The 57671-nt window shown below is 48.8% G+C and carries 44 protein-coding genes (1 of these 44 running past the window's edge); 2 read left to right on the top strand and 42 right to left on the bottom strand.

The window, feature by feature from the left end:
* The 7 genes from D6024_RS22355 to D6024_RS22315 form a co-directional block, all read right to left on the bottom strand.
* Positions 1 to 272 carry the beginning of an FG-GAP-like repeat-containing protein gene (locus tag D6024_RS22355; protein ID WP_162944944.1) on the bottom strand. Its footprint begins 2242 nt before the window's first position, so the window shows 272 of its 2514 coding nt (coding positions 1–272); it begins with the start codon at positions 270 to 272; its stop codon lies beyond the left edge, outside the window.
* Positions 273 to 1288: 1016 nt separating this feature from the next.
* Positions 1289 to 1384, bottom strand: a complete 96-nt coding sequence (locus D6024_RS27645) for a hypothetical protein (RefSeq protein WP_394338474.1) — start codon at positions 1382 to 1384, stop codon at positions 1289 to 1291.
* A 663-nt stretch (positions 1385 to 2047) separates the two neighbouring features.
* Complete coding sequence (locus tag D6024_RS22335; protein WP_240410124.1) at positions 2048 to 4246, bottom strand: multicopper oxidase family protein; 2199 nt, start codon at positions 4244 to 4246, stop codon at positions 2048 to 2050.
* Between the two features lie 48 nt (positions 4247 to 4294).
* Positions 4295 to 4792: a DUF3347 domain-containing protein gene (locus D6024_RS22330; RefSeq protein ID WP_121357045.1), complete on the bottom strand. Its 498-nt coding sequence runs from the start codon at positions 4790 to 4792 to the stop codon at positions 4295 to 4297.
* A 150-nt stretch (positions 4793 to 4942) separates the two neighbouring features.
* The gene (locus D6024_RS22325; RefSeq protein WP_121357044.1) at positions 4943 to 5155 is read right to left on the bottom strand and encodes a heavy-metal-associated domain-containing protein; all 213 of its coding nucleotides are present in this window, start codon (positions 5153 to 5155) and stop codon (positions 4943 to 4945) included.
* Between the two features lie 180 nt (positions 5156 to 5335).
* Positions 5336 to 7591: a heavy metal translocating P-type ATPase gene (locus D6024_RS22320; RefSeq protein ID WP_121357043.1), complete on the bottom strand. Its 2256-nt coding sequence runs from the start codon at positions 7589 to 7591 to the stop codon at positions 5336 to 5338.
* Between the two features lie 171 nt (positions 7592 to 7762).
* Positions 7763 to 8320 (bottom strand): helix-turn-helix domain-containing protein, encoded by a 558-nt coding sequence (locus tag D6024_RS22315; protein WP_317125284.1) that lies wholly within the window; start codon positions 8318 to 8320, stop codon positions 7763 to 7765.
* Positions 8321 to 9638: 1318 nt separating this feature from the next.
* Between D6024_RS22315 and D6024_RS22305 the strand changes: the two genes are divergently transcribed.
* Positions 9639 to 10403 carry a class I SAM-dependent methyltransferase gene (locus D6024_RS22305; RefSeq protein ID WP_121357040.1) on the top strand — a complete coding sequence of 255 codons (765 nt, stop codon included), beginning with the start codon at positions 9639 to 9641 and terminating at the stop codon, positions 10401 to 10403.
* Between the two features lie 833 nt (positions 10404 to 11236).
* Positions 11237 to 11494 carry a hypothetical protein gene (locus D6024_RS27350; RefSeq protein WP_240410123.1) on the top strand — a complete coding sequence of 86 codons (258 nt, stop codon included), beginning with the start codon at positions 11237 to 11239 and terminating at the stop codon, positions 11492 to 11494.
* A 172-nt stretch (positions 11495 to 11666) separates the two neighbouring features.
* Here the strand turns inward: D6024_RS27350 and D6024_RS22295 are convergent, their stop codons facing one another.
* From D6024_RS22295 to D6024_RS22125, 35 genes are all read right to left on the bottom strand, one after another.
* Positions 11667 to 12473 (bottom strand): glycosyltransferase family 2 protein, encoded by an 807-nt coding sequence (locus tag D6024_RS22295; RefSeq protein ID WP_121357039.1) that lies wholly within the window; start codon positions 12471 to 12473, stop codon positions 11667 to 11669.
* A gap of 312 nt (positions 12474 to 12785) precedes the next feature.
* Entirely contained in the window at positions 12786 to 13349 is a 564-nt protein-coding gene (locus D6024_RS22290) for a WcaF family extracellular polysaccharide biosynthesis acetyltransferase (protein WP_121357038.1), read from the bottom strand.
* 40 nt (positions 13350 to 13389) lie between these two features.
* Positions 13390 to 13998 (bottom strand): exosortase/archaeosortase family protein, encoded by a 609-nt coding sequence (locus D6024_RS22285; RefSeq protein WP_121357037.1) that lies wholly within the window; start codon positions 13996 to 13998, stop codon positions 13390 to 13392.
* On the bottom strand, positions 13995 to 15140 hold the full coding sequence (locus tag D6024_RS22280) for a glycosyltransferase (protein WP_121357036.1): 1146 nt from the start codon (positions 15138 to 15140) through the stop codon (positions 13995 to 13997). Before D6024_RS22280 ends, D6024_RS22285 begins: the two co-directional genes overlap by 4 nt.
* Positions 15137 to 16234 (bottom strand): hypothetical protein, encoded by a 1098-nt coding sequence (locus D6024_RS22275; RefSeq protein ID WP_162944943.1) that lies wholly within the window; start codon positions 16232 to 16234, stop codon positions 15137 to 15139. Before D6024_RS22275 ends, D6024_RS22280 begins: the two co-directional genes overlap by 4 nt.
* 298 nt (positions 16235 to 16532) lie before the next feature.
* A complete protein-coding gene (locus D6024_RS22270) occupies positions 16533 to 17750 on the bottom strand; it encodes a glycosyltransferase family 4 protein (RefSeq protein ID WP_240410122.1) in 1218 nt (405 codons plus the stop codon).
* 5 nt (positions 17751 to 17755) lie between these two features.
* The gene (locus D6024_RS22265; protein WP_121357033.1) at positions 17756 to 18568 is read right to left on the bottom strand and encodes a hypothetical protein; all 813 of its coding nucleotides are present in this window, start codon (positions 18566 to 18568) and stop codon (positions 17756 to 17758) included.
* A gap of 59 nt (positions 18569 to 18627) precedes the next feature.
* Positions 18628 to 19521: an alpha-1,2-fucosyltransferase gene (locus D6024_RS22260; protein ID WP_121357032.1), complete on the bottom strand. Its 894-nt coding sequence runs from the start codon at positions 19519 to 19521 to the stop codon at positions 18628 to 18630.
* A gap of 104 nt (positions 19522 to 19625) precedes the next feature.
* Positions 19626 to 20774, bottom strand: coding sequence for a glycosyltransferase family 4 protein (locus D6024_RS22255; RefSeq protein ID WP_162944942.1), 1149 nt, complete (start codon positions 20772 to 20774; stop codon positions 19626 to 19628).
* 118 nt (positions 20775 to 20892) lie between these two features.
* Positions 20893 to 21651: an FkbM family methyltransferase gene (locus D6024_RS22250; protein WP_121357030.1), complete on the bottom strand. Its 759-nt coding sequence runs from the start codon at positions 21649 to 21651 to the stop codon at positions 20893 to 20895.
* Positions 21648 to 22571, bottom strand: coding sequence for a hypothetical protein (locus tag D6024_RS22245; protein WP_162944941.1), 924 nt, complete (start codon positions 22569 to 22571; stop codon positions 21648 to 21650). The genes D6024_RS22250 and D6024_RS22245 overlap by 4 nt, the downstream gene beginning before the upstream one ends.
* An 89-nt stretch (positions 22572 to 22660) precedes the next feature.
* Positions 22661 to 23914 carry a glycosyltransferase family protein gene (locus tag D6024_RS22240; protein WP_121357028.1) on the bottom strand — a complete coding sequence of 418 codons (1254 nt, stop codon included), beginning with the start codon at positions 23912 to 23914 and terminating at the stop codon, positions 22661 to 22663.
* The gene (locus D6024_RS22235; RefSeq protein WP_121357027.1) at positions 23915 to 24742 is read right to left on the bottom strand and encodes a glycosyltransferase family 25 protein; all 828 of its coding nucleotides are present in this window, start codon (positions 24740 to 24742) and stop codon (positions 23915 to 23917) included.
* Positions 24726 to 25880 (bottom strand): glycosyltransferase, encoded by a 1155-nt coding sequence (locus D6024_RS22230; RefSeq protein WP_205573349.1) that lies wholly within the window; start codon positions 25878 to 25880, stop codon positions 24726 to 24728. The genes D6024_RS22235 and D6024_RS22230 overlap by 17 nt, the downstream gene beginning before the upstream one ends.
* Positions 25881 to 25883: 3 nt before the next feature.
* Positions 25884 to 26864, bottom strand: a complete 981-nt coding sequence (locus tag D6024_RS22225; protein ID WP_121357026.1) for a glycosyltransferase family 2 protein — start codon at positions 26862 to 26864, stop codon at positions 25884 to 25886.
* Positions 26865 to 26887: 23 nt separating this feature from the next.
* Positions 26888 to 27814 (bottom strand): glycosyltransferase family 2 protein, encoded by a 927-nt coding sequence (locus tag D6024_RS22220; RefSeq protein ID WP_121357025.1) that lies wholly within the window; start codon positions 27812 to 27814, stop codon positions 26888 to 26890.
* A complete protein-coding gene (locus D6024_RS22215) occupies positions 27814 to 28734 on the bottom strand; it encodes a glycosyltransferase family 2 protein (protein ID WP_162944940.1) in 921 nt (306 codons plus the stop codon). The genes D6024_RS22220 and D6024_RS22215 overlap by 1 nt, the downstream gene beginning before the upstream one ends.
* A 196-nt stretch (positions 28735 to 28930) precedes the next feature.
* Positions 28931 to 29878, bottom strand: coding sequence for a glycosyltransferase family 2 protein (locus tag D6024_RS22210; RefSeq protein ID WP_240410127.1), 948 nt, complete (start codon positions 29876 to 29878; stop codon positions 28931 to 28933).
* 75 nt (positions 29879 to 29953) lie between these two features.
* On the bottom strand, positions 29954 to 30964 hold the full coding sequence (locus D6024_RS22205) for a glycosyltransferase family 2 protein (RefSeq protein ID WP_121357022.1): 1011 nt from the start codon (positions 30962 to 30964) through the stop codon (positions 29954 to 29956).
* 149 nt (positions 30965 to 31113) lie between these two features.
* Positions 31114 to 32256: an acyltransferase family protein gene (locus D6024_RS22200; RefSeq protein ID WP_121357021.1), complete on the bottom strand. Its 1143-nt coding sequence runs from the start codon at positions 32254 to 32256 to the stop codon at positions 31114 to 31116.
* 65 nt (positions 32257 to 32321) lie between these two features.
* Positions 32322 to 33581 (bottom strand): glycosyltransferase family 4 protein, encoded by a 1260-nt coding sequence (locus tag D6024_RS22195; RefSeq protein ID WP_121357020.1) that lies wholly within the window; start codon positions 33579 to 33581, stop codon positions 32322 to 32324.
* 58 nt (positions 33582 to 33639) lie between these two features.
* Positions 33640 to 34578: a glycosyltransferase family 2 protein gene (locus D6024_RS22190; protein WP_121357019.1), complete on the bottom strand. Its 939-nt coding sequence runs from the start codon at positions 34576 to 34578 to the stop codon at positions 33640 to 33642.
* 5 nt (positions 34579 to 34583) lie between these two features.
* Complete coding sequence (locus D6024_RS22185) at positions 34584 to 35729, bottom strand: glycosyltransferase WbsX family protein (protein ID WP_121357018.1); 1146 nt, start codon at positions 35727 to 35729, stop codon at positions 34584 to 34586.
* A gap of 61 nt (positions 35730 to 35790) precedes the next feature.
* Positions 35791 to 36702, bottom strand: a complete 912-nt coding sequence (locus D6024_RS22180) for a glycosyltransferase family 2 protein (RefSeq protein WP_121357017.1) — start codon at positions 36700 to 36702, stop codon at positions 35791 to 35793.
* 54 nt (positions 36703 to 36756) lie between these two features.
* Positions 36757 to 37593, bottom strand: a complete 837-nt coding sequence (locus D6024_RS22175; RefSeq protein WP_121357016.1) for a class I SAM-dependent methyltransferase — start codon at positions 37591 to 37593, stop codon at positions 36757 to 36759.
* Between the two features lie 50 nt (positions 37594 to 37643).
* Complete coding sequence (locus D6024_RS22170; RefSeq protein WP_162944939.1) at positions 37644 to 38297, bottom strand: CmcI family methyltransferase; 654 nt, start codon at positions 38295 to 38297, stop codon at positions 37644 to 37646.
* A gap of 15 nt (positions 38298 to 38312) precedes the next feature.
* Positions 38313 to 39623 (bottom strand): ABC transporter ATP-binding protein, encoded by a 1311-nt coding sequence (locus D6024_RS22165; RefSeq protein WP_121357014.1) that lies wholly within the window; start codon positions 39621 to 39623, stop codon positions 38313 to 38315.
* Between the two features lie 66 nt (positions 39624 to 39689).
* The gene (locus tag D6024_RS22160; protein WP_240410121.1) at positions 39690 to 40586 is read right to left on the bottom strand and encodes an ABC transporter permease; all 897 of its coding nucleotides are present in this window, start codon (positions 40584 to 40586) and stop codon (positions 39690 to 39692) included.
* Positions 40587 to 40611: 25 nt separating this feature from the next.
* Complete coding sequence (locus D6024_RS22155) at positions 40612 to 41790, bottom strand: glycosyltransferase family 4 protein (RefSeq protein WP_121357012.1); 1179 nt, start codon at positions 41788 to 41790, stop codon at positions 40612 to 40614.
* Positions 41759 to 43579, bottom strand: coding sequence for an asparagine synthase (glutamine-hydrolyzing) (gene asnB, locus D6024_RS22150; RefSeq protein ID WP_121357011.1), 1821 nt, complete (start codon positions 43577 to 43579; stop codon positions 41759 to 41761). Before asnB ends, D6024_RS22155 begins: the two co-directional genes overlap by 32 nt.
* Positions 43580 to 43675: 96 nt before the next feature.
* Entirely contained in the window at positions 43676 to 44062 is a 387-nt protein-coding gene (locus D6024_RS22145) for a GxxExxY protein (protein WP_121357010.1), read from the bottom strand.
* A 243-nt stretch (positions 44063 to 44305) separates the two neighbouring features.
* Positions 44306 to 44806, bottom strand: coding sequence for a UpxY family transcription antiterminator (locus D6024_RS22140; protein WP_121357009.1), 501 nt, complete (start codon positions 44804 to 44806; stop codon positions 44306 to 44308).
* Positions 44807 to 45386: 580 nt separating this feature from the next.
* Positions 45387 to 47843, bottom strand: a complete 2457-nt coding sequence (locus D6024_RS22135; RefSeq protein ID WP_121357008.1) for a GumC family protein — start codon at positions 47841 to 47843, stop codon at positions 45387 to 45389.
* Positions 47844 to 47850: 7 nt separating this feature from the next.
* Positions 47851 to 48633, bottom strand: coding sequence for a polysaccharide biosynthesis/export family protein (locus D6024_RS22130; RefSeq protein WP_162944938.1), 783 nt, complete (start codon positions 48631 to 48633; stop codon positions 47851 to 47853).
* A gap of 568 nt (positions 48634 to 49201) precedes the next feature.
* The gene (locus tag D6024_RS22125; RefSeq protein ID WP_205573348.1) at positions 49202 to 57550 is read right to left on the bottom strand and encodes an Ig-like domain-containing protein; all 8349 of its coding nucleotides are present in this window, start codon (positions 57548 to 57550) and stop codon (positions 49202 to 49204) included.
* Positions 57551 to 57671 lie beyond the last annotated feature (121 nt).

Genomic DNA, 57671 nt, shown 5'->3' with positions numbered 1-57671 from the left:
GGCTCATATGTTGCTCCTGAAGGAACCGTCACTGTAAGCGTTGACGATGTCGCCGAAAGTACAGTTGCCCTTGCGGTGCCAAAGTAAACCGCGTTGCCGTTTGGATTTGCATTAAATCCGGCACCTGCGATCACCACCAGGGTTCCAATTGGTCCACTGCCAGGCGAAATTGATGTTATGACCGGCGCTTGTGCATGTGAAGTGCTGGTTGCGACAAATGAGAATAGTGCCAGCGAAGCGGCAAAAAGAAAAAAGTTGCGGAAGGTTTTCACGACAAGTATGTATTTAAAGGTGATGAGAATCGTTTTGGCAGACGTGCCCAATGTTTTTTTTATGACCGGGCAAATAAGGCAATTGCCAGTGAAGTAATGGATTGTTGTTTGTTGTTGAAAGAAGGCGTGCAACTAAAAGACACATCCTACGGGCTACAGGAGATCAGGCTACAGGTTTTGTCTGCAGAGAATCCTGGCATCGATCCGAGGTAGAAACTTTTTGTTTCAGCAGGCATGGTCGTTACAATTTAAAGGGGTTAGGGTTAAGTTTTGGTTTCGAGAACGGCAAAAAGGAAATTGATAGGAAGGATATGTAATGCTCCTTAAAACTATTCTTAAATTCGAAATCTTCCAAAAATTCGTGTCACCAAAATTTTGCACGCCCATAGAAATCGGCTGCTCTTTTTGTGCTTGATTGCTTTTACAAAGGAATTCGGATTCAAAATCAGAGCCGGCAAACTTTCGGGTAGCAATGATCGTTTCTATCCAGAGCTTGCGCCTATCCTTCAAACCAACTTCACCGTGCTTATTTCGTTTTCTTTTCACCTTCTATCCGTAACTGATGCTACTTCACCCTATAGTGGGGAGATCGGTTTGGAAAGGCTTACGAATCTACACAGCGATTGACTTCTTGGCGGCTTTGGTACAACCTTTCAATTCCAGTTGCGCTCCGGGGTGGACGTTTAGCGAAGGAAGAGGATGGCCATTTACCATTCGTGAAAGAACCTCGTGTACAGGTTACCGTGGCAGTCGTTTGTCGTTAATGGAATCGTCTTTCTTTATCCCCAGATTCTCGCCGCAAATCCAGTGCACAAGGTCACCTGCAAAAATCCGGAAAGACGGTAACCGGCTTTTAAAAGCTACCACCCTACACCCTATTGATGCGATGCTGTTTCCGCCCAATCCGCGGCCTGTGGCAGGCCGCAAAAAAGCCTGTCCGGCGGACTGGCGCACAGACAGGCTTTTGAAAAAACAGGCAGGAAACGAGGGTCCTCTGCGTAAAGGAATGCCTTCCGTCAGTTCACTATCACTGTTTTAATGGCTGTTGGCAGCCAGACCTGCATGGCGCCAGCGCCCCGGTTGTTCCAGGAATAGTAGGGAATGGCCGCCATTTTTTTTGACCCTGTTTAAATGGTTTTTCCATCGGCACCTACCTGTGCAACGTTGGCGTCGAAGGTGATCGTGTTGACACCTCTCAATAAGGCCGGTTGAAAACTGGTTGCATAGGCCTTTTTTTTCCGGCACCACAAAATTCCAGGCATTGTCGCCGTTGTCTTTTCCTTCCACGCAATATACCAACGGGCCATATTGCAGGGCAACGCGACCAATGTTTTGCTTGACTCCGGCCGGCTCACTACCTGGCGCACTTCCATGGGAAATTCAATGCTGATCACATCCCCTTTTTTCCAGGTCTGGTCTATTACGGCGCAGCCGCCTTTTACGGAATAGGCAATAGTCTACTCGTTGACGGCGATCGCCGGATTCAGTTCCTTACCATCGGAATAGCGGTATATGTTTCCCGGCACCGGCTGGTTCAGCCAGCCTGGAATGCACATCTGCATGGCAATAACCGAAGGGCATCTTCAGCGCCCATGCCTGTATCCTGCAGCAGTGCCGCCTCGCCGACCCGTTTCGAAGAAGTGGTTGATCGTTCGGGCAGCGATTGCAAAACATTCACGCTTTGTTGCCGTACGGTTTCCAGCAAGTTGTCGAATTGGAACCTGTCTTTTTTCAGATGCCCGTTCATGGCTTGTTCCCTGGTTCCTCGAAGGAAGCTAGTATGTCAACTTCAACCCGCCGCCCCAGCCCATATCGCTGTCGTAGTGCGTGGAAAGCGAAATGTATTTTGTCAGGATGTAGTGAAAGCCGGTGGAATATTCCCTGTCTGAATTCACCATGAAATTAAACCGCAGGCGCCTGGTCAGGGCCATGTCTTCGCGGCCGAGTTGCAGGCGCAGTTTACCATCGGTGTCAACCCGTGCATCCGCCTTTACCAGCATCGGTAGCAGGTATTGCACGCCAAAACAGATCACACCTCGTTCGTCTTTTGTATTTGTTTGGCCGAATATGTTTTTCTCTACTTCACCTTTCTCACCCGGCGCATGCTTGCGGTACCGCCAGTCGAAACCAACGTAAGGCATAAGCCATTGGTTGCGGCCAAGGTAGCGACCGATGTGGGTTTCGCTTTCATAACCATTTTGTTTGTTCATGCCCAGTCGCCACTCTGTTTGAATCGACCACCTTGTATTGGCAAGCCGCACCTCGCCATCGCTGCCGTTGCTTTCGAGACCGATTTCCGCATAGGGATACAAGCGGCGGTCGTCGTGGTACACTTTACGCAGGTCCTGTTTGTAAGCCGATTGCGTGGTTTGTTCACCGGTTGGCACATAGCTGAAAATACGGCACATCCCGGCCATCATGTGGTAGAGGATATGGCAATGAAAATACCAGTCGCCGTAGCTTTCGGAGGCATGGAACTCGATGGTGTCGGTTTCCATTGGCATCACATCCAGCACCGTTTTCCAGGGAGCGTTTTCACCCTGTCCGTTCAGCACCCGGAAGAAGTGCCCGTGCAGGTGCATGGGATGGCGCATCATGGAATTGTTGTTAATGATGATGCGGAAGTTTTCGCCTTTTTTGATCAGGATCTTATCGGTTTCGGAAACGGTTTTGTTGTTGATGGTCCACACGTAGCGGTTCATGTTGCCGGTGAGTTCAAAGCGCATCACCCGCAGCGGTCCTTCGGGCAGCGTGGTTTTTCCCGGCGCTTTGAGCATGGCATAATTCAGGGTCGTAAGACTTTGGTTGCTGTCGACAATCTCGGGATACATTACCGTGTTCATGTCCATTTGCTGGAGGCTCATGTTCATGCCCATGTCGTTCATGGTACCGTTCATGTTCATCATGTCGTTCATCATCTTCATGCCTTCAAAATATTTGAGCCTGGGCAGGGGTTGCAGGTGATGTTTTTCGCCTTCACCCATCCACAGCGACGTGCTTTTCGTACGGTCTTCGGAGGTTGCCATAAATTCATAACGGCCCTCACTGGGAAGCGTTAGTTCCAGGTCATAGGTTTCGGAAACGCCTACGATCAGGCGGTCTACTTCCACGGGTTCCACGTCCTTTCCATCCGTGGCTATCACCGTAATTTTTCCACCGGCAAAGCGCAGCCAGAAATAGGTGGACGAACTCCCGTTGATCACCCGCAGCCGCACCTTTTCTCCCCTTTTCACCTGTGGCACCTGTTCTTGTGCCTTGCCGTTGATGGTAAAGAGGTCGTAATACACATCGCTGACGTCCATGGCCAGCATGCGCTTCCACTCGTTGCCCAGTTTTGTTTTCAGCTTTCCTTCTTTGATGGCCTGCCAGTAATCCTGCGTTGCGCCTTTTTTGATGGCGTACCAGTCAGTGGCGTTGTGCAGCGAACGCTCCACCTGTTCGGGTTTCTCGTTGGTCCAGTCGCTTAGCAGCACGGTGAATTCTTTTTCCCTGGCGGCTTCTTTTTTATGAATGATCAACGCCCCGTACATGCCGGATTGCTCCTGCAGCATCGAATGCGAGTGATACCAGTAGGTGCCGTTTTGCACAACCGGGAAACGGTACACAAAGGTACTGTGCGCCTGGATGGCCATGGTTGTCAGATAGGGAACACCATCCTGCTCGTTTGGCAAGATGAGGCCATGCCAGTGGATGGAGGTTTCCATGTGCATGCGATTGTGCACATGAATTTCGGCGGTATCACCTTCGGTAAAGTCCAACTGCGGCGCAGGAATGGAGCCATTGATGGCTACAGCCTGCGCTTTTTTGCCGGTGTAGTTCACCGTGGTATCGGTCACGTACAAATGGTAAATCACCCTGCCTCCCACCTGTGTGCGGAAGGGCTCCCGCACAGCCGGACCGTTCATCGTCATTTGGTGCTGTGCCTTTCCCACCATGCTTCCGGTGAGCAGCAGCAAAAAGAAGATCTTTCTCATCGGTTTGTTTTGTTTACTTATTCGTTTTTAAGCAAAGCGTTGGTTCCTCTATTTGATCGTATCCGTTACCTGCCCGCAACTCAGCATGGTGCTGCCGTAGTAAGGATTTTTAATCACCTTTTCATTGGAAAGCCAGGACGCTTTTTTCATGGGGCAATAGGCCACGTAAACCGGGGCTGCCGGTTTTGTTGCCTTGCTCAGGGCGATCATGTTGTCGGAAAAGGATTGAAAGGTGGTACGCTGCCTGGCCAGGTCTTTGGTGCCCGCAAGGGCACCGGCATCAGCCAGGAGTTTTGCCTGGACAGCGTTGTAGGCTTTTTGCTCAGTTGCCGTGAGGCTTTTTTGATCGAGAACTTTTGCGGCGGAAACAAAATCAGCAGCAGCCTTGCCGGCGCCAGCCGCATCACCGGCAACCAGTGCATTCTTCACTGCAAAATACTTTGTCAGCAGGGAAGACAGTGCACCATCTTGTGCCTGGCTGAAGCCAAAGAAAGGAGCCAATATGAAAACTGCGATGAGTGAAAGCAGGATGTTCTTCTTTTTCATGTTCTACGTTTTTGTTCAACAAAACTACCCTGCTGCAAAGCGGCTGTTGTTATACTATTACGTGCCAGCGTTATAAGATTTTAATGGCGACGATGAAGCAGAAATGGAAAACAAAACCCATAAAAAAAGGCAACTTTCGTTGCCTTTGCTCTACCCGATCTTTTCCGCCTTGTAGCCGGCGTCCTGCACGGCCCTGACCACTTCTTCTTCCGGCACATCCTGCCTGTTAATCGCCAAAACTTTATCCGGATTTTGCACATCGACGTTCCAGGAATTTTCACCCACTGTTTTGTTCAAAAACGGCGTCACCGTTGCGATGCAACCGCTGCACTTAATGTTTGTTTTAAATTTCATTGCTTCCATCTTTGTTTGATTTTTTTATTGCTGTCCCTCAGCACTGAAATGCCATCTGCACCAACAGAACACAAAGCTCGCACGGCACCGCCGCTGCATTGTTATAGGATTCTGGGTTTGATGTATAGAATTTTCGAAAAACAAAAGCCCGGCACAATTGCCGGGCCTCGTATAACCAAACGCCAGGTTTTATAAAAGACGTGTGAATTTCAGCCGAAGACTGTTGCTGACAACACTGACTGAACTCAGGGCCATGGCCGCACCGGCAATCATCGGGTCGAGCAGGAAACCGTTGAAGGGGTACAACACACCGGCTGCCACCGGAATACCAATGACGTTGTAAATAAAAGCCCAGAACAGGTTCTGGCGAATGGCCTGCACCGTTCTGCGGGACAGCTTCAGGGCCTTGGGAATCGTGTTGAGATCGGAAGTGATCAGGGTCATTTTGGCCACGTCGATGGCGATGTCGCTTCCACGTCCCATCGCGATGCTGACATCGGCCTGGGCCAGCGCATGGCTGTCGTTGATGCCGTCGCCCACCATGGCCACGATTTTCCCGTTTGCCTGCAGTTCTTTCACAAAGGCAGCTTTACCGGCCGGCAACACGCCGGCTTTGTAGTGTTGCAATCCCACTTCCCTGGCAATGGCCGCAGCGGTTTGCCGGTTGTCGCCGGTAAGCATATACACGTCGATGCCTTGCTGCTGCAAATTTTGGATCGCCTGTTTGGAGGTGGCTTTGATCATGTCGGCTATGGCAATGATGGCCACCACCTTGTCGTCTTCCGCAAACGCAACGACCGTTTTCGCCTGCTGCTGCAAATCCTCCATGTTCGCCGCCTGTAAAGGGTTTACCCGGATCCCTTTTTCCGTTAACAAAGCCGTACTGCCAACCAGGTATTGCTTTCCCTTGTAAACGGCCGCGATGCCCTTGCCGGTGACAGTTTCGACTTTTTCGATGACGGCCGGTGCAACACCCTGTGCCTTCAGGTGCGCAACAACGGCTTCTGCCAGGGGATGCTCCGATTGCTGCTCGATACCCAGCAGGACAGCCTTCAGTGCTGCTACCGCAACGCCATCAGCAAAGACAAGATCACTGACGATTGGCTTTCCTTCCGTGATGGTACCGGTTTTATCGAGGATGACGGCATTGACCCTGTGCGCCAGTTCCAGGCTTTCGGCGTCTTTGATCAGGATGTTGTTTTCGGCGCCCTTGCCCACACCGACCATGATCGCCGTTGGCGTGGCAAGACCCAGGGCACAGGGACAGGCAATCACCAGTACGGTGACGGCCGTTAACAAGGCATGGGTAAAGGCATTGTCGGCACCGGAAAGCATCCACACGATAAACGTGAGAATGGAAATGCCAATCACCACCGGCACGAAGATGCCGGCAATTTTATCAACCAGCTTTTGCACCGGCGCCTTGCTTCCCTGCGCTTCCTGTACCAGCCTGATGATCTGCGAAAGCAGGGTTTCGGCACCCACTTTTTCTGCACGGAACTGGAAGCTTCCTTTCTGGTTGATGGTTCCGGCAAACACTTTGTTGCCGCTCGTTTTTTCCACCGGGACCGGCTCGCCGCTGATCATGCTTTCATCCACAAAAGAAGCGCCGCTGATGAGGGCACCGTCGACGGGAATTTTTTCCCCGGGTTTTACCAGCAAGGTATCGCCTGTTTTGACGGCTGCTATCGGTATTTCCCCCTGGTGCCCGCCCGGGTACACCAGGGTCACGGTTTTCGGTTGAAGGCCCATCAGTTTTTTAATGGCAGAAGAGGTGTTTGATTTTGCTTTTTCTTCCAGCAATTTGCCCAGCGAGATAAAGGCAATTACCACGGCCGCAGCTTCAAAATAGACATGGGCGTGCAGGCCACGCTGGTGCCAGAAACCCGGGAAAAACGTGTTGAACACACTGAACAGGTAGGCAATGCCGGTGCTGAGCGCTACGAGTGTATCCATGTTGGCCTTGCGGTGGCGGGCCTGGTTCCAGGCATTGATAAAATAACTGCGGCCAAAATAAAAGACAACGGGAGTAGCCAGCGCCATCATGCTGTAATTGGCAGCGGGCCAGTTCATGAAGAACATGCCGATGATGACAATGGGTAAGGAAAGAATACCCGACCAGGTAGTTCGTTGTTTGACCGCCCGATAGTGTTGCTGCTGAGCCGCTTCTTTGATCCCTGTTGCATTTTCTTTTTCGATCACCAGGTCGTAGCCGATGGAACGGATTGTTTGCTGCAGCGTTTCAGGCGTGGCAAGCGCCGGGTTGTATTCCACCCAGGCATCCTGGTTGGCAAAGTTGACACCAGCATCCTTCACGCCTTCTGTTGATTTCAGCATCGATTCGACGCTAACGGCGCAGGCGGCACAGGTCATTTCCAGAACGGGAAAGGTTTCCCTGACCATCTTCGAGCCTGTCTTTTTTTCAGCTATGCTTGTTGCGGACATACGTCTTTTGTTTCTGCAAAACTCCGGCAACACAGAAAGGCGATTGTTACACCCTACCGAGCAGGATGTATATAATTTTTAGCCTGGAATAATGAGGCAATTGTGGATGGAGAAAAGAAAAAGCAGTTGTCACCAAAGCAAAAAAATATAGGCTGAGACAGGTGTTTGCTTTTACACTTTATCGAGCGGCTTACGCCTGTTTTCCTTCAGTTGCCGGAACTGTGAGGGTGTGAGGCCGGTGATTTTTTTGAATTGCTGCGACAGGTGCTGCACGCTGCTATAGCCCATTTCAAAGGCAATCCCGCTGAGGCTTTCCTCGTCGTACATCAGTAATTCCTTTACCCGTTCGATGCGTTGCAGGATGGCGTAGCGTTCAATGGTCACGCCTTCCACCGAGGAGAAAAGCGTGGTGAGGTAGTGGTAATCCAGTTGCAGTTTGTCTTCCAGGATGGCAGAGAGCTTGAGGTTCATTTCTTCCTGATCGCGGTGGACCAGGGAAACAATCACATTCTTGATGCGTTCGACAATCCTGGCTTTTTTATCATCCAGCAACTCGAACCCGGTTGCCCCGAGGTTTGCACGCAGGCTCTCCACCTGTTGCAGCGTGGGCTCGCTGCGCAATTCCACCTGGCCAAGCTGCACATTTTTGTAATCCAGGTTGAGTGCATCGAGTTGCTGGCGCACCACCATGATACACCGGTCGCAAACCATATTTTTAATGTGCAGCATCACGGGGCAAAACTAGGCAATTGGCGGGATCGATTAAAAAAGGCAATCACAGGAATGTTTCAACGTGAATCCATTTGTCGTTGGACTGAATGGTTGAACTGCCCCTGCGGCTACTCAGGAGAGGGACATTGATTGGGAGGCTGATTTGTTTTGACCATAGCTCTGTGATTGAAGCCATCCCCGGGTTGTTTTTGGGCCAGGCATTCTCTCCTTGCATTCCTCCCCGAGGTGTGGTCGATTCGTTTGAACCCACCCCTGAGTCGCTTTCATTCTGTCATTCATCCGTTGCTCCCCTCCGGGGAGGGGATGGTCGTTTTCGAGCAGGGAGGAGATGGTCATTGACTGTACCGGAAGGATCATCTTTTAGCGATCCATGTGACGGCCGCTTCAGTTTTGTTCCCGGGGTCTCGCCGCAGACGCCAGGCCAACGTCACAAGTGAAGACCCCGAGTGGACGGCGATGGACAATCAGCAATTGGCAATCAGCAATCAGCAAAGGCCAATCGGGAATACCGCTGATGAATTGGCGGGAGTTGCCAGGTGAAGGCGATGTACGAAATCGCCGGACGGAGGTTCCAGGCAGGAGCAGCTTTTTCCTTGCCCCGTTACCGGAAACCGGGAAGGTGTTATCCAGATTCTGTGGAAAAAGATCATCCTGTGTAAGCCCCAGCTATTGCCTTCTTTGCCCTGCGTGCTTATATTTGTTTCTCCTTCCTTTGAAATCCCCGCTATCTTTTGAGAAAACAACGCTAAACTTACTTAGACCGAAACTCAACGTATGCGAACAGACCGTTACAATTCAAAGGATTACTCAGCGACTAAGTTTGTGATCACCCTGGTGTTGATCGCGGTGTTTTTGTGCCTGAAATTTATGGGCTACCTGCAGTTCCTGTAAGGCTAAAGAATTCCAAGGACCGGTGCAGCAAGCAAGCCTTAAAACCACTACCAGGTAAAACCGTTTTCCCATACCTTCTACAGGGTCGAATTATCGTTCTGTCAATTGCCCTTTTTTCCTATTCTTCTGGAACAGAAACCCTCTCCTGACCAGGCCTGAAACCGTTTCACCCGCGGTAACCTGTGTGCCGGCGCCTCCGGCGGCGGCTTCTTCGTTCCCAGTCAAAGGGCTAAAATTCAACTACCTGGGCTTGCCACAGGCAGCCTAAACGTACTGAAAATCCCGTGGTCTCGCCGCAAAGGTTTGACTAAGCCTTTCTGCAAAGACCCGGAATGGACGACTAATTTATTCTTTGTAAATAAATATGAAAACCTCTGCTTTTATGTTTGATTGTGGTGATTATATTTATTGAAATTTTTCCTGAATGCTTAAGAGAATTAAGCCGTATGTACCAAAAAAACTGAGGTCTTTCGGTAAAAAAGCCCTTCAAAGCAAACTGGCCATTTCTCTATTTAAGAATGCAAACAGTGAGAACCTGAGAACCCTTGCTGTCCTGTACGGAACGGACAAATGGGGTGTTCATTGGTACATGGAACATTATGAAACTCACTTCAGACCGTTTAGAAACAAAAGGATCAAACTTTTAGAAATCGGGGTCGGCGGCTATGATAATCCAGAAAATGGTGGGCATTCACTCCGTGTATGGAAACAATATTTTCGCTCAGCTCAAATATTCAGCTTTGACATACATGACAAGTCACGACTGCAGGAGGACCGAATCAGGATATTTCAGGGCAGTCAGGTTGATTCCAACTTTTTACAATCGCTCTTGATAGAAACCGGCGAACTGGATATTATCATTGACGACGGGAGCCATATAGTCAATCACATCATCGAGACGTTCAAACTACTTTTTCCACACTTGAAGAACGGGGGCTTGTACGTCATCGAGGATCTGCATACATCTTACCATGATGAATTTGGGGGAGACAGAAAAGATTTAGACAATCCAAAAACATCAATGAACTTTTTAAAAAGCTTGACCGATTGTCTTAACTACCAAGAGTATTTAGGCGTAGGAGAAGAACCTTCTTACTTTGACAAACATATTTCATCTATCCACTTTTATCACAACCTTGTGTTCATTTATAAAGGGTTGAACGATGAAATGCCGTCCAACAGGCATTAGATGCATTTAAAATTATAATAACTCTTAATATTAAGAAAGAATTGCTACTATATGCAAGACGGAGTAATCCTTATTTATCAGCCAAGTTCTCTGAGCGAAATTCAGTTCCCATGCTTGCGCCAAATTTCAAATTGGCCTATTAGCTTACAACTTTAGGTAAGTCATTGATCCATTGCTCCCCTCCAGGGAGGGGATCGCCGTTTGGTCAATGGGCAATGGACAAAAAACAATAGGCAAAAAGCAATTGGCAAAGGGTATGGAATGGGTGGTGGGTGCGGGATATTTGCGGCGATCAACGGGTTTTGCCGGCGGGAAAAAGAAACGGCCCGCCGGGCTCAGCGGAGCCGTGGGCCGCTTTACCTGTTACGGCGTGCTTGAGAAAACATAATCGACCTGCAGCCGGCCTTTGCTGCGTTTACAGCTCCGGGTGCGGATACGCGTTGTCTATTCTGTTTACACGGTTGAACCTTTGCGGCTCCAGTTGGCGGGACGCCAACTGGGGTGCGGAACCGTAACTGATTTGGGCGCGGGTATAAACCAACACAATCCTCAATGGCTGTACAAGTTTTGCAAGGAATAATTTATCAGCTTTAATGAATAGTTTATCCTGCAATGGGCAATTGGCTATTGGAAAACGGGAAAGGGTGTAGCAGAGCTGCGCTGAAATTTTTAAATTTGTGCTTAAACCACTCCCATGAGCGAAAGAGCAGTTCACCACGGACGAAACATCGAGGGCCTCCGCGAAATCCAAGGCATCAAACAAGAGGCGCTGGCTTTGAAGTAGGCGAAGACTGGAACCAAAAAAGGTCTCGCTGCTGGAAAGCAAAGAAGTGGTGGATGAACAACTGCTCGATGACGTGGCAAAGGCCCTGAAAGTGACGCTGGAAGCCATCAAGAACTTTAATGATGAATCTGTGATCAATTATGTGCAAAATAATTATGACCATGCAATTGGCGTCAATTATAACTTCAATCCAATTGATAAATGGATTGAAGCCTTAGAAGAAAACAAAGAACTTTATGAGCGTTTACCGCAAGCTGAGAAAGAAAAAGTAGCCCTACTGGAAAAGCTAATGAAGCAAAAACGCTGATGTTGTTGCCAACAAAAAACCCCGCCGGTAGCGGGGTTTTTTGTTCCAGGCAGCATTGCCTTTAAACTTTTGGGCGCTCGGCAGTCAGCTATCGGCAGTCGGCTATCGGAGAAATGCGGTCTAAAAAGGCATTGCGCCCAGGACCAACACCGGTCATCAATCTAATACAGTGTTATTCGTACGCCGGATAAAAGCTTTCTAACTTTGCCTTTGCTTCTTTTTCGGCATTGAGGAAACCAACGAACTGCGGCAGCTTGCGAATTGGTTTGATCAGTGAGGCCAACAAAGGAAAGGGGACGCCGTTGCGCTTGAGGGCCAGGTAGTCGCGGCGGTTGGCGCGGAGCCTTCTTTTCCAGCCCGCATTGCTCATGCCACCCTTGCGCATTTTGACAATCAGTTCGGGAAGGTAAAAGGAGCTCACGCGGTGGCGGTAAAGGTAGCGGGTCATCCATTCAAAATCAGCCGCTGAAAAGTAATGGGTTTCGTAGCCACCCAACTGTTCTACGACCGAACGGCGGACATAAAAGGTGGGATGCGCGGGCATCCAGCCCCACTCGAATGCGCGGCGGTTGTAGGTTGATCCTTTCCAATAGCGGTAGACTTTGGATGTTTTTTCTTCGTCGACATAAACCAGGTCGCCGTAAAGGGAGTCGATCCCGTTTTCCTGGAAGCACTGCACGATTTTGGAGATGACGGTTTTTGACGCCAGGAAGTCGTCGCTGTTGAGGATACCGATGATATCACCTGTGGCCAGCTTTAATCCTTTGTTGATGGCATCGTACATGCCGCCGTCTTTTTCGGAGAGCCATTTGTCGACAACGGAAGCGTGGTCGCGGATGATGGAAAGCGTGTTATCGGTTGAGGAGCCATCGATGACGATGTATTCGATGTTGGCGTAGTCCTGCATCCGAACGGATTCGATGCAATCGGCCAGGTATTTTTCGGAGTTACGGGTTACGGTTATCAGGGTCACCTTCATAACGAAGCAGTTAGAGGTTTGTCAAACGGTTGTGTGGTCAAAGTAAAGCAATCATGCGAATAAAAGAAAATACTTAGTCAAAAAAAGTAAATTTCCTTATCAATTTACTCAATCTGTTTCAGTCTTAAAAGCATTTAGGCAAAAAAAATCAACCGGTTTCAAATTTTACGGTTTTTACTGGCTTCTATATTTATTCCACTTGGCCTGATCAGTGTTATGCCAACCGGTCTTCTCCCCAAACCCAACTCTTCTTGCTATCATGCATGCAATCGTGGCAATGCCACTTGATTGCGTTTTTTGCCCTTAAATAGTTTATAATCCGTTTACAGCTGGGGTTTCTTTAATCCTATCCTTCTGTTTCGTAGCTGGATTCCCAACGTTGATTGAATATGGTTCCAAGTCTGCTGTTGCCACAGATCCCACTGCCAGTACCGCATGTGAAAAACAGGTTACTCCCGGACAAACGGTCGCCCTGGCGCCTATCCAAACGCCGTCTTCAATTTTTATTTTCCCCACTACCAAATCGAATGAAGGTTTTCGATAATTGTGATTACCTGTTAGCAAGTACGCCTCCTGCGACAAACAAACGTTGTCTCCAATCACTACTTCCGTTAAATTGTCGATCCATGCTCTCTCCCCGATCCAAGAATTGTTGCCAATCGTTAAAAACCACGGATATTTAATTGTTACATAGGGTTTTATCATTACCCCTTTGCCCACTTTTGCTCCAAACAAGCGAAGCAGGAGTGTTTTCACCTTCGTAAACGGAAAGGCAGTTCGGAAAAAGACTGTACTAACTATATACCACAAAATCCTTGTCACCCAGGGGCCTGGATTATACCAGCTATTGTCATACTTGGACAAATCAGTGCGCATGTATTATCAACTATTTTCTCCTGCGTTAACTCTTAAATTCCTAAATGAGTTGCTTTTCCCGTGTTTGCCATATCTGGTTACCATCGCCCTCAGAATCCTTTGTCTTTTTCATTTTCCCATTTCGATCAAAGAAATAAATCATTGTGAAGATCAGGATGTAGGAAATGATATTAAACCATGTATGATGATCCCAGCCAAATGGTATCGGCCAACCTTTGTTGATTGCCACTAATAAAAGACTGATCCTTGCAATATTGATCGCGACCAGCGCAATGCAGCCACCTACCATCCAAGCCATTTTCTTTTTCCAAGTTCCCTTGTTTGCAAAAACAAACGCAACCCAAAAACTTAAAACGCCATACCCAATGCAATCGTAAGCCATCCGAACTCCTCTGCCTCCTACAACACTTAACCAAAACGAATCACGAAAATATGTTTGATAGCCAAAGACTGAAACTACATCTCTAACTAGTAAAAGCTGAAAATGACGAAAGGGATCAATGAAATTCAGGTTGCGGGCAACAAACTCATTATAAACGTTATCAGGCGTAGAAAGCCCGATAATCACTTCTGTTCCATAGAATAGAATACCAAACAAACCCAAAAACTTCACCAAGAAAAAAATATAGGCCCGTGACACTTTCATCATTCGCCCATTGAAAATAAGTTCCTATACTTTTTTGGTGCTTCCAGATTATTATAATAATCTGACGCTCTTCTTATTGCGCCCTCACAATAAGGTGCAAACTCTTCGCCGTTCATCTTTGAAATTTCATTCAATTTGAAAATAATCTGGCCTGGAGAGGAAATATCGACATTCCAGCCAGCTTTATTTTGATCCAGTTCAGTCCATGGGGTAAAAAAGCTTGTCATGACAGGGCGTGCGGCACTAAAACTTTCATACAATGCATGACCAAAATTTTCGCCTTTTGTCAAAAGGATTGATGCATCGTATTTTTCAAAGGTGTTTTGTACTTGTGCTGGATTTAGATCTCCTTTATACGTTGCTTTTTCCCGGATTTGATTCAGCTTTTTCCTGCACTTCTCCCAGTAGTGCCTGTCTTTAACCGGCCCATAAATGTCCAGTGAAATTCCATAGTTTGTTCGCGTCATAACATCCAACACTTCCAGCAAACCTTTTTTTTCTGTAATCAGTGATATGTAAACCAGGCGAAGTTTATTTATTTCCTTTTTTGTATAAGACCATTGCAGCACCGGCGTTTTCGGAATATTGGGTGCTATAATCGTCCTTGCGTTGTTTCCGAACTCTCTTTTTATATCTTTCTCTTCCTCCTCATTCGTTGCATGCCAATGAACATTTTTTACTAAACGTGAAATCTTCAGCACATTTAAAAAAATCCGCTTTTTCAAGGGCTTTACTGATAGGGCACCGGTTTGTAACATCCCCCTCGGGCAAATCAAAATTTGCCTCTTTCCGCCTAGCCAACTTTTACGAATCAGCGGTTTAAGGAAAAAATTGAATGAAAAAATGCCATTGAAGTAAAAAATCCCCGGCCCGTTCACTGCTATACAAGACGAATGCTTCCAAGCGCCTTTATTGTACCACACGTTTACGCGTTTTCCAGAACCGGGTAGTTTAACCACATTCCATTGGTTGACTTTCACTCCTTTCAAAACAACCTTCTCGTTCAGATCATAAGCGCTCGTAATAATGTGTATTCGCTCCGTGTTTTCCAAAACCGCGCAAAGATTTATGAGCGATTGAACTGGTCCACCTGCCTTGTATGCCGGCCAAAACCAATCGACGAAAATGTAAATGGTTGGCTTCATTTCACATAACCTCTTCTTTGCGTTATTTTCTTCCAAATAATCGCTTTCTGTTCATCAAATGTCACCTCATGAATTTTCCGGGAAAAATATTCCTGGTAATACCACATTAAAAGACCGAAAACAAAAAGCCCCTTCACGATGTGTCCCATAATGGTTTGAGTTTCACAATCAGGACGCACTGCATAGCTTAATATTGGAAATACCAGTAAAATAAAAAAAGGAGAAACCTTTGACCAGTGTTCAACTACTTTAAAAATGAGTGCGAATATCAGCCCTAATAAAAAAGCAAAGCAATAGGCACCTACCTGTCCGTAAGCAATATACCCATCAGCAAAAAATCCAAGGCCCATTGATGTACCGGACGTCACATAGTGCCCGGAAAACCTGTTGAATATCATTTTGTCCCCAGCTTTCAATTTATCCGGCGCCAAAAATCTCGGAAGAAATGCGGCCTCTGCATATTTGCTCATCAAATCTACCCCCTGGTAATTCTGCAAGGCATTCATCCGGTTGACCGTGCTGGCAAAAATCCAGGCCTGGTTTACCCGTGTGATTGTGCCCGTTGCTTTAGAGGAATTAAACATCCCTCCCTCCGAATTTACATTTTTCTCAACTGCTTCCTGCATGGTTTCCAATCCGGCTTCGCTATTGCCGCCTCCGACCTGTGAACGGTATTCGGCCTTCGCGATTTGGAGTATGTAGACAGCAATCAAAGCACCCAACCCGAGTACCAGCTTGAAATTCCGGCCCGGCTTCTTTAAATAGATCCAAAACAATCCAAAGAAAATCAACCACATGATCACGTCGTGAAACATGCCTTGCTTCAAGGCCATCATGAATTCAAAAACCAGCACCCCTGCAATATGCCATTTGTACCGGGAAGCATTCAACACATACAACCCATAGGCTGCCACAAAACGAATACCACTGAGCAGGTAAAAAAAGAAGGCCAGATCTGCCGGGATTAGTTTATTTAAAATGACCATTATAACACCGGCATACAACCAGGTCACCAGAATTTTCTGGTTCAATAGTGATTGCAATTGCACCGTCTTAAAATCAACCTGAAATATTCTTGTTTTAATGGAATTCATTCCGACCTGCAGTAAAAGCATACAGGGCAGGGCCAACAGAAAATACTCTTCCTCGGGTATTTTCATCCGGTAAATACTCCTGTTGTCCAGTACATAGGACAGGGCCGGCGAGAACAGATAATTAAGTCCGTACAAACATAAAATGAATTCTTTGAACGCAATTTTCTGGTTTGATTTTTCAAAAAATTCGATAACGTACCAAAACCACAAGGCGGCTGCAAGGCCTCCCAGTAAGCTCATACCCAACCAAGCATTCAACGCCAACATCAGTATTACCAGGACAACATACCGCATTTTTCTAATTTGTTTGCATTTGCAAAACTGTGTGTTCAATCGCATCCACGATTTGCTCGAAGCTGAAATTCTTTATTCGGGCAAAGGACGCTTTTCTTGTTTTTGCGTATTGTGCAGCCGAGTTTTTTAACGTTTCAATGTAGTCGATGACTTTGTTCAGCTCGCCATGCTGAAAGATGATCCCATTATTCTTCACCAAATCCACCGCCCCGCCAACCTTACCAGAAACGACAACCGGAAGACCGCAAGCCATTGCTTCGTTGACCGCCAAACCCCAGGTCTCACCAGGACCGGTACTGGGTAGGATGAAGAGGTCACTTGCCGCATAGACGCCCGGCATTCTAATTTGATTCTGAAAAGGAAGGAATTTAACCTGCGAATTTTTTCCAGCAGCTTTATGCAACTGTTTCTCCAGTTCACCATTGCCAACAATCAGGAAAACTATCCCCTGGTCGGAAATTTCAGCAGCCAACTCCAGCATGAAAAATGGATTCTTTTTTTGTTCCAGCTTGCCGGCAAAGAGCACGACAAAATCATCTGCGGAAATATTCAGTTCTTTCCTTAGCTTTTCACGTCCATTTTCCTTTTGAGCTGCAGAAATAAAACGTTGGTTGTCCACAGCATGCGGCGCAGGAATCAACTGCCCTTCTTTCAGACCGTGTTTTTTGTAATAGGCCTTATTGTTTGTACCGACATAAAAGGCGTAGTCAATATGGCTGTAAACCCAGCGTAAGGCCAATCGCCTGATCACTGTTTTCAGTCCTTTCTGCTCGTCCAGCAAGGTGGAATCGCCACGGAAATAAACTGGTACTTTCCCCTTAAAGTGTCGGATACAGCGAAGGTGACTTTTGAATGCCCAACCAATGACTAAAATACAGGTGGCGCCGAATGCCTCAACATTCTTTATCAGGTCCGGATTTTCGATGCCGTGAAAGTGATGTGAACCGGGCTTTATCGCCGTATTTTCAAGAAATTCATGCTCGTAGCCTTCCAGCAAAGGAAGGTCCCATTCAATTTCCTTTCTAAAGCCGGGATCGAATTTGTTTTCAATACCTCCCGTGCCCCAGGTATAAAACACTTTGACCTTCACCTTCCCCCGGTCGCTTAATAATTTAAACCAGGGAGCGTAATACTGAACCGGATGGGTGGTGACAATGGCCAACCTGGGAGGACTACTGTCCATTCTTTCAACTTGTCGTGTGAAGGTTTCAGGCGGTATCATGGATTTTATTTCCGAAGCACCCAGATTTTTTGGTAAAGGCGCCGGTAAGGCATCGCCAGGAGATAGTATAGAATATTCTTCAGGACAGGACGTTTGTTCCCTCCTCTCACTTCGGTATCGGAAATCCGGGTCGCTACAAGGGCTTGTTTCAAAAAGCGGTCATAGCCCTCAAAATGATGAAACAGGATCTTTAACCCGTATTCTTTTTCGTATTTGTAAGCCAGTGCGCTGAAAACACTTTGATCGTACCGGTTTTCCACAAATTTGGGGCTTTCATTATGGAGCAATTCCTGTTGAACATCGACAACAAACTCCGGATTCCGGACCATTGTCTCTTTCCACTCCCTCGCAAAGGCCATTGTTTGCCTGTTCTTTTTAAACAAAAAGAAGGTGGCGGAAACCTGGTACCTTTTTTTCCAGTGCTTTCCGATTGCCGTATAATTATCCAATACATTTTTACGTGTATAGGCTTCGCAAGTCAGCGGAAGCATAAACACGACGCCATTGTATTTTTCCAGCAACCCGAAATATTTCTTCCACTCCCTGCTCCTGAAAACGGTACAACCGCAGTCGGCATAAACCAACAAGTCACCTTCGTGCATTTGTTCCAATGTCTTTTCAACAATGTATGGCTTCCAAACAAAGTACCCGCCGCCTTTCCGGTAGTTAAATAGCGGAGAGGTCAGAAATTCTTTATCAAGATCTTTCCTGCTATACGTAACTACCTGGTCGAAGTTCCCGGTCGCAATTGCTTCTGCGGCTATGCGGCGTTTACTTTGTTCGTAATTCTCATCCCCGTATGTAATGAAGTATTTCATTATCTGCTTCCTGCTTATTCAAGGCGGCTCTCCAGGAGTCCGCCGTGTAAAGGTTTGCTTCAGCTTTTGCTATTTGCTTGTTTACAAATTTCCCGGTGAAGGCTTTTCGTCAGTTCGGTCAGTGTTTCCGGCGATTCGAAACTGACCGTTCCTTCATAATGCCGGTCATTGATCTCCCATGGCCTGATATCACCATACCAGTCGCCGTGCGGTTTGATCACAATGGCATTTGACAAGAAAGCGGCCCAGTAACTGAACGTGCTGGTTTGCGACAGGATCATGATCCGGCACCGGCTCATTTCCAGGATATCCAAAATATCAGCCTTTTGCCTGGCCAAATGTGCATTTCCCAGCTGCAGTACGTCTTCAATTTCTTCCCTTTCCGCATCCGTGTAAATTGTGACGCGGAGGTCCCGTCCTGTTTCGGAACGGATATATTGAATGCACCGGATGAAGAACTCGTTTGGCGTAATTGTACTTCCCAGCTTAAAATCTCCCCTGCGAATATGGACCGCAATTTCCGGCCTCTCAAGAGAGGCCATTTGCCTTGCTAAACGCGGCTGAAGCAGTTTGTGGATTTCCGCTTTGATCAATTCCCGGTAGGGCTTAATTCCATTGAACAGCTCATTCTGGCTTATTGGTTCTGCAAACCGGAAGATGGTTGGCTTAAACGGAAGCGTACATTTTGCCACAGGAGGCTCGTTGACGACCCGATGCAAGCGCTTCCGGAAAAGCATCGTCATTCTCTTCTGTAAAGGGCTTTCCTGAAAATACCCCCAGTAGATTCTTTTTTGTTTTTCATTCCGCTTCCAGGCGCCTAACCGGATTCCCCACCAGGAGGAGGTCACCAGCGGAACGCCGTTCAGCTCACTGAACACCTTCGCCCTGGCCCAGATCAGCAGCAAGTTGCCTAAACCGATTTTTGGTAAGTCTGCGTAGACCCTGTGCTTCATCGTATGGAAAAATTAAGATCCATCAGCTGTGCTCCTTCACCCGGCTGCCAGTCCGGTTCGATGTATTTGTCTTTTCCAACGAACGAGGTTGCAGACACTTTTCTTTATTGTAGTTTATTTAACAGGGAAACAAGCTTTCCCGTGACTTTAAAGGCCGAAAATTCCTCGAACTCTTTTTTCACAACAGAGCCGGGAGAAAATGATTCCTGAAATTCTTTGAATTTTCCGAATGCTTTCGGAACCAGTTCCTGCAGGCTGCTGATGTTGTCTTCGGTTATCCCAATGGTCACCCCTGCTCCTGTCCTGTTTAACAACCCAAAGGCCTGGCTCTTTTCGTGTAAGACCGCAAGCACGGGCCGGGAACTTAAGACGGCCTGATAAACTTTCGACGGTGTGTAGTGCGGCTCCGTACTTCCCAGGATAAAGGTCCCGGAACTCGCTTCCAGGTGAACCAAAACATCCAGGTAAGGAATCCGGGCCGGATATTCAAAGACGAAAGAATGCCAAAGCCCGAATCTCTGAGCCAGTGGCTTGATGTTGTACCCCTGAGGATCATTTGGCGTCCGGCCAGTGCCAATAAAGTGAAATTCCACATCCCGGAACAAAGCTTTGTTTGCCCGGATCGCCCTGAAAATTTGCTCCAATGGCTTATAGGCTTTTGGTAGCATGGCCCCCGCGTAAACCAGTTGCAGTTTCCCCTCTTTTTTTTCGAATAAATAAGGCTTCAATCCAAGTTCTCTAACCTTGTCGTGATCGCCCGGCTCGCCCCCATAAGGCATGGCTCCGAACAAACATGTTCGTTCAAGCCTGGGGTTCCTTTCTTTTACACCCTGGTAATACCCTTCGGCCACCCCTGTGATCAGCGAGGCCTTTTTTATTGCCAGCGGTTCCAGCAATCCGGCCAGTTTCATGCTCCACCAATGACGGGAGAAGGTCTTTTCTGCACCAGGAAACCGGTGCACCCAGGGGTCGATGTAGTCGATTCCGTACTTCACACCTGTTTTCCTGTGGAGGTAAGGCCCGATCAAAGCTGCATAGAAAGAAGGGATTGGTATATACACAAAGTCAATGGCCTCTTTCCGCACGAGCTCAAGGGCTTTTCTCCGCAATTGCAAAAATGCCCTGAGTCCAATGTCCCCGATTAGCCGGGGACTTGAAACGCGAAATGCCTCTACTTTCTCTATCTGCTGTTGTTGAGGCAGCAGTTTGGCAAGATCCAGATCCAGTTTTTCTTCATAGTATCTTTCATCCACGGTTAAAATGACCGGATTCCATCCGTACGCAGGCAAGTGCTGTGCAAATAACCTGCTGCGGTGGACGCCTGCAAGGTTACTTGGAGGATAATGGGGACTAATTATCAATATTCTCTTTTTACATACCATTGCTGGCCCTTTTCTCTCTAATCCAATTCACTAAATAATACAAGTGAATAATTGCCTTGTCTCTCGGTTGCATTTTGACTAAATCTTTATTCAAGAATATCATTTCGACGGGCCAGGAATGATTTGGCGCATCAGTAAAGGACACAAATCCAAACGTGTTCAGCTTTTTAATCGTCTCAATTGTGCGTTTATGTAAATTTTTATTCACCCAATCATGATATTCTACACTGATTTGTTTAATTCTGGCAAGTTCATTCCAAGTAAATGTTTCAAAAAGATCCAATTCTGCACCTTCTACATCAACTTTCACCAGATCAATGACGCTATTTTCAATAGCTAACTTTTCAAGCAATGAGCTCCACGATAATCCGCATACCGTTTCTACTCTGTCGTTCTTCCAATTGTCAGCAAAACCTTCCATAAGGCTACTTGCTTCGGCATTAGAACTAACATAAAATGGCAATGGACCATCTCTCTTGGCAATAGCAAAATTGAATTTTTTGTTTGCGTCAAAATCCATAGCGCTAATGAGGGATGCATTTGGCTCAACCAGAAAACAGTTTGCACCGTAATGGCAGGACATCATTTTTGAAAATTCGCCAGTATTTGCACCGAGATCCACAACAACTGGTTTATTCTTTTCTATTCCTTGTTCATAAAACCAATGTCCACGTATGTTTTTAAAACCTGCCAGTTTTAATAAAGCAGCGGCCAGCCATTTTAATAAAACATCAACCCTCGTATTCATTTCAGAGTTCTTCTTTTGCTTGGAAAGTCTCTCAATGTCAACATTAATAGTTTTATTAGATGTTTTATGCCTGGATTTACTTTTCGAATTGTTCTTTTCAATCTGGCGAATGAAATTTTTGAATAGTAATAATTTTCAAAAAACAACAGTATTTCCTTGTTCGACATTGATACTAACAAGGGGGTTCGCAACGCACCTGCCCAATGAATAAGATTAGGATAGTGTGTACCGCTTTTAACAGCATCTAACGTAATTCCTCTAGCTTTTTTCGTTTCACTCCATATCATGAAATCTTTTCCCTTAAGCTGAATGGATCCTTGCTTTGACAACTGAGGCAGAAGGTAATTCAAAACAGATTGATCATGCATAGGAAAAACATCAAGCCTCTTCCAGGATGGAGATCCATTAAAACTAAAATAAGGAGCTAACGTTTCCTTTTTTATAAAATTGCCAAGGCAAAAAATTTGACCACAGTTAAAGGTAAAGCCGGCATACGTATAATTCGGGTCATATTTTTTTAATTGCTTGCAGTCGAAATAAGTCCTTTTAAACCATTCTGAACCAGGATCTGAAAACGTTTCCTCACTTACAATCACATCACAATTGAAGTCTTCCACATATTTTTCATCTAATAGTCTTCCGGTGAAAACTATATCAGAATCGAGCACCAAGAACCTTTGTCCTGCAAATCTTTGGTCACAATAGAAATGAATTTTGGCTGCAGACATTCCAAATCTCTTCACCGGATATTCAATCACATGCACACTCCAGGTTTCCTCTATTTCTCTTGTCGAAAATTTGCCGGGTAGCTCATCCTTCAAAAGGAAAATTTTTACATCCGGGTAATAGAAACGGATGCTTGCCACGCAAATACGGCAAAACCATATATCGTGTTTTGTTACATTGATGACAATATTCACATTGTGCTTCAACTTTTTAATTTTGGAAGTGAATCAGTTTTTAGTAAATACGCGTTTGACAAATGATGGAAACACTCTTAACCTTTCAGTTAAGTTGTTTTCATGCTGCCGACGAAGGAGTTTCTTAGTTGATTGCTCAGGCCGCACAAGACCGATGTCAGCTTGGCCCCTTCATTCTCCCAATTATACTTTAACTGAGCCAAACGATGAGCAGCTTTCCTGGTTTCAGTTAATCGTTGTTCATTTTCAGTGAACTGAATCAAAAGCTGTTTCAGGGCATGAACATCGCCCATACGATACAAGAATCCAACGCTATTGTTTTCATCAATAAATTTCCTTTGTGCCAAGGTGTCTGAAGCGATGATGGCATTGCCGGCAATAAGATAAGTAAACAATTTATTTGTTAGACAAATATTCCTATTATACGGCTCTGACCTTTCCAATGCCAATCCAATGTGATGATCGCTGCAAAGGGCAAACAAGTCAGCTTCTCTTAATGGTTTCAGAAAGTGAATGGAATGCATTTCATTAACAAGAACTTTTCGCAGTTCACGTTCCGTTTTCTTGTCACAAAGTCCTACTAGCGTAATGTGCAGCTTCCTATGTTGAACCTCATTTGCAGCCGCCAATATATCCTGAATGCCCCTATTCAACCCTATTGTTTGAGAAAACCAAACCAATTTCAAAACATCAAATGGCAATAGCTTTAAATCAGTCTGATATTTTAAGGAAAAGACATTGTTTATTGTCGGAACATTTCTTTTGTAGATCGCCGCATAATTGTCTGCAATCAGGGGGCTGGCAGCGGTAATATAACCGGCATCTGGCAAAAAGGTGTCTTCTAAATACTTGATGCGACGGTAAGCGCCATTTTGATCGCCCACCTCTCCCCGGTGAAAATCTTCGGCATCAAAAGCATATTGCGAAGGGTTCGCATTCGCCGCTTTTGCAGCTACGGCTAATGCCCCAAGATTGTGTGCAATGTATAAATCGGCTTTCTCTTTTTTTGCAGCGCGGAGAAGTTCAGAAAATGCCCTCGACCCAGCTCTTGCCGATATATAAAGATTGCTTGGAAACAGCGTATTTAATGTCCGAAAGAACTTATGGCGTAAACGTGTATACGTATAAAGGGAAACCGAAGTTTGCGGGTTGCCTCCCATTTCCACCCATTCAATTTGTGGCAATCGCTGCTTGATTTCTTCATCGTTTGGATTTGCCCAGGCAGCCCAAAAGCAATACAACACCGTTACCTGGTATCCGTATTCAGAAAGTGCAACCGCTTCTTTTACGATCCTGGGATTGGAAGAGGGTTGCCCCGACGTAATCAATACAATTTTCTTCAATTATTTGGGTTTAGGTAACTGAGCCAGCACATCATCTCTATTCTTTGGCTGGCTTGGTTTTTCAAATTCATTCTTCTGCGTCCAGGAACCATCATAAGCGCCTTCCTTTCCAAGGAGCGGATATGTTAGGTACACATTCAAATAACTCTGACCTACCAGTTTCCCGATTAAAATATCATCCTGGTCTTTCCGCAATTGATCAGGCTCGTTTATTAGTTTTTGAAGCCCCTTTGGCGAATAAATAATACCGAAAATTCCGCTGATTTCGCTGTGACAGCAATCCAGATGGTGGGAATATTTTTTTACCAGCAGCTTCTTTGTGTTTTTAAAAAAAGGGTCCCATTTCCTTTTCCATTCAATGATAAACCGGAATGCACGCTTTTTTGCCTTGCCCAACCGGGTACTCAGAATCAAAGCATCCCAATCAGGCGGGAGTTCTTTGTAGGCAGCCACCAGCGTTTTCCGCCAAGAGTTCTCCAGCACAAGATCATCCAGGAGAATCACCAGGTTTTCATTTTTGCCTTGGCGGGCAAAATCCTGTATCAGCTTTTTCTCTGAGGCGAATGCGCCGAATTGCCCTTTGGTCCAAATACGACAGTGATCACGATCCATGTCGTATTCCGCAAAAACCTCCTCCGGCATATACGCCACATAGGGATATTCCAAATATTCTTTGGTAAGATCTAATCCATAGTGAAAGGAAAAATCAATACCTCTCAACGCTTCCTTCATGTACTCACGCCTGTCTTTGTTCCTTTCGATGGTAAGGACAAAGACGTTCCTGAAAATTTCTTCGACTTGCGCCTTACCGTTACTTTTTTTCCGCATTTTGTTTTTCGTCTAATTCTGCAATAGGTGTACTTGCAACGATAGGCTTCCCCGAATTAGGAATCGCATTCTGTGCGTACTCTTTCCTTTTCCTTTTTATCTTCAACACACCGTTATAAAGCTGCACATAATTTTCCACCATCGCCTGAGCGCTAAACTTTTCAGCTGCCCGGCTTCTCACCTTCAAGCGATTAATATTGTCCAGTTTGCCAACAGAGGCAACCATTTCATCAATTCCAGTACAGCAAAAACCCGTCATGCCCTCTTCGACAACCTCTGGAACCGCACCTTTGGACATGCCGATAACGGGTGTGCCGCAGGCCATGGCCTCGGCCATCACTATACCAAAAGGTTCATTCCATTGAATGGGCATCAGCAGGGCCGCTGCGCTGCGGAGCAGGTTATTTTTTTGCATGTCATCAACAGGGCCAATGTACCGGATTTGTTGATCGAGAAAAGGACGAACCTTTGTATCAAAATATGCTTGGGCATAAACGGGTATGTTCCCAGCAATGATCAAACCCCTTCCTGTTTTTTGCGCAACCTGTATGGCTTCGTATGTTCCCTTGATCTCTTCTACCCTGCCCAAAAAAACCAAAGGTGCATCCGCTGCCATCACTTTCTGCAGGCTATATTTATCAAAAGGAGCCGCATTATAAACTGTAAATGCGGGGGCAAAAGGCACTATCTGGTCCGTGATGTAATCGCTGCACCCGGTAAAAATCAGGCTGTCATTTTTTGCAAGAAGCCGGGCCTTTTTTATTTGCGCAAGAGATGGTTCCCGCTGATAACTCATGATTTTCGGAATCCCAGTAGGCAAAATAAAACTCATATAGGCCAAGCGGCTGAAACTGTGTACAAGATCAAACCTGTTCTTCCTAACGGTGGCAGTGAGTGTGACGGTGTTCCTTACAACATCCGGCAGGTGCTGGCTCTTTTTCCCTTTCCAGGGTACGAGTTGGCAGGGAACCGTTGAAGCGGCGTTTGCACAAAGTGTTACACTGTGGCCACGTTCCACCAAGCCACGAACGAGTAAGTCAACGATCCGTTCTATGCCACCGTAGGCCAAAGGTGGTACGGGTATTTCAGGATCACAAGTAACGAGGATGTTCATTTGCTTTTTGCTCTTTGCTTTCACTTTTTAAGTTGAAGCTCTTTCACGCAGGAAATATCGGAACAACCTTGCCGCACGCCAACCAAAGATCTGCTTCATAATTTCTATCAGCCTTCCACCCAGCAAAGGCGGCTGTGCTTTTACAGCTAATTGCCTGTATCGTTTCAACGCTAATTTGGACAAGACAGGATGAGATGGATAGTGGTAAACCGCAAAGTCTAGGTATTGTTTTGCCATGGCCTTTTTTACACCTTCGTGCCCCCCTTTCTTCTGCAGGTAATCATGTTTCAGGTCGATGGTCAATAGGGTATTCATTAGGTATTTGTGGCTCCTGTTACTGCTTAACTGGTTAGCGCCGTCCTCCATGCGGTAATAATTGTACACACCCGGTGTATAGATAATTCCCTCGCTTGCCAATATCATCCGTGCAAAAAATTCACCGTCATCATCAGGGCAGCGGTAGGGCCGCCATCCTCCTGCTTTTTCGACCAACGTTTTTGGCACCAACCAGGAATTGGTTTGAATAAAATTCGACGGTCCATTGCCCCCCCACAGATTAACCAAGAACTCAAGCGGAGAATTACTTGAATATATAAATCGCGATTGATCTGGAATGCATAATTTTTCCACATCGACTTTCCCGGAGAATTGAATGTAATTGCAAACAGCCAGCTTATTTGGCTGTCCCTTCAATGCTTCCACCTGTTTTTCAATTTTGTCGGGGCTCAGCAAATCGCCTGCGTCCAGAAACTGGATATACTCGCCGTTTGCTGCTGCCAGTCCTGTGTTGCGGGCAATGGCAGCACCGGCATTCCGTTGATGAAGAACTTTTACTGACACATTCTCAAACTTCCTGGCAATTTCATAGCTACCGTCTTTCGAGCTGTCGTCAACGATTATCACCTCCTTGTTTTTGAATGTCTGACTGAGAGCACTTTCAATAGTCTGAGACAAAAACGGCACAGCATTGTAGACAGGAATAATTATCGTAACTAAAGGCTGCTGCATTTCCAATATGGAATTTTCGGGAATTATTGACCTCTTTTCAGAACGCGAAACAAGTACTCTCGAAAGAAATACGCACCCAAAGGCCAGGTTTTAAACAAGAACAGAAACGGTTTTGACGCTGAGGGCAGCGCATCTGTTTTCAGTTCCTTTGCTATTTTCAGTGCATTTCGCACAAGGGCCCATTCGTTGTACTTTCCAGCCCATATTGCTTCGGTAAACAAGGCATCACAGACATCTGGCTTGTACTGCTCCTGTACCTGATTGCCAATTTTCTGCCACAAACACACCGACGCAGTTATCCATTTCACGGGCTGTTTTGAAGACATACTTTCCGGAAAAAAATTTTTCTTCATGCAAGGGTACTTGATAAACTCATAGCGAAACCCATTCAAAGCTGTTTTTACAGCACATGCCCTGTCTTCATTGTACAAGACCAAAGGATCGGTATCGAACCCTCCAATTGAAAGAAATTTGTTCCTCCTGACAACAAAAGAATTGAAAAACTTTTGCGTGACCATGAAACGAAAGGAATTTTGACGAAGCAATTGTTCATCAAGCACGGGCGCATCCTTAACTTGGTCTGTTGAGCCATCCACATAAATATAGCTCAACACGATCATGTCGGCATCGAGATGATTTGCTCCAATAACCTTATGGACGTTAGTTGAAAAATCAGGCAGCAATTCATCATCACTGTCCAAAAAGAACAGCCATTCACTCTTCGCATGCTGAGCCAACTGGTTCTTTCCGAATGAACAGCCTTTGTTCACTTTTCCGGAAACAACTGTTGCACCATGTGCTTTTGCCACAGCTACCGTATCATCTGAACTGCAATCATCATAAACTAAAACTTCATCGAAAGGGACCGATTGCTTTTCTACGGAGGAGAATAGCTTTGGCAAACACCAGGATGCGTTATAAGCCGGAATGCACAATGCGAGTGTAGCCATCAGATGTGAAGTAGACCTGTTAAAAAATCATTGATTGAAAACTGTGCATATTGCACGGCTTTCGCCGTCCTTTTCCAATCCCTTGTTTCCAGCCAGAACTTTACAAGATTGATAACGAAACGTCTTTTATTCTTCTTGCTGAGGTACCGAATATCCTTTTTTAAAAGTGGAAGCGGAATTTCTACCAAAGCGTCTCTCAGATAACGATAGTTGTTGTAGAGATAGCTATATGTGTTATTTTTTTCCTGCAACTCGTGTAAGCGATAGTTTACAAGTGGAAAAGGAAAGAACAACACCGGGGTTGAGGCAGCCAGTTTTATGTGGTGATACATATCATTAGCGGGTCCGTATTTTTCAGGGTATTGCATCTTTTCCAAAAAATACGACCGCAATACGATGGTCGCACAGGGGCCAAATGAAAGTATCGGTCTATGAAAAAAATGGGTTTTCAATACCTCTTCAGAAGATAAAACTGTTGGCTCTAGATTTCCCAAATGTGAAAAGATCCCAAACCTTGCCTGATGTGTCTCCATTTCCCTAACCCATTTTTCCAATACTCCCGGATACATGGTATCATCGGAATCAACGGTTACCAGGTATTTTCCCTTTGCATATTTTGCGGCCCTGTTCCTATTCGGGTAATCACCCAGGTTACGTTCATTTCTATACAAGTGTACCCTATGATCAATAGTTGCGTAACGCTTTACGATTTCTACTGTTTTGTCATTTGAAGCGTCGTCGACCACGATCAATTCAAAATTTAAATATTCACTGTTCAACACACTCTCGATTGCTTCCGCAATGAATTTTTCCCTATTGTAAGCAGTCATTAAAACGCTTACAAAAGGAATGGCAGTCTGATTACATCCTGAATCTATGCTAGCCATTTTTAAGGAAAGCTTTTGTACAGTTTTATGCAAGTTGTTTTCTGTTTAGAAAATTTATTTAATACGGGATACTATCAGTTTCCTTTGAAGAAAGATTGTTGCCATTAATTAATTTAAAATCCCTGGTGGTTGAATCCAGAACGATTTGAAATGTCATTTATAAAACCATCTCCTGCTGTTTATGAACATTATGACGAAGGAAACACTTTAAAATCTACAGGTCTTTTTTCTAAAATGATTTTATAGCGGCTTTGGCAGTAGCTATAATCAGGTAACGGGTAAATGCGCTCAGGCTGCCAGTCGATAAGTTATTGTGGAAATAAAAACGCATATTGGCAAGATTTACTTTACTTCCAATAATCCAGGGAGCCTGATGGAACGACCAAGTTAACAGGCTTCGATATATCTTTGATTTTTCGCGTCTGGACCTGGCTGCCGGCAGGAAGTTTTTCAGAAAGGAAAGCGCTTCGCTTTTAAGCAGGGAGTTCGACCGGGTAACATTGCTTCCATGTTTTCTGAAATAATTCAAGGTTTCGCTTACATAGGCGATATCGGCACAAAGAGACAGATGCAACCACAATTTCCAATCACCGCTGTTTTTCAAATCTTCCGAAATCCAGACACTGTTTCCTACCAATTGACCTCTTCTGATTAAAACCCCGCTGGCATTTGGTATCACGTTTTTATGAACCAAATGTTCAAAAAAGAATTGCCTGCCTGTATAAAGGCCATAGCCATCCTCGGGCCGATCAGGAGCTTTCCCGAAAGTCCAGGATTGCAGTATCTCATCGTGTTCGTTGACCAAAAAAGAGCTGCAGAAAACCAACCCGATGTTCTTGTTTCCGGCAATGACAGGCACCATTTTTTCCAAAAACCGGCTATCATTGTAATCATCACTTTCGGCAAACCAGATGAATTTTCCTTTCGCCAAACTGAGCCCTTTTTTCCACTGCGAAAAGGTATTTCCGGAGTTCTGCTCATTATAAACAATGTGCTTTACCTTTTCCTCCTTCCTATATTTCTCGATGATGGCCCTGCTGTTATCGCTTGAGCAATCATCAAGGATAATGATCTCGTAATTCGTGAATGTTTGATGGATCACCGAGTCAATCCGCCGCTCCAAAAAAGCAGCGTGATTGTAATTGGGAATAATAACGGATACGTCAACCGAGTCCATTAAAACCTGGATTTTGTCATCCTGTTTGTATTCGTACCTGTGCCGGGCTATGGATTCATTCATATACAAGTGCCTTTATGCTGTCTTTTGGTAACGCAGCAACCAGAGATACAAGGCACCCCTTTTTCCTAAAAAGCCGCGCAGGAGCTTCATTTTTAGCGTATCATAAAAAGAAATGGAAGGATGCAACCGGACTGTTTCCTCCAGAACAGGCAAGAGCATGCTGATTTTTTCTTTCTTCGATTGAGACAAAAACCACATGTACCATCGTGCAATAGCTTCTCCCATTTCCCTGCTGAACAGGTTACGTCCAGCCAGTAGCCTTTCCCACTTTTGAAAAAACGGTAGCATGTCGGCAACCGAAGTTTGGTTGTGGATTCTTTCATGTTGATGGTGTCGCCACAAGCCGCACAGCAGTTCCTGGTAATGAAAAACGCCACCCACAAAAATTGCCCTCAACTGGAAATCAATTTCCTGCATGCGTTTAAGTGACACATCCCAGCAGCCTGTTTTTTTTACAAGCGACCGGCGCATAAGAAAACTAAAATTAGCGATAGGCTTTTCAATTGTAAGGATCTGACTGATCAGATCACTGGAGCAATAAGCCTTTTCATAATTGGCATTGTTGGGGGCGCCTTTTTCCCAATCGCCAAATACACAATCGCAACCTGGTTCTTGATTTAAATAGTTTACTTGTTCGGCAATTTTATCACTGTATAAGAGGTCATCCGAGTCCAGGTATTGTATGTATTTACCCCTGCTGGCCATGGTTCCTGTGTTACGTGCTGCCGGTGCACCGGCGTTTGCCTGCCGGATATATCGGAATCTCAGTTCGTCTGAATTCCTTTCCAGCCATTTCTGCATGATCTCTTTGGTATTATCCGTAGAACCGTCGTCCACCACAAGACATTCAATAGGCCGGTATTTTTGGTCAACAATCGATTGGAGAGCTTCTTCCAGGAAAGAAGATCTGTTATAGGTCGGAATGATTACCGAAACCAACCGTTCAGTACAATCTGTTTGTATCCAACCTTGCAAGTGTTCTTTTTTAATAGTGTGCAACAAGTTGCCAGTCTCACAACTCATTATTTGCCAGTTGTGCCTTAATTGAATGTTTCCAAAAAATCAAGCTCCAGGCATTTATCGAAATCAAGCTGAGATCTTTTTCGCGGCTGCATCTTTTGGGAGCGAAGAATGTTTTGCCAAGTCAATGCTGGAATTTGATAAAAGCAAAATCACACAGGCTTTACAGGAGATCGCCTGATCAATGACCTGAGCGTTGATTTTGCCATTGGATTTCTTTTCATCCCCTTTTCTTGCTCATAAGCAAACCACTTTTCTTTCAACGCCAGGATGGGTTTTTCGATGTATTGAAAAGAAATATGCGCTACAAGGAGTGTAAGGGCAGAGTACAACGGAAGCAAAACAAGATAATCGTTGTAAAACAGGTACTTGAAAATGCCCAGGGACTTCCTGTCTATTTTTTCCCAAATCTGCGGAATGAAAAACTTTCCTCCGAAGTAATGCCTGACCAAAATGTGATAGAGGTAAATACCGTAAGAAATCGTACCGATATAGACGACACGCCTGTTTTGCAAAAACTTACCGATAGAGGAAAAGGAAAAGCCTTTGTGCACGATTTTTAAAACGAGGTAAAGCGAAACCACCGGGAAGGCAACATAATCTATTCTTCTTTCCCCGCTTAACAATCCAATCAACAAAACCAAGGCTAAAGTTTCCACCGTTTTGCTTTCCAGTAGTTGTTTTGGAATTTTTCCTTCTTTGTAAATGATCGCGCCATAAGCTCCTGCCAGCAGTGTCATTAACCTTGGGAAGAGGCAAAAGTAATTGTGCGGGGCAATCGAGTTAAATGCACCGGTAAATACCTGTATGATGCAAAGTACTGAAATGAAAGCAATGATGCATTTTAGAACAGTATGTTTCTTTCTTAGTCCCAATACCAGGAATGGCCAGAAAAGGTAAAATTGTTCTTCCACGCAAAGTGACCATAAATGTCCCAATTCGTTTATGGGCAGTTTTTGGTAAGCCATTGCATAGTTGTAAGTATAAGTCAGAAGGTTGTACTTATACTCCTGTGCATTGGTGTTTCCGATCAATAAGAGTACGAAAACGGTGAGGTAGTAAATGGGGAATATCCGCAAAGTTCTGCGTCCAATGAATTTTCCGTATGCCTTTCTGAAAGGCTCTTCTGATTTTAAAAGAATCGACGTAATCAGGAACCCACTGATCACAAAAAATAAGTCAACGCCATAAAATCCGAGGGCTGTTTTCGTTCCCAATTGCCAGAAGAAGTGAGAGATCAGAACAAGGGAAATGGCGACACAGCGCAGTCCGTCAAGTTGTGGATTGTATTTCATGCGGCAGTTAGTAAAAGTTGAATAAAGAGCTTCTGAAATTTTCCTGATAAACCAGCAGAATATTCCTACAAAACAGCGATTTTTTTTGAGTTCAGGTACAACAAGTTGTTGATCTCCCTGTTGATTGCCTGACCAATTACCGACCAGTCATATTTCTGTCTCACCAAGGTGTGGGCACAGTGACGCTGTTCGTTAAAAATTTCTTTATTCAGGAGGAGTTCACTAACACAAACAGCAAATTCTTGCGGTTCATCGGCAATCCTGATATGGCGGCCGTTCTCCAGTACGAGCCCCTCCGCGCCAATGGTGGTGGAAACGACCGGGTTGCCCATACTGGCTGCTTCCAATATTTTCAACCGCGTGCCGCTACCGCTGAATAACGGAACAATGAAAACAGAACTGGCCACATAATAAGGACGAACATCATCTACAGGCCCGACAAAGTGCACAGAAGAATCATTCACCAAGTCCTGATACGGGCCTGGCTGATTCATCTTCCCTATAATCGTTAAAGTCAGTTCCGGAAACCGTTGTTTCAGTACCGGGAATACAGTTTTGTAAAACCATAGAATTCCTTCGGTATTCGGGGCGTAGTCCAGGGTTCCGCAAAAAAGGAGATTCCGGATACCGGCTTTGTCCACATTTTCAACAAATGGCCGTGCTGCGCAATCCACGCCATTGGGAATCACCTTAACAAAAAGCCGTCCTTTGTTGAGGTCATCCAGCTTTTTCTTGTCGGCTTCGCTGCAGGTAAAACAAAGATCCAGGGTGGAGTGAAATCTTTTTTCCATTGACAGCGCATCGTTCGCATATTTCTTCAGTGCCGCATTGCGGTCGAACCGGCGAAACTGATTCCAAAGTGTGGAATCAACGTTGTGCGCGTCGTAAAGCTGCAGTGTTTTCGGAGAAAGGCGCCGGACATGTTTTTGCAACAAAGCGAAACTGTCCATGCTTTCATAATTTACGAGATGGAATTCATTTTCCCGTAGTAACTGTTTCAGAACCGGATAGGTTCTGAGTAAATATAAATTGCCCAAAACAAAAAGCGACCGTTTTAAAAGCCGGCTGTTGATGGCATTGGCAATCCGCTCCGGAAAAATATTGAACACTGAGCGGTAGCCTGGTTCATCAGAAGTGGAAACAACTTTTATATTGTCCGGAAAAGACGGCTCGGTTTTCCTGTTGAAATCCTGCAGGGATTGCACTGTCAGCAAGGTCACCTCATGCTCTTTTGCCATTTCCCTTAAAATGTGAAAACAGCGAAGTGCACCACCGTACTTTGGAGGATAGAATTCGTAAGGTATAATGGAAAGGATTTTTGCCATCTAAACAGTTTGACTACCTGATTTCAACTTTATATAAATGATGTCTTGTATTCTCCTTTTACACTGGAATGAAATACAACTGATGTATTTTCTTATAAAAGAAAGCAGAAAGAAGAATTGACGGATTTCTTACCGTCTGTTGCCAGAAAAGTTTTTTTACCCCGAAATCCTTACCCCAAACAAAATCGTGCAAACAAATAAAAAAGCTGTTTTTCACGTCAAACTGGAAGGGCTGCCGGACAGCCCAATCGAATAGAGCCTGGTACATCTGCCTACTTGCCTGCACCACTTTCTCCACCTGGTGAATGCTGTTGTTGTCGTGTACGCGGCGAATGGCGACCGGTTCGTCAATGCTTCCCGCAACCAGCGTTGTGGTTAAAGATAACTTTAGCCAAAGTTCCGTATCCTCCACGTAGCGGATGTTGGTGTTGAACAAACCGGCTTTGCCGAATGCACGCTTACGCAAGGTAATGGCGCTGGTATGAAAGCGCCCCAGACCTCCAAATAACAGTACCTTGAAAAGGTCTTCTGGTGCTACTTCTTTTTGCAAGGTAGTTTTCTCACTTTCGTAGCGCTTAAAAAATTTCTCCCGTGCCGAATCATTTTCAAACACTGCCAAATTGCAACCGTATACACCGTCTACTCCCAGATTGGAAAGAAAGATTGCCTTTTCTGCCTGAAAACGATTGGGCAGGTAAAGGTCGTCCGCATCAAGAAAGGCAATAAACTCACAGAGCGCCTCGATGATCCCTATGTTGCGGGCCGCTGCCGCACCCCGGTTTTTTCCGTCAGGCTGAACCAGAACTTTTACTTTGCTGTATTTTTTTTCCAATTGCCTGCAGAGAGCCAGGGAATTATCAGTCGAGGCATCGTCAACCAAAATGACTTCACCGGTTTCGCTTAAGTGAACGACCGACTCCACTGCTTCCTCGAGGTACTTATCTGCATTGTAAATGGGAACGACCACTGAAACGGAAAAAGGGATCTGATTGCTCATACTGTTTACTGTACCTCTATTTTAGTCAATGGTTTTCTATATTCTTTACTGGTTTTCTGGTAACGCTCAAGCGCTGATTTGAACGCCTGGAGACAGGCATGACCATATCGCTGATCGGGCTCCAGATAGTTTCCTTCTGCCCATTCATTCCAGGATTTCAGAAGGACAATTTTCTGGCCTTCCGGTTTGTTTTCGGTAGCCTTGAATGCTTTGTAACAAAGTTCCTCAAAACGTTCAGGTGTAAATCCCTGAAACATCCAGCCATCTTTTCCACTCCGTGGCGTGTTGTCCCAATTGGTGTAGACAAGCGGGTATTCATCAAAGCGTAAAACCGTGTTCGGATAGCACTCCACGTATTGCCCGTATGAAACGAACTCCGGCAAATTTTTCTTCAACAAAATCCGTTGCAACCTCTCTTCTAGGGATAAGCGACCGGACAATTTTTGAAGAAAACCGCGGTGCCTGTACCGGTCGCGGAGAATCCAATATTGAACCATAGCATCATACCCGTGCTGTTGGGGGTTCCAGTCGGGCAGCATGTGCATGCCGACAAAATGTAAACCGTTCAGCCCCTCTTTTACTGCAAGTTCCTGCCAGCACTCCACGAACCGATTTGGATCCGGAATGTCCATAGGCCGGAAAATGAACACCAGCTTTTTCCCGTTCACTTCGATGTATCGCGGATCCTGGAAAGCTTCCAGCAACGAATAGAAATGCCGCTTGTCATCTTCTCTTCCCGGGTAGGTTTGTTCAATCAGCACTTTTTTATTGGACAACCCGTGCCAGGTACCGCTCCAGGTTTGATTGGCCCAGCCGATACAAAAAGGGAAATCCGGCTGGCCCGATTGCACAACTTCCGTGAACGGCCGTTCAATCATTCGCTTGCCGCCAAACCAATAATGCCAGTAACAAAATCCATAGATGCCGTATTGCTTTGCCAAATCAGCCTGCGCCTGCCTTGCCTCGGGTACCCGCAGATCATAAAATCCCAGGTCAGCCGGGAGCCTTGGTTGCCAATGGCCTTTAAACAGGGGCTTTGCTCTTGTGACGTTTGTCCATTCCGTAAAGCCTTTTCCCCACCAGGCGTCATTTTCCGGAACGGGATGATACTGGGGAAGGTATAAAGCGATTGATTTGATAATGTCTGTCATGCTGTTTTCCAAATTCTTTCAGGTTACCGTTTCGCGGCTTTCAGCTTCTATAACTCTATTTTTAAGATGTCCTGAACGTCGCAGCCCGGAATATCTTTTTTAGTTTACTGAAAGGGTTTGCCTGTTGTACGATTTCTTCTTTCAGCAAGTTTATTTCCTGCTCTATGCGCATCCTGTCGAATTCTTTCTTCTCCGGGAAAAGTTCCGAGATCTTTTTTTCGAAATGCAATTGCCGTAACCGGGCCTTCGCCGGCCCTTCCTTTTCGAGTTCTTTCTTTAACGGATTCAGGCGGTCTCCCAGGCCCACCTGCTGCGTTGGATGGACACGGTACTGGATAAATGATCCATTGATGAACCGGAGCCCGTTCAAACCGGCAGCGATCAGTGCCAGCCAGGCATCATGCCAATGCGCCGTTTGAGTGCAAAAGGGAATTGCTTTTTCCCTCAGTGTAGAACGAATGGCCACTGCGGCACCAGTGACTTTGTTGTTGTTGCGCAGAAGGTGGTCGAAGGCAGTACCGTTGCTCTGCCACGCTTCTCTTGTTTTTTCATCAAAGCCCCACTTGTCCCAAAGAGTGCCGTGCAAACTTTGACCGTTTTCATCCATTAACTCTCCGTTCGAGAAAACAAGGAGAGCATCGGGTTCAGTAGAAAAAAGGGCCAGGTAAGCGGCGATTTTTCTTTCTGTCCAAATATCATCCTGGTCGGACAAGAAAATAATGTCGCCATTCGCCATCGTGACTGCCTGTTGGAAATTTTCCCTTGGCCCAAACCGCACCGGATTTTGGCGAATGATTACGTGAAAAGGTGCTCGTGACTGAAATTCCTGCAGGATAGCCATTGTGTTGTCAGTGGACATGTCGTCGCAGACCACAAGTTCATCCGGAAGGATGGTCTGCAGGAGAAAACTATCGAGCTGCTCTTGCAGATATGCAGCTCCGTTACAAGTACACAGGACAATGGAAACTCTCATTTTTCCAGTGTGGGGTTTGCCAACGTAGTAAACTTCTTCAGTTGGTCACAGACTTTACCGGGACCGGAATATCCGAAGCGGGGAAAGAATAAGATGACCGAGCCGGTAGCTCCACGAACTCCGGACAGCTTCAACTCCCTGGTGTCTTGCTTCAACAATGTCTTTTGCACCGGAAAGACGTATTGGCAGGTCATTGTCGAATACGCTGAAGGCGGGATTTGCAATTGGCTGTTCAGATGCAATCGCAAGATTATAGACAGGCCGAAACCCTTTTCCCGGCTTTATTTCGTTGTAGTTTCCACTAAAACTATCGAAACCACCTGCACCGTTTTCCGGCACCACCAGCGAACCCCGGAACATGCCCTGCAAAAAAAAGGCAGAATGCCCGAAGTGTCGCTGCACCAGGGCTTTCAACTCACCGAAGTACAGTTCTTTGATGTGAAAGGGATTGCGGTAATTCGGCAAATCGGAATAATATTTTTTGTCAGGGGAAGAAAGAATCAAAACTCCGCCGGGCTTCAGCACCCGTTTGATTTCTTTCATCATTTCTTCATGCCGGTCGTGGTGCTCGATGGTTTCAAAGCTGACCACCACATCAACAGAATTGTCTTCTACCGGTATGGCGTCTGCGCTTCCCTGCTGGAAAATCAGATTGCGTTTTCGGTATTTTTCTTTGGACGCCTGCACTGTTGCTGCGTCAATGTCCACGCCATAAACTTTTTCTGCCGATTGTGCCAGCAGGTTTGACCCATAGCCTTCGCCGGAAGCAATATCCAGCACCACTTTGTCCTTTGCGTATTGAAGAGCAATAGCGTACCGGTGAAGGTGCTCGATAGTATTTTCATTCAAGACGAAAGTTTCCAGCCGTTCGCCTGTCCATTCTTTGTTCATGCTCTGAAAGGAATTGTTTTCTATTGTTTTTCACTGGATAAACGAAGCCGTTATTTCACCCGCTTCAGATAACCCATTGTATTGAAAGTAGCGCCTTCTCCAAAGAAGTTGTGCCATTTGAGATCCAGGACAAATTCAGGATGAACGGGAAGAAATTCCTTGATTGCACGTACCGGGCCACCGTTAAAATTTTCGGTCAACCCCAATCGGTCGATGATTCCATCCTCCACAATGAGATAGGAGTCTTTTGTTACAACCGGTGCAAAATGGTTGATAGCAGCGAGGGTGTTGTCGTAATGGTGTGAAGCGTCTTCGATCACCAAAATTCGTTCGCCTTTAATCTGGCTGAGATCGTATTTTTCCCAACCATCAAAGAAAAATTTTATCCTTGGATGTTTCTTCACTTCATCAGGCACCCTATCTGCAATGTCAATGCTGTGTATTTGGCCGTGACCGATAGCATTCAGCAAATCGGCCATGTAATAGGCGCTGCCCCCATGGTTGGCACCAATCTCCACGATCAGATCAGGCTTTACTTCCTGGATGATCATTTGGTAAAGTACATAATCGAAGGGGCATTTGAGACAGGGAACACCTTTGTACGTAATGTTGTAATGACCCTTGTAGACGCCTGTCAAAGAAAAGTTTTCTCCTCTTACACGAAGCTTTTCTTTTTGTCTTATAATTCGTCTAAGTAAACTCACAAACAAAGTTTTAATTTATGAATGAATGGTACGTGCTTCCCATTGGAGCAAAGGCCTGACAATACCTGGGAACCTCCCAGGATAAAAGCCGCGAGCCGAATTGCCATCGATATAGTCGATAACCGTAAATGCCAGCGCTTCGGGTTCGTTGAAGTGAATATGTAAACTTCCGTAGTTTTCAAAAGCTGCAACGGCAATCGTAAACAAGCCTTCCGCCAAAAAATGCGGTGGAATCCACCCGGTGACTTCGTACAAGCCAGGCAGCCTTGTCTCTTCCTTCCCGATTGAGGTATTCAGATCATGACTACTGAAAACGACCAGCCCGGATTCGTTCTTGATCGTAAATCCGTGGGTAAACTTTCGTACCGGCTGCAAGACCCGAAATGTGAACGTAATACCTACCTGTTCAGAAACTTCCATGATTTCTTTTGTCTCACCTTTTGTATTGTGCACCCTTGCTTCCAGCAGTTGCATGAAGTCGTTCCCTGGAACAGCAGCAGCATCCGTCCAATTACGATGCGATGAGGTTCCAAGGTCGGAACGCAGGTAGGCTGATGTTACACTCTCAACTGTTCCTTCGCGACCAATTGTTCCGTTTTTGAGAAGGATCACACGGTCGCAAATCCGGTTGATGATTTCCATATTGTGGCTCACGAACAAGATTGTCCGGCCGTCTTTTTCGCTGACTTCCCTCATGCGTCCGATACACTTGTTCTGAAACTCTGCATCTCCAACAGCCAGCACTTCGTCCAGGATCATGATCTCCGGTTCAAGGTGTGCCGCTACGGAAAAGGCAAGCCGCACATACATGCCACTGCTATACCGCTTAACCGGTGTATCAATGTATCGCTCCACACCGGCAAAATCAACAATCTGATCGAAGCGTCGTTTGATTTCCTCCTTCGTCATGCCGAGAATGGCGCCGTTGAGAAAAATGTTTTCTCGTCCACTCAACTCCGGATGAAATCCTGTTCCAACCTCGAGCAAACTTGCAATGTGCCCTTTGATTTTCACACTACCGTGGGTAGGTGCAGTGGTCCGGCTTAAGATTTTCAGCAAAGTGCTTTTCCCGGCTCCATTGCGGCCGATAATGCCCAGCACTTCACCATCCTTTACCTCGAAGTTGATGTTTTTTAATGCCCAGACATAGTCGGTACTTCCCATACGAGTACGGTCGTTTACCTCACCAATTTTCAAATAAGGATCGTCTTTCCCTCTCACACGGTGCCACCACCGATTCAGGTCATGACCCAAGGTGCCTGTGCTTACCTGTCCAAGACGGTATTGTTTTGAAAGGTTCTCGACCCGAATAACTGTTCTACTCATCTTTCGAATTAAATCATTTATTTAAATTCCTACTTAGCTGATCCGGTGACTACTGTTTTTCCTGTTTTATACAGTGTCCATGAATGTTCTTTCGACCCTACTGAAAAGGACTGCGCCAACCAAGAGAACCAGAAGTACAAACATCACACTATAGCCAAGTGAGGTAATTGAATAACTGTTTGTCCCGAACAATGCGTACCGAAATCCTTCTACAACAGAACTGAGTGGATTCCAAGAAACAAGCGCTAGTATGGATTTGCTCTTTAAAAACGACAAAGGATAAGCAACCGGCGTTGCATACATCAGCAACTGAATGCCAAAACCAACCAGAACGCCAAGATCCCTGTACTTAGTGGTGAGCGATGAGATGATAATGCCAAGCCCGAGCCCTGTTCCAGCCATTAGCAAGATAATGACAGGCAACAAGAGCCAATGGAAACCTATGGCGATTGGAGTGCCATTGACCAAATGTAAATAAAACATAACCGCCAACAATAGACTGAACTGAATGCCCAGCCTGACCATGTTTGACAATAATGCAGACAGAGGAAGTACAAGCCGGGGAAAATATACCTTACCAAAAATGCCAGCATTGCCCACAAATGTGTTCGAGGTATGTGTAAAACAAGCAGTAAAATAATTCCAGATGGTAATACCACTCATGTAAAAAAGTACCGGTTCGATACCGTCGGTGCGAATACCTGCAATTTTATGAAAGACCACCAAAAATGTAAGGGTAGTAAGAACCGGTTGAATAACATGCCACAATGGACCCAGTATGGTTTGCTTGTATTGGGCTGTGAGATCTCGCTTTACGAAGAGGATCAACAAGTCCCTGTAATGCCAAATCTCCCGCAGTTTGATGGCAAACAAGCCTGCCTTTGGTTCAATCACCAGATCCCAGTCTTCTTTTTCGACTGTTGCTGTTGTTTTGATCAGTTTTGGTTCAGACAGTATTTCCACGTTTACCTCCCTTTTGATGTTATTTTCATAATTCCTGCAACTCTTCGAGCTGGCTGCAGGGCTGATCTTTTCTTTCAGCTGCATTAATTTTTTCCGTGGCAAAGCCCATGAGTTGGGCCAACACATTTTTGTAAACGTCAAATCCAAAACGGGCCATCACTTCTCCCTGGCGGGAAGCAGGATTTGTCTTGCTTTGCAAAATTTTTTTCAACGCTGCCAGGATCTCGGTAGGCCAGTCCGGATCTACCAAATATCCCAATTCACCATCGGCCAGGGCATCCACCGAACCATCGATGTTGCCCGCAATCACCGGCAAGCCATAATAGAGGGCTTCGATAAAGACAATCCCGAAGCCTTCCTTGCGACTGGGCATGGCGTAGACATCGGCCAGGTTGAAGTGTTCTGCCAAGTCCTCGTCGGGCACAAAGCCGGCAAACACCACTTCGTTCTGCAGTCCCTGCTGCCGGATCAGCCGGTCGAGGCGGGCTTTTTCCATCGCGTCGTATTTACCCACGATCAGGTAACGGATCAGCGGCTCTTCACGCTTCAGGGTCTTAATAGCCATCATCACTTCATCATAGCCTTTGTATCGTTCATTATACGAAAGCCGGTTGACGGTCAGTACGATCCTAGCCCCTTGCTGCAGACCATACTTCTGGAGCAGCCGCGCTGATTTTTCACCTCTAACCGGTTCGGGCAGAAAGGGATCCAGGCAGTTGTTCACTACCACCAGTTTGTTCTCGTCCAGGCCATAGATTTCACGCATTTTGTCGCGGGTAAAGCGGCTCACCGGCAGCACCAGGTCGCAGGCCCGGAGCATGGCAAGCTTCCAGGCCGGCAGCGCCTGCCAGACCTCGATGCCGTGGGCTATGAGGGCCAGCTTTGTTTTCGGCGATACCATTTTGATGGCATAGCCAACGGAAAGCAGGTTGATGTGGCTGAGCACGACCCAGTCGGCGCCCCTGCCCGCCCGGATGCTCCCGACCGTAAAGCGGACCCGGTTGCCCCCGAAGCCCCGGAAGACCGTGCCCGGGAAATATTTTTCCATGACCTGCGAATCGTTGTCGTACACCGCGTGCAGGCTGAAACGGGAACCCTGGCCACAGAGCTCCCAGAGGGCCTTCCCTGCCAGGCGGGAGACCTTTTCGATTCCGCCGGTGGCGGAAAAGACCTTAAGCGCCAAGAAAAGTACGCGGGGCGGCATAGCGGTGGGTTCGTAACAGGAGAATGCTCATGAGGCCGGACCAATGAAGCCGGCCCCTTTCGAATTGCTGCATCAGGCGAACGGAAGCGGGGCTACCACTCAGGATCTTGGAACGGATCCATTCGTCTTCCTTCATCCAGTCGGCGAAGGGAAAGGAAAAGCCCATTTTGCGGCGGTCCCAGACTTCGCGGGGCAGCTCGCGGCGGAAGGCATCGACGAGGAGGCCTTTGGCTGCGGGCCCGGCGTATTTCACGGCGGAGGGCAGGCGGAGGGTGGTCTTCACCAGGTCTTTGTCGAGCATGGGCACCCGGATCTCCACACCGTGAGTCATGCTCATGACATCGGTATCGCGAAGGAGCTGGTTTTGCATGTAGAGGTTCATCTCCATCCAGCTTGCCCTGTTTTCGGGAGTCATGTGGTTGTTGCCGGGCAGTACGGGCTCGCTTTCGAGCAGGTCCCAGACCTCCTGTTCGTCGAGGTCGAGGTAGCGGGCAATGGTGAGGGGGCTGAAATGCCCCCGTAAAAAAAGGTAGAGTCCTGCCAGGCCGGGAAGGCTCAGGAAGGCCAGGCGCCGGAGCTTTTTTTCTTTGGCATAGCGGAAGGACCGCAGGAGCGGTACCGCTGCCTTTTGCAGGCGGGTCGCGGTGCGCATGCGGTGAAAGGAGGGGTAACCGCCAAAGAGCTCGTCGCCACCGAGGCCGGACAGGACGGCTTTGAGACCGCACTGTGCGGCATAGCGTGCAATGAACCAGGTGTTGATGCCGTCGGAGGAGGGCAGGTCCATGGCGGCAATGATGTCGGGGAGGAAAAAGTGGAATTCCTCTTTTTCCAACTGGTAGCGGTGGTGGCGGCCGGAGAGCCGGTCGACCATTTTTTGCTGGTAGGCCCTTTCGGAAAAGGCTTTTTCGCGGAAATCCATGGAAAGAGTCTCCACCCGTTCGCCGAGGTGCTCACCGGCTGCCAGGGCGATGACGGAGGAATCGACGCCGCCACTTAGGAAGACCCCGATGGGTGCGTCGGATACTAGGTGGCGGTTGACGGCGGTCCGCAGGTGGGCGGCGACCTGGCGGACGGCCTGGCCGCGGTCGAGCTCTTTTTCGAACATGCTCAGGGTGTCGAAGGCTTCCGTTCGCCCCTCGCCCGTGTGCAGGCTGTAGCGGAGGAAGGTGCCTTTTTGCAGGGGCCGCACCCCGTCGAGCGTGGTGACGGGTTCGGGGAGGTGGCCGTAGGCCATGAGGTAGACCGGCCAGTGCGGGTGTTCGGCCGGGGGATTGTCGAGGCAATAAAAGGCCCGGACCTCGGAGGCAAAAACCAGGGTGGCCTTGTGGCGCCAATAATAGAGGGGCTTGATGCCCAGGAGATCGCGGACGAGGTAGAGTTCTCCCGCTTCGCTGTCGAGCAGGGCAAAGGCGAACATGCCGTTGAAGCGGGCAAAGGCGGCCGTGCCCCAGGCGGCAAAGGCGGCGAGAATCACTTCGGTGTCGCTGGTGGAGCGAAAGCTGTGGCCCAGCGCTTTTAGCTCGGCCCGCAGGTCTTTGTAATTGTAGATCTCCCCGTTGTAGGCGATCGTATACCGGCCGTCGCCGTAGTGCATGGGCTGGTGGCCGGTCGGCTGCAGGTCGATAAGGGCCAGGCGGCGGTGGCCGAGCACCAGGTTGTACTGCTCGCAGGCATAGAGGCCTTCGTCGTCGGGGCCACCGTGGCGCAGGGCCTGGCACATGGCAGCCACCGTGGGACGCAGTTCTTCCGCTGGAAGGGAAAGGGATGCTATGCCGGCTATCCTACACATTTTTTTTGAACCACGAAGGTGCGGAGGCGCGAAGGGACACTAAGGTTGTTTTTTTGAACCACAAAGACAAAAGGGTGCGAAGGGACACGAATCCATTTAGAGGATCATGCGTTTGATTCCATTCTTTATCACCGGAACATGCAAGTTGATGAGGAAGCCCAGACGTTTTTTGCTCAATTTTAAATAACTCAAGCGTTGCGCTTCCCAAACAGGATGATGATTTTCCTGTGCTTTTAGTTCGATGATGATTTTATTGTCTACTAAAATATCTAAATGCAGTCCTTCATCGATTGTCAAATCGCCGTAAACAATCGCAACTTCCTGCTGACGGACAAAATCGATATCCCGTTGTTCGAGTTCGTAACAGAAACACTTTTCGTAAACACTTTCCAACAGACCAGGGCCGAGTTCTTTGTGGATACTGAATGCGATATCGACGATCTCCTTTGCGAAGTTTTCTGTATAAACAGGCAGCTCAGACATCGAATTTCAGGGGTTTTTGAACCACAAAGGCACAACGGCACGAAGGGTCACGAAGTTTTTTAAACCATGAAGGCAGAACGGAACCAAGGTTTTTCTTATTCCAGCACTATCTTTTATGCCGTGCAGTTAACTTTTTCCTGCCAGGCCAGCTCCTGCTTTCAGGTTGCGACCTTTCCGCTGTCAGATTGCTGTTTGTGTTGCTTTTTGCCTCGATGCCTCGATGCCTCGTTGCCTTTTCCTTACTCAAATCGGTTCGAGGTTCTTTTTTTCGAAGATGGCGGAGAGGCGGAGGCCCATGGAGTCGATCCGGACCCAGGCGCGGTTGCCGGCCACTTCCACGATGGTGCCTTCGTAGTTCATCAGGACACCGCCCTTGATCTTTACTTTAGCATCGACACCGAGACGGTACTCGTCGACCTGCACGTCGGAAAAATGGTTGAGGAAGCGCTTGATGGTGTCGATCTCCTCGTCGCGGATGATGCCGGGTTTGCCGTTCCAGTAGACAAAGTTCAGGATGCCCTGGACGGCCTTCACCTCCCATTTGACGGCTTCTTCGAGGCGTACAAACACATAGCCTTTGAAGAGGGGCTCGTGGACGGTTTTTTTGCGGTCGCTCCACTGGCGCTGCACCCGGTTGAGGGGGCAATAGGCTTCGATGCCGGCCTCTTCGAGTTTGCGGGCAATCTTTTTCTCCCAGCGCGGGAGGGTATAGACGGCGTACCAATTTTTTACCGGATCAGTCATGGCAAAGCTTCGCTGTCCCTCAGTCACATCGTTTTTGTAACGGAAGGTTATTTTTTTTGAACCACAGAGGCCCAGAGGGGCACAAGGGTTTTTTTAGTCATTCCCATTGGGCGGTGTGGCTGCTTCTACCTCACCCCGACCCTCTCCACGTGGAGAGGGAGATTGATTGTTCTCCTATCTATTGAACCCATGTTTGGGATCTAACCCACCCCTGCGTTCTTTTGATCCAGCCTTATCCTCTTTGCTCCCTCCCCGGAGGGGATGGTCGTTTCGTTTGACTCCACCTCCGGGTTGTTTTCATTTAATCATTCACTCCTTGTTTCCCCCAAAGGGGATGGCCGCTTTCGAGCGATCACTTTCTTCTTCCTTCGGGTCCTTCCTGTTTATCCCTTTTATGCAGCTCCTTTGCGTTGTCTGTATCTATCCTGTTTATCCTGTTTTTCCGGACCCACCCCTGGGTTCTTTTGATCCAGTCCTTTCCTCTTTGCTCCCCTCCGGGGAGGGGATGGTCGTTTTTAAGCCGGAGGGAATGGTTGTTTTATAGCCAGAAGCGATGGCTGTTTTTGCCCGGCCATCCCTTCTACCAAAGCTTCAAGGACCGGATGGTTTTGAACAGGCGCTTCCCAATTTTGCGTACAGAACCGTTCTTTTTCCTGTCTTCAAGATAGTAGCCGCTGGTACCATACCCGTAGCCATAGCTGTAGCCATAGCCGTAGCCATAGCCGTAACCATAGTTGTAACCTCCATCGCCGTAGCCGCTGCCGTAGTAGGCAAAGCCGCGCCGTTTCAGCCCGTTGAAAACGATGCTGAGGTTGTTGAATTTTTCCTGCCTACTCAGGTCATTTATCAGCTTCAAATATACTTTTGGTGTTACGTCGTGCCGGATCAGGTAGATTGTCACGTCGGCAAAGGCCTTCAGCAAAAAGGCGTCTGTAACGGGACCGATCGGCGCGGTATCGATGATGACGTAATCGAAGGATTCTTTGAGGCTTTTCATCAGTTGCGCAAAGCGCTCCCGCAGTAAAAGCTCCGAGGGGTTGGGCGGGATGTGCCCGGCCGGCACCAGGAAGAGGTTGGGGTATTCGGTGGGTCGAATGATATCGTCCAGTTCAGCCTTGTTGATGATGTAGTTGGAAATCCCGGGCGACCGCTCAATTTCCATGAGCTTGCTCAGCTTGGGCTTGCGCAGGTCGAGTTCCATCAGGGCCACCCGTTTGCCCGTGAGAGAAAAGGAGATGGCCAGGTTGACGGCCGTAAAGCTTTTGCCTTCCCCGGAAATACTGGAGGTGAGCAGGACAGAATTGCTGCCTTCGGCGATGCCCATAAAGGCGAGGTTGGTGCGGAGGGAGCGGAATTGCTCGGCAATGGCCGTGCGTTTGCCTTCTTTGATGACGACTTTGTCGACATTGTGTAATTGGAGGAGCTCGGCAATGACGGGCGCCCCTACCCTTGCCTCGATCTCCTGGCGAAAGAGCACCTTGCGGTTGAGTTGCTCGCGGAAGGCGATGAAGCCGGCGGCCAGGAGCACCCCAACGAGGAGTCCGGTGATGTAATAATTTTTTGGTATGGGGCTGATGGGGCCGCCGACGGAGGCTTTTTCGATGACCCGGAGATCGGCGATCGTTGAAGCCGAGTTAAGGGCGGTTTCTTCCCGCTTTTTCAGGAGGAAGGTGTAGATGTCGTTTTTGATGGCCTGCTGGCGGCTGATGTTGACCAGGCCGATTTCTTTTTGCGGCACAGTCTTCAGCAGGCTGTTGCTGGAGCCAATCCGGCTGGTGATGGTTGACCGGGCTGTAAAAAGGTTAGCACGGATGCTGGCGATATTTTCCCGGATGGTTTGCTTGAGGCGGCTGACCGCTTCTTCGGCATTGAGCACCAGGTCGCTTTTTTCGCCGCCAAGGCTGCGGGCCTTATCGAGGGCCAGTTCGGCATCGTAGAGGCGCTGTAACAGCCCTGCAAGTGTGCCATCGTTGACCAATAAAAGGGAGGGCATGGGCCCTTTTTTGGAACCGTCGAGATTGATGTAACTGGTGACAGAAGAAAGCACGTCCAACTGGAGGTCGATGTCGCCTTTCTGCCTGTCCAGTTCCCGCACATTGCCCATATAGGTCTCGGCCTGGGAGCCCAGGTCGTAGACATTGTTGGCTGTTTTATAGGCGCTGACCCCTCTCTCCACACTGTCTAACTGGCTAATGACCAGGTTCAAACGATCTTCAATAAAGGCCAGGGTTTTGGCTGCCATCTGGTTTTTGTCGGTAATGGCGTATTCGTTATAGACGGTAAAGAGCGTATTCAGGATGTCGCGGGCCTTGTCGGGCACCTGGGTCTGCATCTTGATGTCGATGACGGTGGACTGGGTGGAGATGGGCGCCGCACTGATGCCGCCTGCCAAGCCACCGGCCGCCCCTTCGACCGAATTGAAAAAGACGTAGAAATGCTTGCCGTTGATGGCAAACTTGTTGTAACCCGGTGTAGGCACTACCTGGTAGAGGGTGCTGCCGATCCTGATGGTGCCACCAAAGGGGTAGTCTTTTCCGCCCAGGATGATGGCGTTTTTGGCCCAATCGACGGTAAAATCTTTTCTTCCACCCCAGGAAACGGAGTCCTTGTTGAGCGCCACAAAGTGCACTGGCGTGTTGGCACCGTAGAGTTCTTCGGTGCGGACCCGGCCTTCGGTATAGACGGAGGCGTAAAGGTCGAGGCGCCGGACCACTTCCTGCATGACACTGGAGGAACGAAGGACGACGATCTCATTTTCGACAATCTTTTTTTCGCCGAAGATGTTGAGGGCATCGAGCACTTTGGAGTCGGAGCCGTTGCGGTTGGGGTCTTTGAGCAGGACACGGCCCGTAGCCATGTAGATCCGGGGCTGGGCCCGCAGGTACATGTAGGCAACGGTCATGGAGAGGCTGACCGTGATGAGAAAGAGGGGCCAGAACGGAAGATAACGGTGGATCAACTGGATCACCATGTTGGTTTCCGTGCGCTCCTTGAAGAGTTGAGGGTCCGTTGGTATCTTATGCTGGTATTCGTTCATTGGTCGCTTACCGGATGCGGCTCAGGATGAGGGAAAGAATGGAAATCCCGGAAATTGCATAGGCGATGGCCTGCTGCAGTTTTGGTGTCTCTTTTTTCTTCGGATCCGGTTCCACATACACTACGTCGCCGTTTTGCAAAAAGAAGTAGGGTGATGTAAAAACCGAATGGTCGGAGAGATCCAGGTGCCTGAATTCTTTTCCCGAATCGGTTTGCCTTATGATCAGGATGTTTTCTTTTTTTGCGTCTTTGGTGAGGTCACCGCTTTTGCCCAGGACATCGAGCAGGGAGACCTGGTCGGCGGGCAGGTCGACCGTGCCGGGGCTGCCCACTTCTCCCAGGACCGTCACGTGGCCGGCCGCCAGGCGGACCGTGACCACGGGGTCTTTGAGATAAGGGGCGAGATCTGATTCCAATTTTCCCTTCAGCTCTTTTTTCGTAAGGCCAGCCGCTTTTACATCGCCCAGTTTGTAGAGCTGGATGTTGCCGTTCTTATCGACAAGATAGCCACCGGTTACCGCTCCCGTTCCGCCTGACGCCCCGGCGCTTTGGGCCGAATTGAAGAGCGTTGCGAGCTCGGGTGAGGCGCTGGTGATGCCGATGGACAGCAGGTCGTCCGGCTTAATCTTCAGGTCAAACTCCTTTGCTACCGTATTTTGTAAGGTCGTGTCGCGTTTGATGGTTTGGAAATAGCCCGCGTTGGTTGGTGTTTTGCAGGATGCAAAGCACCACGGCAACAGCAGCCAAGCCCAAAAAGCAGGTCGTCTTAGTCGGGTTTTACACATAGGCATGATCGTCGGGTCAGAACGTTTCGTTGGTCCAAAACGTATTTTAAAAATAGTTTTCTTTGGGTCAGGAACCAGAAAAATTTCGCTGAACACGGGAATTCACGGCAAATATCGCCGGTTTTGTACGACAATCACCTAGCGGGGGTATTTATTTTTTGGTAGGCGTTTTTACTTATTTAAGATTTGAGGTTTGAGGTTGATGGGGGCAGAAAGCGGTGGGGATGTTGGAGGCTATTTCGCCCTTACAGGGCTGGAGGCCAGGTTTGTTTTTTGTCCACCGGCTGCACCGGTGGCTGGCTCTTGCGCCCCTTCGGGGCTGGCAGCTTTGAAAGACTGTTGTGGAGGGAGGCCAACCACACAGGAACCGGAACTGAAAGAGCAAAGCGTTCGGCTCCGGCCCCTTTGAAACAGGCAAGGTTTCGTGCGGTAGCCCGACTCCTTTCTTCACCGCTTCCCTTGCTGTGCTACGCAGGCAGCCTTCCCCGCTTGTTTCGGCAAAATGGGTACTGTCGAAAAAACGATTGCCACCCTGGCTGTGGAGGGTGGCAATCGTGCGTGGTGTTGCGGTGGCTTACCGCAGGACGTTTACGCTGACTTTTTCTTTCCGTCCATCAGGGCGTGCCAGTTCCATGGTATAGAAACCGGAGGCCAGCTGGGTGCCGAGCGGCAGCCAGATGATGGCTGAACCGCCCTGGTGCTTCATGTTTTGCTGCATGACCAGTTGACCGGCCGGCGAGTAAAGCCGGAAGGTGTAGGTTCCCTGCGGCCTGTAGCGGAATTCGACCTGCAGGGCCTCCCCGGCCCTGACCGGGTTGGGATAAACCAGGAGTTCTTCTTCCTGCATGGACACTCTCGCCACATTGGTATAGACCTCCTGGCCATTGGCCAGAACGACCCGAACACGGTAGTAGCTCAGCGGGTAGAATGGAGACGGATCGATTTGCCGGTACTCCTGCGGCCCCCCCTGCCCTTTTGCCTCTTTGGTGGCAATGGCCGTAAACTGCGTACCGTCTTTCGAACGCTGGAGTTCGTAGGTTTTCACCTCTTTTTCGTCGGCCACCTGCCAGTTGAGCTGCACCCCTTCACGGCCCTTCTGTTTGGCATCGAGGGTAACCGTTAGGGCCGGCAGGGCTGGCGGCGCTGATACCGCCCGGGTGAATACGATAAAGAAGCGCAGGGTATTTTTCGACGCCGCATCGGCATTGATGCGGTAGGTGTAACTGATGCGGCCGCCCTGGAGGCTGAACGGTGTTTCCTTTTGCAGGTAGCGATCGACGAGGACACCGGAGAGGCCGGTTGCCAGCGGGGCTGTGAAATTGTCGGCACTGACCTGCAACTGGTATTCTTTGGCCGTTGTGTTCCAGATGCGTAACTGGACGGTGTCGCCTGCCCGCGGCTTGCCGGAGGTGGTTACGATCATATCTCTTCCGGCTGACCGGATCGAAAGGTTCTCGCTGATGTTCACGGCCTTGGCGATGTTGAAGCCTTTATTGCCGTCGGCGGAGAATTCAGCTTGGGCTCCATCAAGGAGGAGCATTTTGCCACCGTCGTTGGTATAAACACGAAGGCGGATTTTTGCGGGATCACCAGCCGGGAGACGGAAGACGGCGACTTTGGAAGCCAGCGAATCCTTGTGGGTTTGTTTGATGGAAATGGGGGCCGGAAGTGGTACGGCGTCTTTCGGCACAACGAAGAAGCCTTCGCCCGTGCTGATGATCGGGTCGGCCGGGGAAACCGTCGTGCCGCCATCGGGTACCGACTCATAGACAGCGCTATTGGGTGCTGTTGGCTTCACCAGAATATAGCCGCCCGAGGTTCCCAGCGCTGCCTGCCAAACCCAGAAGAAGGGTTCGATGGTGGCGGCGTTGTCGTCGTAGATCCGTTTGAAGTTCAACGGCGACGCATAGGGATTGCCTACCAGGGTATGGCTCTGGTTGGCCTGGACTGTTATCGTATGGGCCAGTGCTTCTTTCAGCGGGCCCTTTGGATGGAGGGTGGTTTGCCCCACCCCGGCCGTAACGGACCTGTCGCCGCGGACAAAGAGCAGGTAGGCTTCGTAGCTGTTGAATCCTGCCGATATGGTTGAAGCGAAAGGAACCCAAAGCGCCAGGTGCCAGTCGGGGTTGCCCTGGTACCGGCGAATGGAGGACACCGCATTGGCAATGGAAGCCCAAAAGTCGAAGCCGTTGGCGTTGGCTGTGGCTGCCGAACCCTGGGCATTGCCAGTAATGAGGGTGCTGTAGCCGGTGGACGGTATGGTTCCCGTTCCATTCCAGGTGGTTCCTTCCTGCCAGGCCTGGTTTATGTTGACGCCGGATACCGGTGCCGTTACGAGGCGCCAGCGGCGACCCAATGCGCCATCAATGAAGCGCTCCACGATCACCTTGTTGTTGACCAGGTTATTTTGTTCCACCCCTGTTCCGTTGGTTCTGTCCATGACCATGGCACTTACGGTTGAACTGACGGATTTCAGGGTTAGCTGATCACCGGTGTTCAGGGTTTTGTTGCTTCCGCCAAAGGAAAGCTTGCCGTATACATCGACCGGGATCGAGAAGGTTACCTGGTTGCTGATCTTCAGGTGCTGGGTTCTTGTGACCGGCGTTGGATTGGTGGTACTGAACAGTTTTTGTGCGTAGGTGATGTTGTTGGGATAAAGGTTGCCGACGCTGTCGTTGGACATGAATTCGAGCGATCCCGTGCTGTTGATTCCATTGCGATATGCATCGATGACACCGTTGTTGGTTACATCGCCGGCCATTTGAAGTATGCCATCCAGCGTAACGGTTGGCCCACCGGCATCGATGGTCAGCTTACGGGTTTGACCCACCAGGCCTGCGGCGATATAGGGATAGGGTTTGTTGGACACGATCGGCACAATGGCATCCCTGTACAGGTTGGGCATTTTGCAGGTCCAGTTCAGGTCCTGGTGCCATTCGTTGGTACCCAAGCCGGAGTTCCAGATGGTGACGTTGCTTTCGTAGGTGCTCACCGGCATCGTACCCGAGGTTACTGAAGCGCAAGGTGTTTGCGCGGATACCACCACATAGTAGTTGCCAGCGTCGGAGGCGGTCACAAAGGGAATCGTATAGGACGATGACGTGGCCCCGCTGATCGGCTGCCCGTCTTTGTACCATTGGTAGCCGGTGACGTCGGATGGGTTGGTTGCAAAAACGGAGAGCTTCAAGGTGCTGCCGTTGCAGACCGGTGGAATGGGTGCAAGCGGGGCCAGGACAGGCGGCCGGACAACGGTCACCGGTATGGGATTGCTGGGTTGTGAACCACAAGCGCCTGTTACCACCACATAATAGTAGGTGGTGCCCACGGTGGCCGGCGGCGTGTAGGAAGTTGCGGTTGCGCCGCTGATGGCTGTACCACCTGTGTTGCTGTTGTTGCTTCCGTTGTTGTACCACTGGTAAGTGAGGCCTTTTCCGGTGGCCGTGACGCTGATGGCTGTCATCGCGTTGGAGCAATAGGTGCCACCACCCGATGTAGAACCCACTGCCGTTGGGGCATTCACGTCGATCGTGATGCTTGGTACACTAACCGTATTGCTGCAGGTTGATGCCGAAGCATCCTGTACACTCACCAATGTATAGGTGTAGGTACCTATTGTGGTGGTGGGCTGTGTGACAGCGGCAGTGCTGCTTGAAGACGGAGATGTCACCGTTTTTGTCACCGTGGTTGTTCCGTCGTTGACCGTATAGGTAAAGGTATACGGCGCGGTGCCGTTGGTCCCTCTAAAGGTGACCGATGGCGCCGGGTCGCCCTGGCAAACGGCCGTGTTGCCACTGATGGAGGCCATGGGCAGCGGGTTCACGACTACTGTTGTTGAAATACTGCAACCATTGTTGTTGGTATACGTAATGACGGCACTGCCAGCGGCAAGCCCTGTGACGACCCCTGTGGTGCTGACGGTTGCCACTGACGGTGCGGACGAGGTCCAGGGATTGGTCGCAGCCGGGGTTCCTGAGCCCGTCAATGCCGTTGTTGAACCGATACACAGATTTAACGCACCGGAAATCGTGGGCAGGGCATTGATGGTAATGACGGCCGATTGCCCGGTAATATTCCTGGAGCAGGTCGTTGATGAAGCATCTTTCACACTCACCAGCGCATAGGTATAGGTTCCGACGGTGCTTGTGGGTTGCGTGACGGTTGCGGTGTTGCCCGTGGAGGTGAGCGGAGCCTGTGCCACGCCGTTGATCGTATAGGTAAAGGTGTAGGGTGCAGTGCCGCCGGCGCCTGTAAAGGTCACCGCCGGAGCGGTACCGCCCTGGCATGCGGCTGCATTGCCACTGATGGTGGCGGTGGGCAGCGGGTTCACGGTAAAGGTAAATGTCGTTGTGTTCCCATTGCAGGTTTTTCCGTTCGCGGTAATCACCGGCGTAACCGTAATGGTTGCGGTTACAGGTGCCGTACCCGTATTTACTGCCGTAAACGAGCCAATGTTGCCTGTGCCGCTGGCTGCCAATCCTATGGACGTATTGTTATTGGTCCATGTAAAGGACGTGGTGTTTGTCCCGGTAAAATTGATCGCTGCTGTTGGCGCGTTGTGGCAGACCGTCTGGCTCGACACCGCATTAACAGTTGGCTGGGGATTGACCGTGACCGTTACCTGCTGTGTGCCACCGGTGCAGCCATTTACCGTAGTGGTTACGGTATAGGTTGTTGTCGTCGTGGGGCTTGCCGTCACTGTTTGCCCCAGTCCACTGCTTGGGGTCAATGTTGCCGTTGGCGTCCATGCGTAAGAGATCGTGGGGGCCGGCGCCGTAAATCCAAGTCCGTCTATAGCCCAGTTACTCTTGGTTGGACCATCTACACCCTGAAAATTGAAGCGGATGCGCAGATTCGTCAGTCCCAAATAACTCGATAGGTCAAGGCTGGTTGAAACCCAGCTGTTTGTTGGGTTGCCCAGGTTTGGATTTTGCGCCCCGTTGTACTGCACTAAGGTATTGCTATAGGTGGCACCGCCATCCGTGGAGATTTCGATTTTCCCTACCGTACCTGCATTGAAGTTATAGGCCTGGTAGAACTGTAAGATTGCAGAAGACATTGCCAGGGTGCTGAAAACCGGCGTTTCCAGATAGGTGGAAACAACGCCGGATGCCACGGCAAACTTGCCATCCGTTTGGAGGTTGTTATAGGTTACGCCGTTCAGGTCTTTCGGGCCATTTGATTCGCTCCATGGATTGGTCACCGAGTTATTCGCCTGTGCCGGGAAGTTGATTTGCGTTCCATTCTCCGTTACCTGCCACCCGGCCGGATTGGCCTGGTTAAATGAACCATCTATCCCGGTTCCGAGCAAGGGCAATCCACTTGTTGCCGACAGGGTTGCGGTTTGTCCCTGGCAGATCACTGCCGGCGAAGACGTTGCCGTTGGTATGGTTGGCGGAATCACGCTGATCACCGCATTGGTGGAATAGGTTCCTCCGCAGATACCGTTCTGCACAAAGGCCCGGTAGATTGTTGTTTGTGTTGTTGTATAGGGTTGCGAGGTTGTTGTATTTGAAATCTGCGTCCATGCTGTGCCGCCGTTCGTCGAGGATTCCCATCGTACGACGGTACCGGTAAAACCACTCAGGGTTAAGGTTCCACCCGGTGCATTCGCACAAACCGTTGTAATTGCCGGTGTGATGGATCCGCCGACAGAAGCCGGCGTGACATTGATGGTACCGGTAGCATTTACGGAACTACAACCGCCGGTAAGCGGAATGGTGTAGTTAAACGTGCCCGATGCGGTGGGTGTGCCCGAGATGGTGATGGTGTTGGAGGCCCATGACGCCGTGACGCCAGCCGGCAATCCAGTGGCTGCACCAATGCCCGTAGCCCCCGTGGTGGTATGGGTGATGGGAGTCAATGCGGTGTTGATACAGAGTGTCGGCGTGGACGATGCCGCCGTCACCGTGTTATTGGGCGTAACGTTGATGGTGCCGGTTTTGGTGATCACACCGCAACCGCCCGTGAGGGTGATGGTATAGGTGAAATTGCCCGACACGGTAGGCGTACCGGAAATGGTAAAGACGTTGGCTGCCCAGTTGCCCGTTACACCTGCCGGAAGACCGGTGACTGTTGCACCCGGTGCGCCATTCGTGGCGTAGGTAATGTTAGTGATCGGCGTATTGATACACTTTGTCTGCGCATCGGTGCCCGGAGCAGATGAAAGGCTGATAGTGTTGTTTGGCGTGACAACGATTTTGCCGGTCAGTGAAGGATTGACGCAGGGCGAGCCGGTTACTGTGACCGTATAGTTAAAGGGACCTGAAACCGTGGGCGTGCCGGAGATGGTGAACACGCCTGCATTGTAGGTGCCCGTCACGCCAGATGGCAAACCCGTTACAGAAGCACCGGTGGCGGAGCCGCCAATGCTGTAGGTGATGTCTGTTATTGGCGTGTTGATGCAAAGTGTCTGGTTGGTTGTTGCAGCCGCAGAGGTCAACGTGATCGATCCGTCGGCCGTCACGGTGATGGTACCGCTCAAAGAAGGGTTGACGCAGGGTGAGCCGGTGGCGGTGACTGTATAGCTGAAGGTGCCAGAGACTGTCGGCGTTCCCGAAATGGTGAAGACACCGGCGTTGAAGCTGCCGGTGACACCGGTGGGCAGAGTACCTCCCAGGGTTGCACCCGTAGCTGTTCCACCAATGCTGTAGGTAATGTTGGTGATGGCCGTGTTGATGCAGACGGTTTGGGAGGTTGTGGCCGCTGCCGAGGTCCGGGTCAGCGTGCCATCGGCGGTTACCGTTATCGTTCCGGTGGCACTGACCGTACCGCAACCGCCGGTGAGCGGAATGGTGTAGTTAAACGTGCCCGAGGCTGTCGGTGTGCCTGAAATGGTGATGGTGTTGGAGGCAAAGGAAGCCGTGACGCCTGCGGGTAATCCAGTGGCTGCACCAATGCCCGTCGCCCCCGTGGTGGTATGGGTGATGGGTGTCAATGGCGTGTTGATGCAAAGCGTTGGCGTGGCCGATGCCGCCGTCACCGTGTTGGCCGGTGTGACGTTGATCGTACCGGTTTTGGTGATAGTGCCGCAACCGCCCGTGAGGGTGATGGTATAGGTGAAGTTGCCCGATACGGTGGGTGTGCCGGCGATGGTGATGCTATTGGCAGCCCAGGTACCATTGACACCTGCCGGCAGCCCGGCGAAGGTGGCCCCTGTGGCGCCTGTGGTCGTATACGTAATGCCGGTAATGGCCGTGTTGATGCATTTTGTCTGGGCATCGGTGCCGGCAGCAGAGCTCAAAGTAATTGTATTGTCAGGCGTGACGATAATGGTTCCTGCCAGTTGCGGGTTGACGCAAGGTGAACCAGTGGCTTTTACCGTGTAGGGGAACGTACCTGACTGCGTTGGTGTACCGGAAATGGTGAACACACCCGCACTATAATTGCCCGTGACGCCATTGGGCAAACCCGTTGCCGTGGCACCCGTGGCTGTTCCGCCAATGTTGTAGGTGATGTTGGTGAGCGCGGTATTTATACAAACTGTCTGGCTGGTTGTAGAAGCTGCGGACGTCAGGGTGATTGACCCGTCGGCTGTGACGGTGATGGTGCCCGTTAGTTGCGGGTTGACGCAGAGCGAGCCGGTGGTGGTCACTGTGTAGGGGAATGAACCTGAGACAGTGGGCGTTCCCGAAATGGTGAAGACACCTCCACTGTAGTTACCTGTTACACCCGTGGGAAGGCCGGCGGCTGTTGCGCCGGTGGCCGTGCCGCCGATGCTGTAGGTGATGTTGGTGATCGGCGTGTTGATACATTTTGTCTGGTCGGTCGTTGAAGCGGCAGACGTCAAAGCAATGGTACCGTTGCCTGTAACCGTAATGGTGCCGCCCAGGGACGGGTTGGCACAATCGGAGCCGGTTGTTGTTACCGTATAATTGAAGATGCCGGAAACCGTTGGCGTGCCTGTAATGGTGAAGACACCGGCGTTGAACGTGCTAGTAAGTCCTGCCGGAAGCCCTGTTACGGTTGCCCCGGTGGCCGTACCACCAATTGTATACCCGATGTCGGCAATCGCTATGTTGACGCAAACCGTTTGGCTTGCCGTACCGGTTGTAAGGGTGATGGTACCGTCCTGCGTGGTGGTGATTGTTTTTGTGGATGACCGTGTCATTGTGTTACAACCCGGCGCAAAGCCCGTTGCGACGGCTGTAATGGTTGTGGTACCGTAGAAGGAAGCCGGATAGGTGACCGATCCGGTATTCTTGTCGATCGTCACGCCTGCCGCAATGCTGGCGTTGTCGAGGAAGTACTCAATCTTGGTGCTGTACTTAGCGGTTGCCTGGTAGTTGACGGTGGCTCCAAACTGGCAGCGCAGGTCGGGAAGGCCGGCATTAAAAATCGGGTCTTCCAATTCTGCATTGACGCTGATGGTGGCGGAGCCGGTGATGGCAGCGGAGCAGGCCGGTGTGCCGTCCTGGTAGGCCACGCTGATCAGGGTATAGGTGTAGTCTCCCGGTGTGGTGGTTGGCTGGTTTACCGATGCCGAGCCGCCGGCCGGAACGTCGATAGTCAGGTTGCCGCCGTTGTTGATCTTGTAGGTTACCGTGACAGGGAGGGCCCGTGGGTTATTGAAGGTGACGCTGGGCTCTGTTGTGCCTTCGCAGACAGCCGTTGTGCCGCTGATGGTGGCTGTTGGTGTTGGCCGGACGGTGATAGTAACGGGTTGCGAAGGTGTACTACCACACACACCGCTTTGGACCACGGCCCGGAAATAGGTGGTGGTGGCCAGGTTGCCAATGGTGGCACTGGACAGTGTTACGGAGGTACTGGCAATGGTGGTGACGCCGGAAGAAAAATCAGAGAAGGTTGATTTTTCCCACCGGATCACGTTGCCGGTGTTGCCGCTCAACGTGAGGCTAGCCGGCGCCGTGTTATTACAGATTGTCTGGTCCTGTGAGACTGTTCCGCCTACCGAGGTAGCGCTCACGGCCAACGTTACATTGACCGCAAAATTTTTCTGGCAATTCGGCGTGGCGCTGGTTACCGTGATGCCGGTGATCTGCAGGGTTTGCCCGTTGTTGGCAAAGGTCAGCGCCGGAGTGGTGAAG

It is taken from the genome of Flavisolibacter nicotianae, assembly GCF_003628535.1.
GTDB classification, from domain to species: Bacteria; Bacteroidota; Bacteroidia; order Chitinophagales; family Chitinophagaceae; genus Flavisolibacter; species Flavisolibacter nicotianae.
This window is presented reverse-complemented; position numbering and strand designations above follow the sequence as displayed.

What these genes read in the sequence shown, in the direction of transcription:
- D6024_RS27645 (WP_394338474.1), bottom strand. Translation starts at nt 1,384, where the DNA reads ATGGCGGCCATTCCCTACTATTCCTGGAACAACCGGGGCGCTGGCGCC.
- D6024_RS22335 (WP_240410124.1), bottom strand. Translation starts at nt 4,246, where the DNA reads ATGAGAAAGATCTTCTTTTTGCTGCTGCTCACCGGAAGCATGGTGGGA.
- D6024_RS22330 (WP_121357045.1), bottom strand. Translation starts at nt 4,792, where the DNA reads ATGAAAAAGAAGAACATCCTGCTTTCACTCATCGCAGTTTTCATATTG.
- D6024_RS22325 (WP_121357044.1), bottom strand. Translation starts at nt 5,155, where the DNA reads ATGGAAGCAATGAAATTTAAAACAAACATTAAGTGCAGCGGTTGCATC.
- D6024_RS22320 (WP_121357043.1), bottom strand. Translation starts at nt 7,591, where the DNA reads ATGTCCGCAACAAGCATAGCTGAAAAAAAGACAGGCTCGAAGATGGTC.
- D6024_RS22315 (WP_317125284.1), bottom strand. Translation starts at nt 8,320, where the DNA reads ATGCTGCACATTAAAAATATGGTTTGCGACCGGTGTATCATGGTGGTG.
- D6024_RS22305 (WP_121357040.1), top strand. Translation starts at nt 9,639, where the DNA reads ATGCTTAAGAGAATTAAGCCGTATGTACCAAAAAAACTGAGGTCTTTC.
- D6024_RS22295 (WP_121357039.1), bottom strand. Translation starts at nt 12,473, where the DNA reads ATGAAGGTGACCCTGATAACCGTAACCCGTAACTCCGAAAAATACCTG.
- D6024_RS22290 (WP_121357038.1), bottom strand. Translation starts at nt 13,349, where the DNA reads ATGCGCACTGATTTGTCCAAGTATGACAATAGCTGGTATAATCCAGGC.
- D6024_RS22285 (WP_121357037.1), bottom strand. Translation starts at nt 13,998, where the DNA reads ATGATGAAAGTGTCACGGGCCTATATTTTTTTCTTGGTGAAGTTTTTG.
- D6024_RS22280 (WP_121357036.1), bottom strand. Translation starts at nt 15,140, where the DNA reads ATGAAGCCAACCATTTACATTTTCGTCGATTGGTTTTGGCCGGCATAC.
- D6024_RS22275 (WP_162944943.1), bottom strand. Translation starts at nt 16,234, where the DNA reads ATGAATTCCATTAAAACAAGAATATTTCAGGTTGATTTTAAGACGGTG.
- D6024_RS22270 (WP_240410122.1), bottom strand. Translation starts at nt 17,750, where the DNA reads ATGATACCGCCTGAAACCTTCACACGACAAGTTGAAAGAATGGACAGT.
- D6024_RS22265 (WP_121357033.1), bottom strand. Translation starts at nt 18,568, where the DNA reads ATGAAATACTTCATTACATACGGGGATGAGAATTACGAACAAAGTAAA.
- D6024_RS22260 (WP_121357032.1), bottom strand. Translation starts at nt 19,521, where the DNA reads ATGAAGCACAGGGTCTACGCAGACTTACCAAAAATCGGTTTAGGCAAC.
- D6024_RS22250 (WP_121357030.1), bottom strand. Translation starts at nt 21,651, where the DNA reads ATGAATACGAGGGTTGATGTTTTATTAAAATGGCTGGCCGCTGCTTTA.
- D6024_RS22235 (WP_121357027.1), bottom strand. Translation starts at nt 24,742, where the DNA reads ATGCGGAAAAAAAGTAACGGTAAGGCGCAAGTCGAAGAAATTTTCAGG.
- D6024_RS22225 (WP_121357026.1), bottom strand. Translation starts at nt 26,864, where the DNA reads ATGCAGCAGCCTTTAGTTACGATAATTATTCCTGTCTACAATGCTGTG.
- D6024_RS22220 (WP_121357025.1), bottom strand. Translation starts at nt 27,814, where the DNA reads ATGGCTACACTCGCATTGTGCATTCCGGCTTATAACGCATCCTGGTGT.
- D6024_RS22210 (WP_240410127.1), bottom strand. Translation starts at nt 29,878, where the DNA reads ATGGACTCGGTTGACGTATCCGTTATTATTCCCAATTACAATCACGCT.
- D6024_RS22205 (WP_121357022.1), bottom strand. Translation starts at nt 30,964, where the DNA reads ATGAGTTGTGAGACTGGCAACTTGTTGCACACTATTAAAAAAGAACAC.
- D6024_RS22200 (WP_121357021.1), bottom strand. Translation starts at nt 32,256, where the DNA reads ATGAAATACAATCCACAACTTGACGGACTGCGCTGTGTCGCCATTTCC.
- D6024_RS22195 (WP_121357020.1), bottom strand. Translation starts at nt 33,581, where the DNA reads ATGGCAAAAATCCTTTCCATTATACCTTACGAATTCTATCCTCCAAAG.
- D6024_RS22190 (WP_121357019.1), bottom strand. Translation starts at nt 34,578, where the DNA reads ATGAGCAATCAGATCCCTTTTTCCGTTTCAGTGGTCGTTCCCATTTAC.
- D6024_RS22185 (WP_121357018.1), bottom strand. Translation starts at nt 35,729, where the DNA reads ATGACAGACATTATCAAATCAATCGCTTTATACCTTCCCCAGTATCAT.
- D6024_RS22180 (WP_121357017.1), bottom strand. Translation starts at nt 36,702, where the DNA reads ATGAGAGTTTCCATTGTCCTGTGTACTTGTAACGGAGCTGCATATCTG.
- D6024_RS22175 (WP_121357016.1), bottom strand. Translation starts at nt 37,593, where the DNA reads ATGAACAAAGAATGGACAGGCGAACGGCTGGAAACTTTCGTCTTGAAT.
- D6024_RS22165 (WP_121357014.1), bottom strand. Translation starts at nt 39,623, where the DNA reads ATGAGTAGAACAGTTATTCGGGTCGAGAACCTTTCAAAACAATACCGT.
- D6024_RS22155 (WP_121357012.1), bottom strand. Translation starts at nt 41,790, where the DNA reads ATGCCGCCCCGCGTACTTTTCTTGGCGCTTAAGGTCTTTTCCGCCACC.
- asnB (WP_121357011.1), bottom strand. Translation starts at nt 43,579, where the DNA reads ATGTGTAGGATAGCCGGCATAGCATCCCTTTCCCTTCCAGCGGAAGAA.
- D6024_RS22145 (WP_121357010.1), bottom strand. Translation starts at nt 44,062, where the DNA reads ATGTCTGAGCTGCCTGTTTATACAGAAAACTTCGCAAAGGAGATCGTC.
- D6024_RS22140 (WP_121357009.1), bottom strand. Translation starts at nt 44,806, where the DNA reads ATGACTGATCCGGTAAAAAATTGGTACGCCGTCTATACCCTCCCGCGC.
- D6024_RS22135 (WP_121357008.1), bottom strand. Translation starts at nt 47,843, where the DNA reads ATGAACGAATACCAGCATAAGATACCAACGGACCCTCAACTCTTCAAG.
- D6024_RS22130 (WP_162944938.1), bottom strand. Translation starts at nt 48,633, where the DNA reads ATGCCTATGTGTAAAACCCGACTAAGACGACCTGCTTTTTGGGCTTGG.